This is a genomic window from Stagnihabitans sp., from assembly GCF_964946895.1.
Window position 1 is genome coordinate 1 of record NZ_CBBQHX010000034.1, and the last position, 49,087, is coordinate 49,087.

Here is a 49,087-nt window from a genome sequence, read left to right on the forward strand (position 1 = left end):
CAGTCTACCGTCTAGACCTTTCTTTGTTTCATCGCGTAGGTTTCGAATATAGTCGGCGGCGATCACGGCTTGGATGTCAGCAGTCAGACGCCCTCCTCGTGAACGGAAGTCCAGGCTCTCAGTGGCGAAGTAGACGCCAATACCCTTATCAGATAGTTCACTGATCACTGCCCAGTCTTTGAGATTGCGTGCTGATCGGTCTATTTTGTGGATTATCAGGCCAGACGCTTTCCCTTTTTCCAAGAGCTTCAACATGCGAGTAAAAATAGGGCGGCCGGATTTTGCGGCTGTTTCTTTTTCTTCGAACCATTCAACCACGTGCAGATCGCTGCGACTCGCAAAGGCCATGATTGCATCTTTTTGAGCTTCGAGAGAAACGCCTTCCCCTTGTTTCTGTGTCGAAACCCGGATGTAGCCAAAGCAGGACTTCATGGTTCTTGTGGGTTAGGATCGGATTCTATCAGGTCTTTCGGTTCTGTCGAATCGCGCCAAGGCCAAGAGCCGTCTGCAAGCATCCTCAAGTAGATGCGCTTGCAGAGTTCAAGGTGTCTTCGTAGGTGTTCTTCGCGTTCCATGATCCCATTCTATTGATTGCTGGCACGGCAAAAAGTCCCCGGAAAGTTGGGGAACTTCAGGTCTCATGGCCGTGTCGTCATGGAGAAGGGCTTGGACTTTTCACCGGCGATCATGATCTGCGCGAAGGCGCGATAGTTTGGTTGATTGATCAGGTCGGTAGCTTGAACTCCCTGCATCTGTTGTGAGACGGTTGGGGCATCAAGGGCACCAACACGAAAAGCCAACATGCTGCCCACGTTGCCCATGATGGATTCAAAGACCGTTCGGTCTGCCTGGACGATGTGCTGGTGTGCCAGTGTGACGCCCACCCCGTACTTGCGCACCTCAGACAACATGCCCGCGAAGGCCGTGGTGGTGAACGAGTGAAATTCATCGACGTACAGCATGAAGGGGCGGCGGTCGCCTTGCGGTGTTGCTTGCCGACTGAAGGCTGCATTCATGATCGAAGAAACGATGAGGCCACCTAGAACATTCGAGATGTCACCGCCCATCGCACCCTTCGCCAAGTTCACAATGAGTATGCCGCCTTCGTCCATCAGTCGGCGAAACCGGATTGGTTCTTCTGGTTCGCACATCGCCTTTCGAACCAAGGGGTGCGCTAAGAAGGCCCCAAGCTTGTTGGCGATTGGCGCGACGCCATCGACCGCGTTCTTGTAGTTCATCGATGGATATTCGACTTCCCAGAAATAGCGTACCTGCGGATCGGTCACGCGATGCAACGCCAGTTTTTGAAAGTCCTTTTCCATGAGAAGCCGAACAACGTCGCGAATATCCGCGCGCGGTTGCTCAAGCAGGGCCAGGATGGAGTAGCGAAGAAGGTGCTCCATGCGTGCACCCCAGGCGTCCTCCCACTGCCGCCTGAGGGCCTCGATCAATCCGGAGCAAACTAGCGGGCGCAAAGTAGCGGCGACGGGGGCGATGGGGTTGTAGCCCAGAGCACACGCCGGGTCCGCAATATTCCAGTAGAGGTGCGGTCTGCTTATTGCGCCAGAGAGTGAAGCAGCCAGATCTCCGTGTGGATCGATCAGACACACGCCCCGCGAATTCTGAGCATCCTGCAAGGCAAGGTTCTTGATCAGCGTCGACTTGCCGGTGCCAGTCTGTCCAATGATGTACAGGTGAAAGAGGCGGTCGGGCAGGGCGATACCAAATGGTCGGTCGCCCTGGCGATAGTGAGCTGATCCTAAGATGGACGAAATAGGCTGAAGCATCGTGCGATCAGTTTCGCAGGAATCGGCGTGCCGCCCTAGACTATGTAAACATCTGAGCTCGAAGCATTTTCATTTTGGTTTCCGCACTGCACGCGTCTCGAAACCTCGTTTTTCGAAACTTTCACCGCCTATGGTGTCCCTCCCAGTTTTGCAAGAATTACGAAGGATCGTTCTTCCCTCCCACACATCGCCTTTCGCCCGGTGCGCCTGAAATCGTTTCGGGCGGCCACCCATGCGGAAGGAGATAACGATGGGAGTTGTACAAGAAGAGGTGCTGGCCGATATCGGCTCGGTCCCGACCTGCAAGGCGTGTGGTTCTGAACGCGTTGCCCGCGATGCGTGGGCTTGCTGGAACCCTCAGACGGGCCTTTGGGAGATCGAAACTGTCTTCGATCAGGAGTACTGCCATACGTGCGAGGGCGAGACGCATTTCGTCTGGAAGCGCGCCGAAGCCGTCCCAAGCCAGAAGACCCGCGAACTGAATGACCGTTTCAGAATGCAGGGTCAGGGCAAGGGATCAATCCTTCTGACGGTTGGAGTGCAGGCAGAAGGCAAAGATTTTATCAAGGCAGCCTACCTTGCCATCCGGAACTTTGCGGCCTTCTCAAAGGACAACGATCCATGGGGTGAACACGACTACGGTCGGGTCGAAGTGAACGGCAAGGCCGTTCACTGGAAGATCGACTACTACAACCCTACCCTGACCGCAGGCTCGGAAAACCCGGCCAACGAGGGCGAAACTCACCGCGTTCTGACCATCATGTTGCCCGAAGAATACTGACCAAACCGCCTCCGCTAAGGGGGCGGTTCTTTCGGAAACAAGGGCGGCATTGCGTCAAGAGAAAATGCTGAAAGAACGGCAGGAGGATTCCGTCATATTGTATAGACCGTGGCGAGCACTTAGCCGGTTCTTGTCGCTGTCTAGCAGAACGAGCAGGAATTACGATATCCTGATCCTCGGAACGATAGAGGTAGACTCGAGCAATAGGACTTGCTCGGCATGGCCGTTAGCCGGAAGGGTTTCACCCTTCCGGGTCCAACCTGACTCCATACCGATTAAGAAAGGACATATTGAGCTCAAGGCTGCTAAACACTCAGAATCGGCATATTGCGCCTACTAGGTGCGCGGGAAATATCGCCATACACTGCCTGTATTATCAGCAGTAAGTCACAAAAATATATGTCCACTGAGTTCGCCCTGGACTTGCGCTTGGCGCGCAGAAAAGCAGGGTTCACACAGCGCGATTGCGCGCATTTATTAGCGATACCAACGGCGATCTTGGCTCAACTGGAAAGCGGCAAAAGGCTGCCCAGTTTGGTCCAGATTTGCACGTTGTCTGTAATATACGGACGAAGTTTTGAAAGTCTGTTTGGTGCCATTCTGAACGAAGCGCGAGCGGCGCTGCGCAGCAGAATTCTCAACATGCCGGATCAGGTTCGAGCCTTTGCGGGCACACGGAACCGTGACCACAGCATTGAGAGGTTGGCCCAACGATTAGCAGAAGAACAGGAAGACAATGGCGGCGCTTAGAATCCTTTCCATTGCAGCCGCCACCGGACGTATCGCCTACGTCTACTTGATCGGTGACCGCCTGATGGACTGGCGGATTTCAGACAAGGCCAGCACGTCAACAGAAGAAGCCAGAGCTGCCGTGCTGAAGTGGATCGAAACCTTGCAGCCTGAAGTAGTGATCACAGAACAGCCGGGCGGAGGAACGCGAAAAGGCGACAATACGCGGCATCTGATCGATGCGATGGCCGACGTGGCAGAGGCGGCGAAGGTGCTCGACGTACGTGTCGAGAGAGAACAGATTCACGACAACAAGTATGCCGAGGCTGCGGCCCTCGCGGTGCACTATCCAGAGCTCTTGCCCTGGGTGCCACGCAAGCGCCGCTTCTTCGACAACGAACATCGCAACACAGTTCTGTTTGAAGCATTGGCATTGGCCCAAGTCATCTTGCGTAACCCAGCGATGACACTCGGCGCGGCGATGGGTTAGAAAATTTCATTGAACAATTGACAAGCTGCAACGTCTAGTTGCAGCTTTTCTTTTACGCAATGAGGGAGGTATCCATGCGTTCATACGAAGCCGCGCGCGGCTTATTCTCGTTTATGTCATTCGCCGGGTGGGTCATCATCGTGGGCGGTGTGATCGCCGCAATAGTTGGCCTTTCAATCGGAAGTCAGATGGGCCGTTATGGCTATGGTCGCGGGCCAGGACCTGAGGTTCTTCTGCTCATGTTGCCCGGAATTGGAATCGCGATGGTCGGGGTTATCACCTTGGCACTTGCTCAGATTGGACGAGCAGGCGTGGATACCGCCGAATACTCCCAACAGATGTTGCAACTATCCCGCGATAGCCTTGAGGTTTCCCGGCAGTCGCTCCGTCAAAACGAGCAGATGCGAACCAGTTTCGAAGCTTTGAAGTTTGCTGCGCCAAAAGAGCCGCTGGCGTCGTACGCAGATCGACGGGTCGAAGCGCCTGAACAGAAATCCAGTGATCAGGCTGCCTCGACACCAAGTGTCGGCTATGGAAACCGGCCAGCGGAACCGGCCATTTCGGCGTCGGCCAACGCACCTGGTCTGCACGCGCCGACCCCGGATTTTGGTTCGGCGTCACTGAACGGCTCGACGGAAACAACGAAGTCCACCTAACTTTTGACCCCCATACAGTACCCCCTTCCTCTATGGGGATGCCGTATGGGGAGCCATCCTGAAACATAGCTGAACCAGCATGAACCAAACGCCAAATTCTTTTGCCCCGACATCTACCCCCTTTGCAGGGGATGAGATTGGCTGCATCCTTCGCCAATCCCATCCCCTGCTTTGAGGACAAGCCGTGCGCGTTACCATCACTCACCATGATGTCCAACGAGGTTGGTTGTTCAAGAAAACCTTTCACGAAGTACACCTGACGGTCGCGTTCAGCCACGAAGAAAAGCAGATCATCCGGCAGCGGAGACTCGGCGAAACCACGCTCCTGAATCGGCGACCGGCCACAGCGAAGGTCGATGACCGTGACGAGAAGTTTGTTCTGAAACTCGGCGATCTTCTTGATGGCCGAACGGACGCTTTCCTGTGCGCCACGCCGTCTGCATCCAAGATTTATGAGGAGTCGATTCTTCACATGATGGCGCAGGTAAAACTTTGGATCACAGACAATGCCGAAACTGGCGGTCGGACCGTGGCTGAATTCTGATGGCGAGGTCTCCTGTCGAAGAGATATTCCAATCCAGCTTCGGGCTCTTCATCGTCATTCTGTTGCTCATTCTGGCGATGGTCGTGACGCCGTTCTTCTTGGTCGGCGCGGCGGCATATATCGGAATCCGGTTGTATCTCGAAAGTCCGCAACGGTTGGAACGGCTCGCTCGCGATGAAACGATGCTGATGTACAACCATGCCGTGTCTGGTTCTGTTCGTCTGACAAGCGATGAAGTCGATGCTGCTTTGTCTCGCCTCTGGCCGGTTGATATGCCAGATCCCCTACGCATTCAGTTGCTAGAGGTTGGTCGGGCGTTGTTTGCGGATGAAGGCTTGAGCCCGCAAGTTCCGCCGCCGCCCGCGCTCTGCAACACTGTAGAAGGGGCGCGCTATCGGGACGCACTTGCTCGCATGGGGCAGGCTAGGACGGACCGCGTCATGGTCGATGCCGCTCTGGCGCAGATCGGCTCAAGTCTCTCCGTGATCGCCTGTGCTGCACCACCCATCGACGGCGATGTGCTCGTGGGCATCACCCAGTTCCTGCATCCGCTGGGGCAGGCAGTCGAAGACGTGATTGCCCCGTTTTTCGCAGACGGCGACTATCACCACTTCAAGAACTTGAAGGATCGGCTGAACGGTAACCTTGAGCGCACCCACAAGACCAACCCGATCTTCCCTCGTGACTACAAGGGCGATGATGTGGTCGATGCTTATCTTGTCGGAACGCGACTGAAATCACTGTTCGCACTGAAGACGCCGTTTCGGATTCCTGATGAAGCCAGATTTGAACACCTACACATGGTGGCAGGCAGTGGGCACGGCAAAACGCAGACCATCCAATATCTGATTAGCCGCGATTTGCCCGCCATCGCGCGCGGTGATAAATCGGTTGTTGTAATCGACAGCCAGGGCGATCTGATCCGGACCATCCTTTCGGCACGGCTTTTGGCGCCAGAAAAGATCGTGTTGATCGACCCTGAAGACATTGCCTTTCCAGTATCACTCAACCTGTTTTCGGTTGGGCAAGAACGGTTGGACAAATACAACGCGCTGGACCGCGAACGTCTGACCAATTCCATCATCGAGCTTTATGACTTCGTTCTTGGTTCCCTGCTGGCGGCGGGGATGACGTCGAAACAGAACGTCGTGTTTCGCTATGTCACCCGCCTGATGTTTTATATTCCCAATGCCACCATTCACACCTTGCGCGAACTGATGGAGCAGGGCGGCTCGGCCAAATACAAGGATCAAATTGCCACCCTTGAGCCAACGGCCCGCCGCTTCTTCGAAACCGAATTCGACAGCAAAGAATTCACTGCGACCAAAGCCCAGGTCCTGCGCCGTCTTTATGGCGTACTTGAAAATCAGACCTTCGAACGGATGTTTTCACACCCGCAATCCAAGTTCGACATGTTCACCGAAATGAACGCTGGCAAGCTCATTCTGATCAACACGGCGAAATCGCTTTTGAAAGAGCAAGGGACTGAAGTGTTCGGGCGTTTCTTCATCGCACTGATCGCCCAGGCCGCCCAGGAGCGCGCTACCTTGCCCGACTACGACCGTCTCGCCTGCATGGTTTATGTGGACGAGGCCCAGGACTATTTTGACGAGAACATTGGCATCATTCTCAGCCAGGCGCGCAAGTATCGCGTAGGCATGATGCTTGCGCACCAATACCTCGGCCAGCTCACCTCGGGCCTTCAGGAAGCCTTTGAGGCCAACACCTCGATCAAGCTGGCTGGTGGCGTCTCGGCGCGTGACGCACGGGCGCTCGCGGGCCAAATGGGCGCGGATGCGGACATGATCGCCCGCCAACCAAAGGGCACCTTCGCCACCTTCATTCGTGGTCTGACCGACCGCGCCGTGCCGATGTCTTTTCCCTTCTTCGCCCTGGAGAAGCTGCCGCGCACATCACAGATCGAACGTGACGCGATCCGCGACTATAGCCGCCATGCCTATGCCGAACCGTTATACACCCCTCCAAAGCCTGAAGAGGCCACAGCATCGGAACCTGTAATGCCCGCCGTCGTGCCGCCGAAAAAGGAGGCCGATCCATTAAAGCCTTCCACTGAGCTCTGATTTTGCTATGTTTTTCGTATGGAAAAGCTGGATGCTCTCGGTCGTGCAACATTCCATCACATAGCTTCACATGAAGCTGTGCGACCGACGAATCGCGAGTTGCGCTGGCTTGCACATATTGAGCGGCATGGCCCACAATCCTCCGTTGCCCTGCTTGATCTGACCTCGGACACCCACCGCTGCCGGGATACTGGCTTGCGTTCCCTTCAGCGCCTGCGGGCCGGGGGCTTCCTCGCATTGCCACCGCAACAGCGCGCCATCGAACGCGCCGAATTCCATCCCTACGTTTATGACGTTACCCCGAAAGCGAAGACCTGGATGGCGGACAAAGGATGCTTTGAAGACGCTGTACGACCGACCGGGCATTGGTGGCATGCTTACACCGTTTCGACCATCACCGCTGCTATCGACCGCGCTGCCACAGCCAGATCGATAGGATACATCCCGGCTCGGAAGATCCTGAGCATCCGCCAAGCTCCGCTCGGCATTCCCTATGCGGGCGGCACCATCATTCCTGACCAGATTTTTGCCCTTAACTACGGGGGCAGTTTCAGAGCATTTATGGTGGAGGTAGATCGGGGCACTGAGCCAATATCTTCCAAGTCGGCACGGGAAAGCCTTGTCCGAAAGATCACCGGCTACGGACAGATCGTTACACGTGACCTCCATCGCCAACACTACGGCCTGAAGTCGCCACTGGCTGTCCTGTTCACGTTCGTGTCCCAGGCTCGGGCTCGCCGCTTCATAGAACTGATCGCGGTAGATCACCCCGGCCTTGCCGCCGCAACGCTCGTCCAAGTTCTCGCGCCGGATGATCCCATGATCCTGCGCGCAACGGAAACCGTGACCGCGCCATGGTCGCGCGTTTCCGGTGACACTATGGATATACTGAAAGCCTGACACGAGCCGCGCTGCCTATGGCCGTGAAAAGTTCGATTTCGAAAACTCCCCTGTTCTAAGCGGGCGTCATTCTCGGGTGTACCCTGACACAGGACGTTCTTTTGCACATCAGGCTCGCGGCATTTCGCCAGCGCCACGTCGCGTCCGTTTCACCCAAGGAGAACCAAATGACACTCATGCTGCACACGGGCGGCAGGGCCATCGCCTATGGCGATCTCTGCGACCTGCCCACCCCGGAACCAACCGAAAGCCACGTGCCCATTCCCCATCACTCCGTGGTGGACATGGTGCGCTATGCGCTTGGCTTCTTTCGTCACGAACTGCTCGAAGAACATCATGCCATCACGCCCGATGGGATGAACTACTTCGGGGTACTGTCCCTGCGCTCACCCTATGGCGACTATACGGACATGGTCGGCTTGCGGAACAGCCACAAGAAGCAATTCCCCATCGGCATTGCTATCGGCTCCCGCGTCTTCGTTTGCGACAACCTTGCGTTCAATGCGGATCACCTGATCCGCCGCAAGCACACTGCGAACGCCAAACGCGATCTTCCTGGCCTCGTGGCCGAGGTAATCGAGCCGCTTGGCGAGGCGCGTCGGCTGCAAGCTGAAACGCTGGCCAGGTACAAGGTGCACGAGTTGCCGGACACGGTGGCGGATCAGGCGATCATGTCCCTATACCGCCAAGGCGTGATCAATGTGACGCGGATTGCCGACGTGCTGCAAGCCTATGAAGAACCGCCACATGACTGGGGCGACAAGACCCCGTGGCGGCTGTTCAATGCCACAACCTTTGCCCTGGCTGGCCGAGTGGCAGAAAATCCGACCGCCACGCGACGGCTACATGAAGTGATCGATGGTGTTTGCACACGCCTCGAATGACGAAAGGGGAAGCCACAATGGCTTCCCCTTTTCTTTCTTTCACTAGTCAACACCGTCAACAAACGTTTCGACGAATTCTCTAATCCTAGCAATGATCCTTTGAGATATGCCTCCTCGTTCACGTAGTGATGGGCGCACTTCCATAATGCCAATGATTTCATCCCTCATCGGCACCTTCTCCGTAAAGAGATAATTGCCAATCACCTGCTCCAGGCCGTCCTTTCTCAGCCCCTCCTCACGACTAAGAGACTCTATAGCTTGAAGCTTCTGTTCGGTCCAAAATACCTCGAACTCCTCCCCAACATCCGTCTTGGATGTAATATGTGGGACTTGCTCGGAAATAAAACGCTCGATAAGATCCTTTTTGCTCCGGAGTTGAGCTTCGCCCTCGAGCAAATCCATTATGTTCTTTCGAATCTTAGCCTGTTCGTCTGGTTGCTTTTCACTTAGGCCGCGAAGCAGAGTTATGATATAGCTAACATTGATCTTATCTCGACTTATCAACTCAATTTCAAAATCGAGATCGTTGAGTATCGAGACTTTCTCCTTCTCTCTCTCCATGCGCACTTTATCGTAGAGATCAAGGTATTTGCTTCGGAAATCTGCAAATAATTGCTCATCCATTGGCAAGCCGCCAAAGTTGAACTGAGAAAAACAATCAAGAACATTCTTGACACGGATCAGTTCTCGAAAAGCTTGAACAAATAACGCTTCCTCTGCTTCACTCGTAAGGCCATCCACACTTGCAACAGTCGGAGTAATCGCAAAAAGGTTGACCATCGCATCTTCGAAACGCTTCAGGTAGTCCTCATACGGTGCGAGGACGATTTCCTCCTTGGCGTCCTTATTGGCGAACAGTTCGATGGCCTCATCCGTGGATGGCTTCAGATTGCGGAAACATACGACATTACCTTGAGACTTCTTTGCTCCCATTATTCGATTTGTACGCGAGTAGGCTTGTAGAAGTCCGTGGTATTTCAAATTCTTGTCAACATAGATTGTGTTGAGTGGCTTGCTATCAAATCCGGTCAAAAACATATTGACTACTAACAGGATATCCACCTCACGAGCTCTCACTCGCTTGCCTATATCTTTGTAGTAGCCATAGAAGAGATTACTGTCCTTTGTGGAGTAATTTGTGCCAAACATGGCGTTATAATCGCCAATGAAGTCGTCAAGCCGCTCGCGACTATGCTTATTGATTGGTCTGCTGTCGTCGGGTAGGTCGTCCACGTCTCCCATGCCATCAGCATCAGCATCCTCTTCATTGGCCTGATACGAGAAAATCGTTGCAACTTTAAGATTATGCTCGCCGCTCTCTTTTTTGCGCTTGAATAAATCGTAGTACGAAACAAGACTCTTCACGTTAGAAACGGCCATGATTGCCGTGAATTCTCGACTATGTGTCTTTCTATCGTGGTTTGCCAGAATATAGTCGACAATTTTTTCAAGGCGCTCTGGTGACTCCATCACTTCGGCTCTATCGATTGACTCGACCTCGATGTCTTCTATTTGATCACGTCTTTTAACAGTGCGGATGTATTCAACGGAGAACTTAAGGACGTTCTCGTCGCGAATTGCATCAGTGATAACGTAGCGATGAAGACATTCGCTGAAGAGATCCTTTGTCGTCCTCTTTCCGAGCGCGTTCTTGGCAGCGTTTGCGGCGAAGATTGGTGTCCCGGTAAACCCGAACATCTGAACATTGTCGAAATACTGGGTGATACGTTGGTGAGTGTCGCCAAATTGGCTGCGATGACATTCGTCAAAGATGAAAACCATCCGCTTATCTTTCAACTTCGACATTACACTCAAATGTCGTTCCCGACTGATCGCTGTATTGAGTTTCTGTAGAGTGGTAACAATAAGTGGCGTGTCATCAGAAAACTGCTTTACAAGAGTCGCAGTATTTGAGGTTGCATCAACGCTACCCTCTTGGAAAGAATTGAATTCTTTGATCGTCTGAAAATCCAGATCCTTTCGGTCAACCACGAAAACCACTTTATGAATGTTGGGATTTTGAGTTAGAACCTGCGCAGTTTTAAACGACGTCAGTGTTTTGCCAGACCCAGTCGTATGCCAAATGTAGCCGTGCTTTGTTGTGTTTTGAACGCGACTTAAGATTGCTTCGACAGCATAGAACTGATACGGGCGCATCACCATAAGAAGTTGGTCACTCTCATGCAGCACGATGTATCTGGTAATCAATTTGGACAGTTGGCACTTCTCAAGAAAGCTTGAAGCGAACTCGCTCAACTGCGATATCTTGTGATTCTCCGCATCGGTCCAGAAGAAAGTCTGTTTGAAATCCCGCCGGTTTACAGGATTGTTTGCGTAGTACTTTGTGTTTACTCCGTTCGAGATTACAAACAGTTGTATGTAGTTGAACAGTCCGAGTCCGGCGGCAAAGCTATGCCGATGGTAGCGATTTGTCTGATTGAAAGCCTCCTTCATCTCAAGACCTCGGCGCTTCAACTCGATCTGGACTAGGGGCAGTCCGTTGACAAGCAGGGTCACGTCATAACGGTTCGTGTAAGTGCCAGTCATGGTAACTTGACGGGTCACCTGGTACTCATTCTTGCACCACTGTGTTTGGTTAATAAGTTCAAGATATCCGGTGGTTCCGTCATCCTTTGCAAAATCCACCCTATCCCGGAGTATTTTGGCCTTTTCAAAAATATTGCCACGTGTCAGCTTACTCAGAACTTGCTTGAACTCGCGATCTGACAATTTGGTTTTATTATGTGTTTCAAGTTGTATCTTGAGGTTAGCAACTAGCTTAGCCTCGCTATCGATGGGCACGAAAGCCCACCCCAAACTTTCAAGCTGGGCAACAAGGGAATCTTCGAGTTGTTCTTCGGTTTGCGTGGTCATTATATATCACCGATTAGGGACGGGCTGCCCAGCACCAATTGGACCTTTCGATCAAGGAGGTTAAGGAATTTCGAGATCTCAGCTCTCTCCTCATCTCTAGGATATGGAATGATCATGTCGAATAAATCATCAAGAGCTATGGACATACGATCATGACGGGCTCCGAAGTTGGCTATCTTGTACATATAACGATGCCATTCGCTCGATGCGAAGTAATGCCTAAAGTAATCAGTATCACTCTGGTTGAACCTGAAGACAGTGTACAGTGGTGACATGATGCCGATCGCGAGGTCATTACGATTTATTGGCCCCACGGGCGCGCTTCCGGAAATTCGCGGATTGTAGACGAAATCGCCCCTTTCCACGATATAGTACCCGTCAAGGTTATCAACATTGGCGATGTCCTTATCAAAGTAATCGCCTTGATCTATTATGCCCTTCACGGCGGAGTTTGTAAGTACCCTAGTTAGCGTGTTCGCTGTGTTCTTTTCGGTACGTCGCTGTGTGAGCGATGCGAGCGAAACGTTGTCCCACTCTTCTTGGAACACTTTTCTATCTCGATCAAACAAACGAATGGATTTTTGAAAGAGTAGCCTTGCGCACGTTTTCTTATAATTTAGCAAATGCTCGGCGTTCTCACCATCCGGGAACGGGATACTCAGTTTATCAGTATAGTCCCGAATCTGATCGTCGACTATACGCAAGTTCTCTTTGTTGGCATTGAGTAAATCAGAGACTTGGGCGAGATTCATTTCTGACTTCGGCTTGTATTTGTCAATATAGCGGTTCACACTCAAATTACACTTGTTTTCGATCACCTCAGTGATGGGAACGACTCGAGAAAATTTTCCGTCATTCGCACGTGTACGGTAGGCAGCCACTATTCGTTCGATCTGGTCGGTTGAAAGTGCGTTCTTAGTTCCAAGCTGAATGAAATCCTCGCTTGCGTCCACGAAAAGGATGTTGTCATCATTGGTTCGACACTTCTTCAAGACCAAGATGTAAGGGGGAATTTCGGTGCCATAGAACAAATTAAGTGGGAGGCCGATGACAGTATCAATATAATTTAGATTTTCTACTAGATGCTTGCGAATTCCACGCTCGGCACTTCCCCGAAACATTGCACCTGACGGAAGTACCACCGCAATTGTTCCGTTCTCAGCAAGATGATAAACCATATGCTGCACGAATGCCCAATCGGCATAGGACTTTGATGCCAGATTGCCATATTGTGAAAAGCGATCATCAGTTTCGAAAAGTACATTATCCTTACCCCTCCACTTTGCTGAGAAGGGAGGGTTCGCCACAATTGCCTCGAATTCGAGGCCAAGATGTTGCGGTTCTTCGAGAGTATCTTCTTGCCGAATATCGAATCGACTGAAGTGAACGTCATGCAGAATCATATTCATTCTGGCAAGGTTGTATGTCGTTCTATTCATTTCTTGACCGGCGAATGATCCGACTTCTGCCTCTTTTGCAATGCGCAAAAGAAGCGACCCTGAGCCGCATGTAGGATCATAAGCGTTTTTGATTTTTTGTTTACCAGAAGTAACGATCTTCGCAAGAATTTTGGAGACCTGTTGCGGGGTGTAGAACTCTCCCGCCTTCTTTCCCGCGCCGGAGGCGAACTGCCCAATGAGATATTCATATGCGTCTCCAAGGACGTCTGAATCTACTTGACCTAGCTGAAAGTCGATACCTTCTAGATGCGCTAAGATTTTGGCGATCAATTTGTTACGCGCTGCGGGTGTGCGCCCCAGTTTAGTGCTCGCGAGATTTATATCCTCGAAGAGCTTGTTGAAGTCTTCCTCGCTATCTGTACCCATCGTGCTCTGCTCGATGGCGTTCAGAATAGCGCCCAGATCTTCAAGAATGAAGTTGCCGGATGCTTCGTCCGACTCGTCTTCAACTTCATCGATCTTGATATTGCCCTTCCTTGTTATCGCACTGAAAAGTTCCTCTGGCCGCAGGAAATAGCCAAGTTTTTCGAGTGACTCTTCTCTTATTGCGGCGAGGTCTTCAGTTGCTAAGATGAGAGCATAGTCTTTTACAGCCTCTGTTTCGAGTAGCTTATTGGCGAACAGATGCTGCTTTTCTGACAGGTATTTGTAGAAGATGAATCCCAGAATGTAATCCCGGAATTCGTCAGCGTCCATTTTGCCACGAAGTTCGTTCGCAATCTTCCAGAGTTGGGATTCTAGCTTCTGCTTCTGGGCATCAGTCATGTCGTTATCTTACCTCGGAATGGGATCTTGAACAAAGTGTCTGGGTTGGTAAGTGTTTGCAAGGGCTAAATAAATTGGGTGACCGGATTGTGCACACCCGGCCACCCTGCTCCTTTTCAGGAGTGTCGGTTAGGTCTCGCGGCGTGTAATGCGCTCCTGGAGCCAGTCCAGCACTTCCCGCTCGATCCAGCCGACCCGGTTGGGGCCGAGGGTTACCCGCTTGGGGAATGCCCCGGCTTTCTCCAGTCGCGCAACGTGTTGCGGCGAGTACAGAACCAACTCCTTGAGCTGGCGCTTTGAAAGTATCCTCATCTCGATGTCTCCATGACTGAAGAGCATCGCGATGCCCAGGTTACGACAGTTCCTAGGTTCGGGTAGATTAGTTGAAGCGGATTTGCCTGGCTATCCCCTTCCGGACGGGGCTTCGTTGATCAGGCTTAGATGATTGGGTACTGCAAACAGACAGGTTGATTGCGATTCTCGTCCGACCTACACATTCACATCGCAATATGGAGCAACCGATGATCAATCTGGACTTGAATTCCCTGACGCTGGCCGATCTGAAGCAACTGCAAAAAGACGTCACCAAGGCCATCGCAGGTTTCGAAGATCGCAAGAAGTCTGAAGCGCGGACGGCCTTGGAGGCTCAAGCGAAGGAACTGGGTTATACCCTCGCGGAGCTCGTGGGGCAGCCTGTGGTGCGTGTACGGGCAGCGGCAGCGCCGAAGTACCAGCACCCTGAAAATGCTGCTGTGACTTGGTCTGGGCGTGGGCGGAAGCCACACTGGTTTATCGACGCGCTGGCGGCTGGGAAGACTGAAGAATCTTTGGCCGTCTGATCGGCGGCTCAAAGCAAGTCATGGACAGCACGGGCACCCTAGCAGTGTGCGGGTGCTGTCTGTGAACCGCCCAAACCGCAGAGCTTATCACCGAGGTAGGCCATAGGGTGGACTAGAAAAATCGGTCTCAGTATTTTGCTACGATTTCAATGTGTTATGCGTGGAAGTGGTGCCCAGAGCCGGAATCGAACCAGCGACACGCGGATTTTCAATCCGCTGCTCTACCGACTGAGCTATCTGGGCCCGTTACCAAGGGGCCGGTTGGCTTCCCTGCGGGTGGGCGTCTGATACGTCAGGCTTTCGGGGCTGTCCAGAGGGGCCGGGAAGAAAAATCGCTGCGGCGTATCAATTGTGGTCGCGGGTCAGGGGGCGGTCGGTGCGCGCGGCGTCAGAGCCTTCGGACATATCGTCCTCCACCTCGGGGCCGGGGATCACATAGCTTCCGGTCAGCCAGCGGCCCAGGTCCACATCCGAACACCGGCGCGAGCAGAACGGGCGATAGCGCGCGGCGGCCTCTTTGCCGCAGATCGGGCAGGGCATCGTCACGCTCCGGAGGGCAGCAGGCTCGCCAGCGGTTGGCGGTCGCGCTTGCGGGTCATCTCGTACAGGCCAAGCGTGGTCCAGCCGGCCAGGTTGGTTTCGCCCCCCTCGGCCCGGAAGGCGGCCTTGATCACCTGATCCAGGATGCTGCGGTCCTTCTTGGCCATCGGCGCGAAATCCACCACCACTTGCCCGCCAAGGCCGCGCAGCCGCAACTGGCGGGGCAGGTCACGGGCGGCGGCGATATTGACCTTCAGGGACGCGGCAGGCGAGGTATCGGCCCCGGTGTTGACATCCACGGCCACCAGCGCGCGCGTCGTCTCCACCATCATGTGGCCCGCCCCCAGCTCGACCCGTGGGCCACGCAGCGCGTCGATCATCTCCAGCACGCCAAGGTTGGCAAAGCCACCCTCGACCACGTCGTCGGGCGCAGGATCGCTCCAGTCGCGCCAGGCGGTGTCCTGCGCGCTGGCGCCCTCCAGCAGCAGTTCGGGCCCGCCCTCAAGGTCGGCCATCATGGCGGCACAGACCTCGCGCAGTTCACCGATTTCCTCGGCCAACTCTTCAGGCTCGGCCGCTTCCGCCGCCGACCGCACGATCAGCCCCAGTTGCGCATCCGCCCCGGCCATTGCGGCATCTGCTATCGCCTGCAGATCATCGCGCACCGCCTCGTCCTTGATCCGACGCGAGACGTTGATGCCCGGCGCCCCCGGCGTGACAATTGCCAGCTTGCCCTTGAACAGCAGGCGAGAGGTCACCGGCAAAGCCTTGCCCGGCTCCGCAGGCCCGGTCACTTGCACCAGCAGCCTCTGCCCCGGGGCCAAACCATCGGTCTGCCGCAGAAAGCCCGACTCGCCCCCCGGCAGTTTGACGAACATGCCGCCCATGCCCTTCATGGGACGATCCGCCACGGCCCGATAGATCGCCCCGGTCAGCGGGGTGTCGTCCACCGGGTCGACCAGCAATTCGCTCAGCACCCCATCCACCACCAAGGCGGCGGCCTTGCGCCCCTCGATCTCGTCCAGAACGATCACACGGCCAATCATGCTTGTCTCCACACCGGATAGCCTGCCGCCTGCAACAGGCTGGCCGTCTCCGCCAAGGGCAGCCCGACAATGCCGGTGAAACTGCCTGAAATCCACGGGATGAAGGCGCCCGCCGCGCCCTGGATGGCATAGGCACCCGCCTTGCCCTGCCACTCGCCACTGGCGAGATAGGTGTTCAGCTCGTCATCCGACAGCCGCTTCATCTTCACGGCACTGACGGAATCGCGGCTCCAGACCCGGTCGCCCAACCGCACCGCGACCGAGGTGATCACCTGATGCCGCCGCCCGCCCAAGGCCGTCAGGAATTCCGCCGCCTCGCCCGCGTCGGCAGGCTTGCCCAGAATGCGGCGGCCCAAAGCCACCGTGGTATCGGCACACAGCACGATATCGCCCGCCTCGGCCGGAACCGCCAACGCCTTTTCCCGCGCCAGCCTTGCGCAATAGGGCAAAGGCAGTTCGCGGGGCAGGGGGTCTTCGTTGATGTCAGGGGGGATCACCGCATCGGGTATGATGCCCAATTGCGCCAGAAGGTCCTTCCGGCGCGGGCTTGCGGATCCTAGGATAAGTCTCACGTTGGTGTTCCGTCCGTCCGGGTTCCGAAACCGGTTCCCGATTTCGGAAACAGCCTCACTTGAACCGGTAGTTGATACGGCCTTTCGACAGGTCGTAGGGGGTCATTTCGACCTGCACCTTGTCGCCTGCCAGAACACGGATGCGGTTCTTGCGCATCTTGCCTGCCATCACCGCAATCAATTCATGGCCATTGTCGAGTTCAACCTTGAATGTCGCGTTCGGCAGGAGTTCTTTCACGACACCGGGGAATTCGAGAAGTTCTTCCTTGGCCATGGTCTCTCCAAATAGGGTAAGGCCCGCGTCCATGGGGGATGCAGGCGTGGCGGTGCTATGCGCCTGTTTCTGACCCGTTTCAAGGGAAAAATGGCCTCTGCGAACCAAGCAAAGGCCGCTTGGTGCGGCGCGGGCCCCGCCAAAAAGCTTGAACCCGAAGGACTGCTTTGCTAGTGCAGCGTTCTTTGCGCCCCCGCCACCCAAGCCGATACAGGAGCCGACCATGACCAAAGTCGTCAAACTCGGGATCGGCAGCATCCTTCTGGGGCTGGTGGTTCTGGGCCTGAAACTGGTGGCCTGGCAGATGACCGGGTCGGTGGCCCTGCTCTCGGACGCGCTGGAAAGCACCGTCAACGTGGTCACCGCCATCGCGGCCCTGCTGGCCATCCGCGTCGCGGCGCTGCCCGCCGATGCCAACCACCCCTACGGCCACCACAAGGCGGAACTCTTCTCGGCGATCCTCGAAGGCGTCATGATCATCGTCGCCTCGCTGGTGATCCTCAAACAGGCGTGGGAGGGGATCCAGGCCCCCCACATGCTGGACGCCCCGCTGCGCGGCTTGCTGGTCAATGGCGCGGCTTCGGTGCTGAACGCCGTCTGGGCCTGGGTGCTGATCCACCACGGCCGCCGCGCCCGCTCGCCCGCACTGGTGGCCGATGGCAAGCACCTGTTCCTCGATGTCGTCTCCTCCGTCGTCGTAACCCTCGGCGTGCTTCTGGCCATTGAAACCGGCTGGGCTTGGCTTGATCCGGCCCTCGCCGGGCTTGTGGCGCTCAACATCCTCTATTCCGGCTGGCGCGTGATGCAGGAAAGCCTCTCCGGCCTCCTGGACGAATCCCTCTCCGACGAGGTCCTGACCGAGGTCCGCCGCGTCATCGCCACCGAAGCCGTCGGCGCGGTCGAGGCGCATGACCTGCGCACCCGCGCCGCCGGCGCCGCCACCTTCATCGAGTTTCACCTCGTCGTCCCCGGCGCCATCAGCGTCTCCGCCGCCCATGACATGTGCGACCGCGTTGAAGCCGGCCTGAAGGCGCTGGTCGAAGGCTGCATCGTGACGATCCATGTCGAGCCTGAATTCAAAGCCAAACACAGCGGCATCGTCGTCCTCTGACGCGCGCCCGCCCCCCCCCGGCCCCCCTATTTCATCTGTTCCTAAATATCCCACGGGGGTGCGGGGGTGTGAAACCCCCGCTCTGGCGGTTCAACCGCGCTGTCGCCTCAAATCCGGAACAACGGCTGCAACAAGCGTGGCACCAGCGCGTTGAACCGCAGCGGCGCATCCGTCGCGGCCAGGCAAATGCAATCCTCACCCGCCTCCGCCACCGGCGTATGCTCCAGATCCTCGTCGGCAATCTCCAGATCGCCCGGCCCGAAACGGTCGGTCGCATCGCGGAAGGCCCCGCGCAGCACCAGCGTCAGCTCAGTGCCCCTATGGCCATGATCGGGCACCGCTTGCCCCGCCGGGATATACAGCAACCGCGCCGTCGCCGATTTTGAGGTCGGCAGGATCGCCTGCCGCACACCGGCGCCCAGCGACTTCCACTTCACCCGGTCCAGATCGCCGCCGACATAGGCCGCCACCGGCCCGGGCAGCACCGGCGCCTTGCGCCGTCCCAGCGGGCTGGCCACCGGCGCCACCACCACCGGCACATCCAGCCGGGCCATCACCCGCGCCAAAGCCTCGTCGCTCAGGCTCTCGCCCGCGTCAGCCTCGATCACGGCACCCCCCAGCGCCTCGAAGCTTTCCAGCCTTGCGCGGCAGTCGTCGCACAGGCTGACATGGGTGGCGACCACCAGCCCGAAGGCTTCCGGCAGATTGCCCGCCGCATAGGTCATCAGAAGTTGGTCGTTCAGGTGGTGCCTGATTTGCATCGTCATCAGCTTTCACTCATGCGGGCGCGCAGGCGGTCCAACGCCAGGCGTATCCGCGACTTGATGGTTCCCAAGGGCAATCCGGTCTCCGCCGCAATCTCGGAATGCGACAGGTCGCCGTAAAACGCCCGCTGGATCAATTTGCGCTGCTTTTCCGGCAGCTCCTGCAAGGCCGCCGTCAGGCTGCGGCTTTCCTCGGCCGCGGCGTAAACCTCGGCCTGATCCGGCTCTTCCTCACGATCCCACGGCGCCGCTTCCGGCTCGGGCCGGCGATCGCGCCGGATCATGTCGATCATCCGGTTCCGCGCAATCGTGAAGATCCATGTCGAAACCGAGGCGCGTTCGGCGTCAAACATCTGCGCCTTCTGCCACAGCGTCGTCATCACATCCTGCGCGCATTCTTCCGCCTGCGCGGCACTGGCGCCCGATTTCATCAGGTAAGACTTCACCCGCGGCGCGTAATGCCGGAACAGTTGCGCAAAAGCCGCCCGGTCCCCGGCATCGCGCACCGCGATCATCAGTGCCGACCAGTCGGTCTCGCCGTCCTTCACGCCCGCAATCCCCCGCACATACCCGTTCGCCTGCGCAACATAGGCTGGCGCAGGCTGCCGTCCATCGGCAAATGCAAAGGTGTGTGGGTTCAGCAACATATCCCTTTTACGCGCCCCGCACCCAACTGGATCACTCGCCCTGATAGCTCTTTTCAATGATCCAATCGTCGTCGCCCCGCGTAAACCTTTCAAAGCCGCTTTCAGGAGCCGACATGCCGTTCGAGACCTTTTCCGCCCCCTCCCGCCGCATCGCCGTCATCGGAGGCGGCATCTCCGGCATGGCGGCGGCCCATCTTCTGGCCGCCGACAACGCGGTGGTCCTGTTCGAGGCGGGAAAGAAGCTCGGCGGTCACGCCCACACCGTGATGGCCGGCAAACGCGGCGATCAGCCGGTCGACATGGGCTTCATCGTCTTCAACCGCGTGAACTATCCCCTGCTGACCGCGCTGTTTGACAAACTCGATGTGCCGGTGGCCGAAAGTGACATGAGCTTTGGCTGCTCCATCCAGGGCGGCAAGCTGGAATACGGCCTGCGCAACCTGTCCTCGCTGTTCGCGCAGCGCAAGAACGCTTTCAGCCCCACCTATCTGCGCATGCTCTCCGACATCCTGCGCTTCCACAAGAACGCCGACCGGGTCCTGCAACCGGGCATGTCGCTGGGTGATCTTCTGTCCACCATGGGCATGTCAGCCGCCTTCCGCGACCACTACATCACCCCCTTCACCGGGGCGATCTGGTCGACGCCCTCCGCGGGCATCCTGAACTTCCCGGCCCAGGCCCTGATCACCTTCTTCAAGAACCACGGGCTGATGGGCGTCTTCAAGCATCACCAGTGGTATACCGTCAAAGGCGGCTCCATCGAATATGTCCGCCGGCTGGAGGCTGACCTGATCCGCCACGCCGTCGACATCCGCACCGCAACGCCCATCGCAGGCGTGCAGCGCGTGCCGCAAGGCGCCATGGTCCGCGCCGTGGGCGGCGAATGGGAGCTGTTTGACGACATCATCTTCGCCACCCATTCCGACGACACCCTGCGCCTGCTGTCCGACGCCACCGCGTCCGAACGTTCGGCCCTGTCCGCCATCCGCTACCAACCGAACGAGGCGATCCTGCACGCCGATCCCACCCAGATGCCGCGCTCCCGCCGGGCCTGGGCCTCGTGGAACTATGCCGAACCCGCCGGCCCGCGCCCGGACCGCATCGACCTGACCTACTGGATGAACTCCCTGCAGCCGATCCCGCAGGAGGATCCGCTGTTCGTCACCCTCAACCCCAACCGACCGATCCGGCAGGACCTGATCCACAGCACCGAAACCTTCCGCCACCCGGTCTTCGACCATGCCGCGCTGCAGGCCCAGACCAAACTCGCCGCCATGAACGGCCGCTCCTCCACCTGGTTCTGCGGTGCGTGGATGCTGAATGGCTTCCACGAAGACGGCTTCGCCTCCGCCGCCCATGTCGCCGCCTCCCTGCGCGCCCGCCAACTGATCCGCGAGGCCGCCTGATGCCGCCCCGCCCCCCGTTTCAGCGGTTCACAGCCAGCCGCCCCCAAAACACCCACCCCCAAAACACCCTCGGGCGCGGCTGGAACGGCACCTCGCCCGCCCGTCCCCCGCGCCGCACCCAAGGGCCAGCCCGATGAACGCCCTGCACCTTGCCGGTCAAACCTTCCACGGCCGCAAAGGCAGCTTGTCCAATGCCTTCCGCTACGGCGTGGACTTCGTGCTGCTGGATGCCGAACATGACAGCGGTCCCAGCCTTTTTTCGCGCAACCACGCCAACCTTGCCGCGATCCATGACACCGACCATGGCGGCGCACCCCGGCAGGGCAGGGGCCCCACCTGGCTGCGCGAGGTGCTGACCCACCACGCCCTGCCACAGCCCAGCCGCATCCGCCTCCTCGCCCAGCCCCGGCTTCTTGGCCATGTCTTCAACCCGGTCGCCTTCTGGCTGTGCGAGAACGCCTCCGGCCTGTACGCCTTCGTGGCCGAGGTGACCAACACCTACGGCGACCGCCACTCCTACCTCTGCCACCGGGAAGACCTCGCCCCCATCACCGCGCAAGACCACCTGACCGCGCAAAAGATCTTCCACGTCTCGCCGTTCCAGACCATCTCCGGCGGCTATACCTTCCGCATCGACCTGCGCCCGGACCGCATTCACATCGTCATCGACTTCACCACTGGGGCCGAGGGGCTGATTGCCACCCTCACCGGCCCCCTGAAACCCCTGACCAATACCGGCCTGCTCAAGGCCCTGATCCGCCGCCCCTTCGGCTCGCGCCGGGTTCTGGCGCTGATCTACTGGCAGGCGCTGAAACTGAAGCTCAAGGGCGCGGCCTTCCGTCCCCGCCCGCAACCCCCAACCTCCGAGGTGTCCTGATGCTTTTCCCCCTTGCGACAGCTCTCCTCGCCCTGATCGCCGCCGCCCTGATCCTGCCGCGCCTGATCGGCTTTCGCACCCAGCGTCTGGCGGATTTCAGCGGCAAAGGCCCGCAGTTCGACCCCCGCACCCACCTGAACGGCCCGATCCTGTGCGAGGGTGTTCTCTACGGCCCGCTTGGCCGCGTCTCCTCGCGCTTCGTGGCCCGCATGCATGGCACCTGGGACGGCAACCGCGCCACCCTGACCGAGGCTTTCACCTACGATTCCGGCAAGACCCAGGATCGCGAATGGCGTCTGGCCCTCTCCAACGACGGCACCCTGCGCGCCGAGGCGGATGACCTCGACGGTCCCGGCCATGGCCGAACCGAGGGGCCGGCCTGCGAAATGCACTACCGCATCCGCCTGCCCGCCGAGGATGGCGGCCATGTCCTCGACGTCACCGACTGGATGTACCTGATGCCCAACGGCACCATCCTGAACCGCAGCCAGTTCCGCAAATGGGGCTTCAAGGTCGCCGAATTGATCGCCACCATGCGCCCGATGCCCGAAGCCGTGCCCGCATGACCCTTACCGGCAAACGCTACTGGCTGGTCGGCGCGTCCGAGGGTCTTGGCCTTGCCTTGGCCCGCCAGATGCACGCCCAAGGCGCGCTCTTGATCCTTTCGGCCCGCAACGCCGCCAAACTGGCCGAGGTCTGCGCCACCCTCCCCGGCAGCCGCGCCGCCCCCCTCGACGTGTCAGACAGCGCCGCCGTCACCCAAACCGTTGCCGAGATCGGCGAGATCGACGGCATGATCTGGCTCGCCGGCGTCTACTGGCCGATGCCCGCGCAAGCCCTGAACGCCGACCAGTTCGTGCAAATGTGTGATGTCAACTTCACCGGCTGCGCCCGCATCCTCGGCGCGATCCTGCCCGCCATGGTCGCCCGTGGCACCGGCCACATCGTCCTGACAGGCTCTCTCTCAGGCTTCCGCGGCCTGCCCGGCGCCATCGGCTACTCCGCCTCCAAGGCTGGCGTGATGGCGCTGGCCGAATCCCTCTACGCCGACCTGCGCGGCACCGGCATCAAGGTGCAACTCGCCAACCCCGGCTTCATCAAAACCCGCCTCACCGCGCTCAACACCTTCAAGATGCCCTTCCTGATGGAGCCCGAGGCCGCCGCCGCCGAAATGATGACCCTGATGGCCACCCCCCATTTCAAGCGCAGCTTCCCCATGGTCTTCTCATGGGTCTTCCGCCTGTCGCAATTCCTGCCCGACTGGGCCTACTATCGCCTGTTCGCCCCGAAGTAGTCAGCCCGGAACCTGCAGACAGGCCATATAGAACCCGTCCATCCCGCCCCGTTCCGCCCAATAATCCGGCCGCAGCCGCAACCCCCGCTCGCCCATCCAAGCCGGCTCAATCCCGGCAATCTCGGGCCGCAGCATCACCAAACCCTCATGCCGCGCCAAGGCCTGCGCCACCTGCGCCTCCCCCTCATCCTGCAACAAACTGCATGTGCAATAGACCAACCGCCCGCCCGGCTTCAAAAACCCCAAAGCCCGGTCCAGCAACTGCGCCTGCAATGCCACCAACCCCGGAATATCACTGGCCTGCCGCAGAAACGGCAAATCGGGATGCCGCCGGATGGTCCCGGTGGCCGAACACGGCGCATCCAGCAACACCGCATCAAACTTCGCCTCAGGCTCCCACTGCAAGGCATCCGCCGTCACAACCTTGGCCTTCAGCCCGGTCCGCGCCAAATTCTCCCGCAACCGCCCCAGCCGCGGCCCCGAGATATCAACCGCCGTCACCTCCGCCCCGCCATCCGCCAGCTGCAGCGTCTTGCCCCCCGGCGCCGCGCACAAATCCAGCACCGAAAGCCCGCGCACATCCCCCAGCATCCGCACGGCCAAAGCCGCCGCCGCATCCTGCACCCAGAACGCCCCCTCCACAAACCCCGGCAAAGCCGAAACCTGCCCGCCACTGGCCAGCCGCAGGCTGCCAGTAGGCAAAACCTCCGCCCCCGGAATCGTCTCGGCCAAAACCCCGGCTTTCAACGTCAGGTCTACCGGAGGCGTGCCCGCCTGCACCTCCTCCATCCGCCCCACAGCCACCTTGCCAAACCGCGCCACCACGGCACTGCGCAACCACCCCGGCATCCGCTGCACCGGCCCCGCAATCACCACCGGCGGCACGAACTTGCGCAACACCGCATTGATCATCCCCGCCAGCCCGTTGGTTTCCCGATCCCGCCGCGCCAGTTCAACGGCCGAGTTCACCACGCCATGCGCAGCCCCGCCCTCCGCCAATTCCGTCACCGCCAACCGCAGGATGTTCAGCGCCGCCAACGGCGGTTCCTTGTGCAGATGCGCGCCCAGCATCCGGTCAATCGGCTCCGCCTGCCGCAGCACCGCGCTTGCCAACCTTTGCGCCCGCGCCTTGTCCCCCGGCGACAGCCCGGCCAGCGGAGCATCCCCCTGCTCGGCCAGCGACAGCCCCTTTTCCAGCACCCCGTTCAGCAAAGCCAAAACCGCCCGCCGCGCCGTCAAACCTTCAGCCATCGCTTGCCCTTGTCCTGAGTTCCCTGCGCCTTATACAATAGCCCATGCATTGCCAAGGAGCGGCCCCATGTCTGAAGATACCTCCGACACCCCCAAAGCCCTCCCCCCCGCAGCCCAACGCGCCCTGGCCGAGGCCGAAGCCCGCCGCGCCGCCGCCGATAAAACCCCGCTCCCCCCCGAACTCGGCGGCCCCAAAGGCCTCGAGCCCGTCCGCTACGGCGACTGGGAACGCAAAGGCCTCGCCGTCGACTTCTGACGCCAGCCCCCCGCACCCCCCATTCATTTGTTCATAAATATCCCACGGGGGTGCAGGGGGTGTGAAACCCCCTGCTTGCGCCCTCTCAATCCCAAACCACCGGTTGGGTCTCATAAGCAATATACAGCGGATGCTTCGGCAAGCCGCCCTTGCTCAGCCCCAGATGATACAACTCCACCCCCGCCCCACGCAGCAAGGCCTCCACCGCCGCGCCGCGCCCCAGATGCAGCCCATGCGTCCCCCAGGCGCAGATCACCCGGTCCGCCTCCGCCGCCATCTCCACAATCGCCGTATCATTGCCCGGCCCCACCGGGTCCACTGCCCGGCGCATCACCTTCGGATCGGTCGCCCGGTACGCAAAGATATTCCCCACCGCAAAGCTGCCAAACCCCAGCGCCCTTGCCCGACGCTCACAGCGCTCCACCGTCGGATCGTTCTGCGTCTCGGTCGCCGTCGAGGGGTTCAGCATCACGAACAACGCCCGCGGCCCCGGCTCCCACACCCGCACCAGCCGGTAACGAAAGGCCTCGTCATCGGAATACTCCGCCCAACTCGCCGCGTCGCCCTTCTGATGACTGCGCCGGATCATTCCTGCACGAACACCCGGCTTGGATGGAACATCCCGAACTTCACCTCGCCCAACCCCAGGGCAACCCCCTGATGCGAGGCCCAGCATTCCCCCTCGACACTCTCAAACACCGCGCCCGGATTGCCCACGGCAATCTTGCGCGCGCCATCCGCCGTCACCTCAACCCGCTCCATATCCGCCAAAGCCGCCTCAATGGGCAACAGCCGGTCCTCCAGCGTCCCCTCTTCCCCCAGCCGCAGCACCTCGTCCCAGGTCAGCCCGTCCGCCGCATCAAACGGCCCCGACCAGGTCCGCCGCAGCCAGGACACATGCGCCGCAGTCCCCAAAGCCCGCCCCAGATCCCGCGCAATCGACCGCACATACCCGCCTTTGCCGCAGACCATCTCCAGCACGACATGATCCGCATCCACCCGCTCGATCAGCTCCAGGCTCTCCACCCACAACGCCCGCGCCGCAAGCTCGAACGCCTCCCCCTCGCGCGCCAGCGCATAGGCCCGCTCGCCCTCCACCTTCACGGCTGACACCCGCGGCGGCACCTGCATGATCTCGCCGCGAAACGCCCCCAACGCGTCAGAAATAGCCTCCGTCGAGGGCCGCACCTCCGAAGACGCCACAACCGCCCCCTCTGCATCGTCGGTCGAGGTTTCAGCCCCGAGCCGCACCTCGAACCGATAGCACTTCAACGCATCGGTCAGCACGGCCACCGTCTTGGTCGCCTCGCCGAAGGCCACGGCCAGAACCCCGGTCGCCGCCGGGTCCAAGGTCCCCGCATGCCCGGCCTTCTGCGCCTTCAACAGCCACTTCACCTTGTTGACCACGTCGGTTGACCCCAAGCCCGCCGGCTTGTCCACGATCAACCACCCCGACAGCTTGCGCCCCTTCTTCGACCGTCCCATTCAGTTCCCCACCACAAGACCCACAATCGGCCCCACCGGGAACCCCGCGCCACTCTCGCCGACCTCCGGCGCGTACAGCCGAGAGATCGAGCCATCCAGATACAGCGCGTCCTTGGCCCCCAGCACATCGCGGAAGAACCGCGCAAACCGGTCAAAGGTCAGCGGCGCATCCGACATCGCAAACCACGCCATCTTGCCATCCGCGCTGACCCCCACCCCGTTCCGGATGTGGAACGAGGACGAATCGGCCTGAAACGCCGGATGCAACGCGCCATCAATCACCAGCATTGGCCCCGATTGCGTCGCATAGCGGCAGGCCGGCGGCGTCCTCGCAAAGGCCCGGCTCTCCACCACCGAAAATCCGGCCCCGATGCAGAACACCCCATTCGGCAGCAGCCCGAAATTGCCCGGACCGGCGCGCGTCACGATGCCATGCGCCTGCACGCCATCCTCGACATACAATCCCACCGGCGATTGATCCGGCTGGAACATCCCGGCGTTCATCGCAAAGGCCAGATGCTGGCCCTTTTCCGCCAGCGCCGCATCCACCGCCGAAAAGTCGCCATAGACCAGCCCATCCCGGTCTTTCAGGAACAGCCGGACATCATCGCCCGCCTTGGCCGCGCAATAGGTGATCGGCGTGCCTTCGAACGTGGTCGCAATGCAGGCCGCCCCCGCAGGGCTTGCCATCAGGGTCAGGGCAATCAACAGGTTCCGCATCGCTCAGTCTTCGGTTGTGTCGGCAGGGCCCGCGTCATCTTCGGGCCGATCGGGTGCCGCAATGTCGCGCATCACGCCGGGATCCGAGAACATCCGCCGCGTCTCGTCCAGCCGGTCAAAGGTCTCGTCCCGCCGAAAGCGCAGATCGGGGGCATGGCGCAGAATGACCTCTTCGGACACCTTCTTGCGCAGGATGCCGCGATGCCGTGACAACGCTTCAATCGCCGCATCGACATTGCCGCTGCCCAACAGCGGCATGACATAGACCGTCGCGATCTTGAGGTCGCTGGACACGCTCACCTCGCCGATCGTGATCGACATGGCGTCGAAGGCCGGATCATGGATCTCGCCCCGTGACAGCAATTCCGACAGACGCCGCCGGATCATTTCGCCCACGCGCAGCTGACGCTGGCCGGGCCCTTTGGATGTTTGTTTGGCCATGCCGCCCCTTTAGGCCGAAATGCGCCGCTCCGCAACGGCATGGCGGCACGCCGGGCGGAACTCTGTCCCGATTCGCGCAAAGTTGGTAAACTCCGCGCGCGCTGCCGCCTGTAGCTACGCAGAAATGACGCAAAAACCACGAAGTCCCGCCAGGGAAACCAGACCAAAACACCCCGCCGCCCCCAGATTAATCCACCGTTCCCAACCGCTTGGCCGCATCTGGCCCGAAACCCTTGCACCAGCCCCCCGCCGCAGCATAAACCCACCCAAACCGAGGGAGGCACCCATGAACGACAAGCCCGGTATCGTGGTCACCGGCGCATCCGGACGGATGGGCCAGACCCTGATCAAACTCATCCTCGCTTCCGACCGCTGGCACCTTGCCGGCTGCATCGAACGCCCCGGCAACGCCTGGCTTGGCCGCGACGTGGGCGAGGCGATGGGCCTTGGCACCCTCGGCGTCACCGTCTCGGATGACCCGTTGCCCGCCTTCGCCCGCGCCCGCGCCCTGGTCGACTTCACCGCCCCTTCGGCCACGGTCGAGTTTGCAGCCCTTGCCGCGCAGGCCCGCCTTGTCCATGTCGTCGGCACCACCGGGCTTGAATCCGAACACCACCGCAAACTCGATCTCGCCGCCCCGCACGCCGTCATCATTCAGGCCGGCAACATGAGCCTTGGCGTCAACCTCTTGACCAAGCTGACCCAGAAAGTCGCCCAAGCCCTTGATATGGATTGGGATATCGAAATCGTCGAGGCGCATCACCGCATGAAGGTCGACGCCCCCTCCGGCACCGCCCTGATGCTCGGCCAAGCCGCAGCCACCGGCCGTGGCACCTCGCTGGAGGCCGCTAGAACCCCCGCCCGCGACGGCATCACCGGCGCGCGCACCCGCGGCTCCATCGGGTTTTCCGCCATCCGGGGGGGCGACATCGTCGGCGAACATGACGTGATCTTCGCCGCCGATGGGGAGCGTATCATCCTGCGCCACATCGCCACCGACCGTGGCATCTTCGCCCGCGGCGCCCTGAAGGCCGCGCATTGGGGGCTGGACCAGAAGCCCGGCCGCTATGACATGATGGACGTGCTGGGCCTGTGAATTCCCAAGCGCCCGCAAGCGCTTAGCGTTTGCGGGCGGCCAGCGACAGGCCAAGTGCCGCCCCGGTCATGGCAATGCCGAACACCGCATAGGTGGCAAACCCCGCCTTGATCCCCCAGCCCTGCGCCAGCGCCGACATCGCAAAGGGAAACACAAAGGCCCCCACCCCACCGCCGGTAGCCGCAAAGCCAATCGCCTGACTTTGCGCCAGCGGAAAGCAGTTGCCCAACAGGGTGATGACCGCCGGATAATAGACCGAACACCCCAAGCCCGCCAGAAACACCAGCGTCAAGCCCGCGCCATGCGTCAACGCGCCGATCGGGGCAAATCCCAGCAGGCTCAACCCGCCAATCGCCAGCGTCGCAAGGGTCGAGAATCCCAGCAAAATCCGGTCCTGCCGCCGGCCGTGGTACAACAGCGGCACCCCAAACCGCCCTGCCAGCAAACCCGCCCAGAACAAGGACACCAGCAAGGCGCTTTCTGCCGCAGGGGTGTCGAACACCTTGACGAAATACTCCGCCACCCAGTTCGACACGCCCAGTTCGACGCCCACATAAAAGAACAGCGCCAGAAACGACAGCCAATAGGCCGGATGCGCCGACAGCCGCTGCGGGTTGGCCTCCACATCATCCTGCGCGGTCAAATCCATCCGAATCAATGCAATAGCCAACGCCAGCGCCGCGAAGATCCCCGTCATCGCGTGGTACACGCTGATCCAGTCGAACCCGGCTCTGACCAGCACCCCCAAGGCCAGCGGCCCCAGGATCGCCCCCACCGCAAAGGCGCCGTGCATCAGGTTCATCGGCCGCCCGGTCTTGGCCGTGTCAAGCCGCAAGGTCGACCAGTTGACGGTGATCTCGACAAAGCCCTGCCCGACGCCGATCAGCGCGCTCAACAGAACATTGGTCAAAGCGTCCGGTGTCGCGCCGAAAAACAACAGCCCGGTGGCCGAGGTGCCCAACCCCAGCACCATGGTCCGCTTCGGCCCCAGCCGCTTGATGGCAAAGCCACCCACGAAGGTGAAACAGAAATAGGCCACCGCATTGGCGCCCAGAACCGATCCCGCCACCAGATAGCTCCACCCGAAACTGGCCAGGATCTTCGGCAAAGCCGCCCCGATGATCGTCATCGAGGTGCCAAACACCGTGAACACGCCAAACAGCGCAAGAAACAGCAGGCGGTGACGGGGTTCGATCAGGGGCATGGCGCGGCCTTTTGCACAGGGTCCGGCCTGTTTACGGTTCCAACCCGCCGAAAGCCAGCCCTCAGGCCAGATCCGCCAAAGTCGCGTCAATCGCCCGCAAGATCTCGGCCGCGTCGCCCTCGGTCATCGGCGTCGACAGCGCGAAAAGCCCGTAGCCCGAGGACAGAACCCCCCGGTTGAGCAGCCCCTTGAAGAACCGGTCCAGCCGGTCCTTCTCAGCCGCCGAGGGGTAGACCGACCGGTAATCCACAATCGGCTGCCCGGTGAAATGCACCTTGAACAAGGACCCCATCCCCACGCATTGCCCTGTAATCCCATGCTTTTTCAACGCGGCATTGGTGCCGTCCCGCAGGAAGCGTCCCAAGCGGTCCAGATGCGCAAACACCTCGGGCGTCAGGGCCTGCATGGCCGCAAGACCGGCCCGCATCGTCACCGGGTTGGCGGTGAAGGTGCCGCCATGGGGCAGGGCGGGCTTGCCCCGGGTTGGATCAAACACCGCCATCACCTCGGCCCGCCCCGCCACGGCCCCCACCGGAAACCCGCCGCCGATAATCTTGCCCAAGGCCGTCAGGTCGGGGGCTATCCCCCAAAGCCCCTGCGCGCCGCCATAGCCCAGCCGGAAGGTGATCACCTCGTCAAAGATCACCAGCGCCCCGCTGGCATGGGCAATCTCGACCAAAGCCGCCAGATACTCGGTCCGCACCGGGATCAGCCCCGCGCGGTTGGGCATCGGGTCGATCAACACCGCCGCAATCTCGGCCCCCTGCACGGCAAACACCGCCCGCAGCGCCTCCACGTCATGGAACGGCACCGCCACCACATCGGCCAAGACCCCCGCCGGCGTCCCCTTGGCATAGGCGGTCGAGACCGGCATATCCCCCCAATTGGCCGGAGAGCTGTCCAGACTGACCTCGGCAAAGTCATAGGACCCGTGATAGGCCCCCTCGATTTTCACGATCTTCGCACGGCCGGTAAAGGCCCGCGCCGCCTTGATCGCCATCATCACGCCCTCGGTGCCCGAGTTGGCAAACCGGATCTGATCCGCCGCAGGCAGCCGCCCCACCAGCAGTTCGGCCAGCTCCACCTCCGCCAGCGTCGGCGCGCCGAACGCCGTCCCCAAGGCCATCTGATCCACCACCGCCGCCGTCACGCCTGGCCACCCATAGCCATGGATCATCGCGGTAAAATTGTTGATGCAGTCGTAATAGACATGCCCATCCACATCCCAGACTCGGCACCCCTCACCCTTGGCCGCATAGATCGGAAACGGATCGATAAACACCGTCGTCCGGGTATTGCCCCCCGGCATCACCCGGCGCGCCCGGTCAAACAGCGCCGCCGAGGCGGGGGAACTCTCTGGATACTTCAACATCATGGCACCTTGGGCGGGGGAACGCCCGCATCCCAGGCCCAAAGGCTTGCCCCGTCAATCCCCCTCTTGCCCCGCCGACCGGCCTGCCGCACTCTGCCGCAAACCAAAGGGGCCACCATGCGCAATATCATCAACCTCGGCACCTTGCCCGCCACCACGACCCAAGGCACCGAAACCTTCGGCACCGCGCTGAAATCGCTGCCCTTTGGCACGGACGAAGGCCTCCGCTTCGGCCACCTCACCGCGCAGGGCCTCGGCTCCCTCGCGGTGGAGGCGACGATCACCGTGATCCTGCGCCAAGGCACCCTGACGCTGGAAGGCGCCGCCTCCGACATCACCCTGCACGAGGGTGAGGCCGCCCTGATCGGCAAAGGCACCGCACTGGCGTGGAAGGCGCAGAACGCCGACCTCATCCTGATCGCCGATTTCGCCGCCGAACCCCGCAATCTGGTCGCCAAGCACGACCTCGCGCAGCCCCTGGGCCAAGGCACCAACCCCAACGTGGCGCTCCTCCGCTCGCCGATGCCCACCATCGGTCACCACGGCTTCATCGCCGAGGCGCAACTTTCCTCCGGCCTCTGGTCCGCCACGCCCTATGACCGCGCCCCGATCGACTATGCCTTCACCGAGTTCATGTACCTGCTCGACGGCACCGTCACCCCCTACGATGACGCCGGCCAGACCGAGCGCTTCACCAAGGGCGATGTCTTCATCATCCTCAGCGGCGCGCAGGCCGGCTGGCACAACCCCGAGACTGTCCGCAAACTCTACGTCATCCGCCAGCACGCCACCTAAACCGCCACCCCCGCCTTCAGCCCATCAAACACTGCCTCCTCGGCGGTGCGCGGCGCCAGACAATCCCCCGCCATGATCACCCGCACCCCCAAAGCCTCCAGCGCCTCCGACAGGTCATCCACCGGAGAATGCCCCAAAGCCAAGACCACCGTATCAATCCCCTCCACCTCCACCGCATCCCCGTTGGAGGTGTGCTGCAGATAAACCGTATCCCCCGCCGTCCCATACAGCCGCGCGTAAGGCCGCACCTCCACCCCCAGCCGATGCAGTTCTGACGCCAGATTATCCCGCACATACAAGGGCAAAGCCTCGCCCAGATGCGTGCCGTTCAGCGCCAGCGTCACGCGGCACCCTTCCCGAGCCAGCATCTCCGCCACCCCCGGCCCGATCCAGTCACAGCGCCAATCCGCCACCAGAACCCTGGCCCCCGGGCGAACCTTTCGCTCCAGCACATCCCAAGCCGTGACGATTTGCACCTGCCCATCGGTGGGCAATTCCGGCACGAACGGCACCGCCCCCGTGGCGATGATCACCACATCCGGCGCCTCCGCCTGCACCATCTCCACCGTCACCCGCACCCCGCGCCGGACCTGAACCTGCGCCAGCTCCATCTCCCGCGCGAGGTTCGTGACAATCCCGCCAAACTCCGCCCGCCGTGGCAGCAACTGCGCCTTCAGCGCCTGCCCCCCCAACTGCGGGGCCGCCTCATACAGCGTCACCAGATGCCCGCGCTGGGCCGCCGTCACCGCCGCCTTCATCCCCGCAGGCCCGCCACCGACAACCATCACCCGCTTGGGCGCATCTGCCACCGCCACCGCACCATAAACCAGCTCCCGCCCGGTCTCGGGATGCTGAATGCAACTCACCGGCAGCCCGCGATGGAAATGCCCGATACACGCCTGATTGCACCCAATACACGCCCGAATGTCATCCGTAGCCCCGCGCAGCGCCTTCGCGGGCATCTCAGGATCGGCAATCAACGCCCGCGTCATGCCGCACATATCCGCCTGACCCGCAGCCAGAATCCCCTCCGCGATCTGCGGCTGATTGATCCGCCCCACCACGAACACCGGCACCTGCAACGCCTTGCGAAACGCCGCTGCATCCACCGCCACATAACCGGGCGCAAACGCCATCGGCGGCGCAATATGCACCGCCCCCCCGACCGAGGCAGAGGTCCCCGTCGTCACATTCACATAATCCAACCCCGGCTCAACGGCGACACAGGCAGCCAGTGCCTCCGCCAAAGTCAGCCCCTCGTCATCCCGCTCGCCGCCGCTGATCCGCAGCCCCACGACAAACCGCTCATCCGTCGCCGCCCGAATAGCCGCCAGCACCTCCCGCAAGAACCGCTGCCGCCCCGCATCATCCCCGCCATAGCCATCGACCCGTCGATTGACGCGAGGGTTCAAAAACTGCGCCGGCAAGTACCCATGCGAGGCCACCACCTCCACCCCATCCAACCCCGCAACCCACATCCTGCGGGCGGCCGACGCATACCCCGCCACGATCTCCTCAATCATCCTGACCGGCAACGCCCGCGGCATCACATGGAACCGCTCGTTCGGAGACACAGACGGAGCATAGGCCACCGCCAGCAAGCCATCCGCGCTTTCCATGATCTCGCGCCCGGGATGGAACAACTGGCTGACAATCGCCGCCCCCTCCGCATGCACCGCCTCGGCCAAAGTCCGATAGCCCGGAATGCAATCATCCGACGTCGCCATCAGCAGATGCGAGGTATACCGCGCCGTCTCATGCACCCCCGCAACCTGCGTGACGATCAACCCAACCCCGCCCTTGGCCCGCGCCCGGTGGTACGCCACCAAGGCCGCATTCACCGTGCCATCCGTGGGCAGCGTGGTGTCATGCCCGGTCGACAGGATCCGGTTGCGGATCGTGACGCCGCGTATGGTCAAAGGAGCGAAAAGGTGGGGAAAACGCATGGTCTGGCCTCTCAAGCGGATGCGCGAGTGCTAGGGCAGGGCGGCCCCCCTCTTCAAGCGGTTTATCCCGGCATCATGCCGCAGGTGCGGCCAAAGCCGTCACCTCCACCTTCATCCCCGGCACCGCCAGCTCCTTGACCCCCACCGCGCAGCGCACCGGATAGGGTTTGGCGAAATACCGCAGATAGACGGCATTGAACGCCGCCCGGTCCGCCATGTCGGTCAGGTAGATCGTCAGATGCAGCACCCGGTCCATGCCGCTTCCCGCCGCCTCCAGTGCCGCCTTCAAGGCCCGCAAGGTCTCCTCGCTTTGCGCCGCAATATCCCCCAACTCGATCGACCCATCGACCCGCGTCGGAATCTGCGTCGTCACCAGCACATCGCCAAACCGCGCCACATCGGACGAGATAGACTCCGGATCAGCATCCGGCGTGAACGTAAGGTCGGTCACGGCCACATCCTCCACAATTTCCCCCACCTGACCCCAACTCCCCCATCCATATCAAGCCCCCCCCCTTCAGGGACATTTCCCCGGCGCCGATTTATCGGCGCCACCCCCCGGTCAGGGCCGTTGGCGCCCTGCGCCAGCTGCCCTGACCGGGCAATCCCCTGCAGCAGGATCGTCGCCAACCCCAGTGCCGCCCCCGCCGAATCTTCTTGCTTCCCGGCCCGCGCCCTCTAATTTGATCATAAGCCCGCGCCAAGCGGCACCGCGCCACGTGCGCCAATCCGGGAGTGTAAAATGCAAACCTTCAAGCTGATGGGCACCGGCCTTCTGGCCTTTGCCCTTGCCACCACGCCACTGCTGGCCCAGGTCACCGCCATCGGCGCCGGCGAGGGGGAAGTCGATATCGTCGCCTGGCCCGGCTATATGGAGCGCGGCGAAAGCGACAAGACCTTCGACTGGATCACCAAGTTCGAAACCGAGTCGGGCTGCAAGGTCAACGTCAAGACCGCCGGCACCTCGGATGAGATGGTCACCCTGATGAACCAGGGCGGCTTTGACCTTGTGACGGCCTCGGGCGACGCCTCGCTGCGCCTGATCGCCGGCAAGAAGGTGCAGGAAATCAACACGGCGCTGATCCCGTCGTGGTCCAAGCTGGATGACCGCCTGAAGGACGGCGCCTGGTTCACCGTCGATGGCAAGCACTACGGCGTGCCCTATCAATGGGGCCCCAACGTGCTGATGTACAACACCGACGTCTTCAAGACCGCCCCCACCTCGTGGTCGGTGGTGTTCGAGGAAGGCAATCTTCCCGATGGCAAGACCAATGCCGGCCGCGTGCAGGCCTATGCCGGCCCGATCTACGTGGCCGACGCGGCGCTGTACCTGATGGCCCACAAGCCCGACCTCGGCATCACCAACCCCTACGAACTGACCCCGCCGCAATACGCCGCAGCTCTTGACCTGTTGCGCGCCCAACGCAAACTGGTCTCGCGCTACTGGAGCGATGCGGCCACCCAGACCGATGACTTCAAGAACGAAGGCATCGTCGCCTCCACCTCCTGGCCCTATCAGGTCAACCTACTGCAGGGCGAGAAGTTCCCGGTCGCCTCCACCGTCCCGTCCGAGGGCGCCACCGGCTGGTCTGACACCTCGATGCTGGCCACCGACGCGCCGCACCCGAACTGCGCCTACAAATGGCTGGAACACACGCTGAACTCCAACCTGCAATCCGACCTCTCGGTCTGGTTCGGCTCGGTCCCCGTCGTGCCCGCCGCCTGCAGCGACAAATCCGGCCAGCAAACCCCGGAAGGCTGCAAGGCCAACGGGTCCGAGACTTTCGACAAGATCCATTTCTGGACCACCCCAATCGCCGATTGCAAAGCCGGGGCCGGCGCCTGCGTGCCCTATGCCCAATGGGTGACCGACTACATGGCCGTCACCGGCGGCAACTGATGCCAACAGGGGCTGACAGCCCCTGCGACCCAAGGCCGGGCAAAGGCACCTTTGCCCGGCATTCCTTTTGAACCGTGATTCCCATGCCCCCCGCCGCCGCCTCCTCCGCCGCCTCCTCCGCCGCCGCCTCTGCGCCCGCCGTTGAATTCCGCGCCGTCACCCGCCACTTCGGCCCGATCAAAGCCGTCGACTCCGTCGACCTGACCATCGCCGAGGGCGCCTTCTTCGCCATGCTCGGCCCGTCCGGCTCCGGCAAGACCACCTGCCTGCGCCTGATCTCCGGCTTCGAGCAGCCCTCCTCCGGCACGATCCGCATCTTCGGCGAAAACGTCTCCGCCACGCCGCCCCACCTGCGCAACGTCAACACGGTCTTTCAGGACTACGCCCTGTTCCCGCACCTCACCGTCCGCGACAACGTCGCCTACGGCCTGATGGTCAAAGGCATGCCCCGCGCCCAACGCTACGCCAAGGCCGAGGAAATGCTGGCCCTCGTCAAGCTCGACAGCTACGGCGCCCGCAAACCCGCCCAACTGTCCGGCGGCCAACGCCAACGCGTCGCCCTCGCCCGCGCCCTCGTCAACGAACCACGCGTCCTCCTCCTCGACGAACCCTTGGGCGCCCTCGACCTCAAACTGCGCGAGGCGATGCAGGACGAACTCAAAGCCCTGCAGAAACGTCTCGGCATCACCTTCATCTTCGTCACCCACGACCAGGGCGAGGCGCTCTCGATGGCCGACAGCCTCGCCGTCTTCCACAACGGCAAGATCGCGCAAATCGGCACCCCCGCCCAAATCTACACCCAACCCGCCACCCGCTTCGTGGCCGATTTCGTAGGCTCCTCCAACGTCCTGCCCCCCGCGCTGACCCAGGCGCTCGGCGGTCCCGCCAAATGGTCGTCGCTGCGCCCCGAATCCCTGCGCCTCGCCGAAACCGGCCCTCTCACCGGCACCGTGCAATCCCACCGCTACCTCGGCACCGGCACCCGCATCACCCTCACAGCCCAAGGCACCGAGATCGCAGCCTTCCTCCCCGCAGGCACCGAACTCCCGCCCGAGGGCGCCCAAATCTCCCTGACCTTCGTCCCCACCGCCCTGCACCTCATGGACGAGATGCCATGACCCCCCGATTTGCTCCTTGCCAAATACTCCCGCCGGAGGCCCTTGATTTTTCGCAGAAAAATCGTAGCCCCAACATGACCGCAGAATTTTCGCATAAAATTCATCCCCTGATCCCCCCAGAATTTTCGCAGAAAATTCGTTTCCCGGCTCCAGCAGAATTTTCGCAGAAAATTCGCCCCCCGGCTCCCGCAGAATTTTCGCAGAAAATTCGTGCCCAGACTCCCGCAGAATTTTCGCAGAAAATTCGTGCCCCGGCTCCTGCAGCGTTTTCGCAGAAAATGCCTCCCTTGGCCCCGCAATGACCCGCGCCATCTTCCCCGCCCGCAGCCTCGCGGATCGCCTCACCACGCTCTTCTGGCGCCATCCCAGGGTGCTGCTCGCCCTCCTGCTCGCCCCGCCGCTTCTCTGGCTGGGCCTCGTCTATCTCGGCTCGCTCGCGGCGCTCCTCCTGCAAAGCTTCTACTCGCTCGACAGCTTCTCCGGCCTCGTGATCCCCGAATTCACCCTCACGACCTACGCCCAGCTCTTCACGCCGTCCAATCTCTCCATCATCCTGCGCACGCTTCTGATGGCCGCCGCCGTCACGCTGGCGTCCGCTCTCATGGCCTTCCCCATCGCCTACTATGCCGCCCGCTACGCCCGGGGCCGCTGGAAAGCCGCCTTCTACCTCGGCGTCATGCTCCCCTTGTGGAGTTCGTATCTCGTCAAGGTCTACGCCTTCAAACTGATCCTCGCCAAAGAGGGCATCCTGACCTGGATCGCCACCTCCACCCACACCGATTGGCTGCTGACCGCAGCCCTGTCGCTGCCCTATGTCGGCGGCAATTCGCTGGCCACCTCCTACCTCGGCACCTTCACGGTCTTCTGCTACGTCTGGCTGCCCTACATGATCCTGCCGATGCAGGCGGCGCTGGAACGCGTCCCCGCCTCGATGCTGGAAGCCGCGGCCGACCTCGGCGCCACCGCCCGGCAAACCTTCTGGACGGTGGCCCTGCCACTGGCCCTGCCGGGCATCATCGCAGGCTCGATCTTCACCTTCTCGCTGACCTTGGGCGACTACATCATCCCGCAGATCATCGGCAACTCGGCCAGCTACATCGGCATGGCGGTCTACCAACTCCAAGGCACCGCCGGCAATGTCCCCCTCGCCGCCGCCTTCGCCGTGGTCCCCATCCTGATCATGCTGGTCTACCTCACCCTCGCCCGCAAAGCCGGAGCCTTCGATGCGCTCTAAACCCTCCCTCACCCTCCGGCTTACCGCCGCCGCGGGCCTGCTTTTCCTGCACCTGCCCATCCTCCTGATCTTCCTCTACGCCTTCACGACCGAGGAGCGGTCCTTCGTCTTCCCGCCGCCCGGCCTCACCACCCAATGGTTCGCCGTCGCCTGGAACCGCGCCGACATCTGGCCGCCGCTTTTGCTGTCGCTCAAGGTGGCGCTCTTCTCCACCACGCTGGCCCTGATCCTCGGCACCCTGATCTCTGCCGCCATGTCGGGCGCCAAATTCTGGGGCCGCGACCAGCTTTCCCTCCTCGTCGTCCTGCCGATTGCCCTTCCCGGCGTCATCACCGGCATCGCACTCCGCGCCGCCATCCCCATGCTGCATATCGAGTTTTCCTGGGTCACCATCGTCCTCGGCCACGCCACCTTCTGCATCGTCATCGTCTACAACAACGCCGTCGCCCGCTTCCGCCGCCTGTCCGGGGCCATCCTTGAAGCCTCCGCTGACCTTGGCGCCAACGCCTTCCAGACCTTCCGCCACATCCTCCTCCCCAACCTCGGCACCGCCCTGTTGGCCGGGGGAATGCTCGCCTTCGCCCTGTCCTTTGACGAGGTGATCGTCACCACCTTCACCGCCGGCGTCGGCGCCGCCTCCAAGACCCTGCCGATCTGGATGCTCGACGAACTGATCCGCCCGCGCCAACGCCCGGTCACCAACGTGGTCGCCATGGTGGTCTTCGCCACCACCTTCCTGCCGATCCTCGGGGCCTACGCCCTGACCCGCGACGGGGCTGACACGGCCGGCGGCGGCAAGTAACCCGCCCGCCGCCAAAGTCCGCACCAAAGAGCGCAAGTCCGCGCCTTCGATCGCACCTCTGTTCTCTTTGGTATCCCATCCGGATTGATGGGTGATTTGCCCGCGCAATTCCCCTAGCACCGATCTGACGCGGGATAACCGCGGGCGTCCAACCTATCGGAGACCACTCATGTGCGCAGATTGTGAAACACCGGTGCCGGGCACCGCGTTCGGCCGCCGCCAGTTCTTTGGCCTCGCCGCTGCGGCTGCCGCCTTGGCCACCGGCATGGCCCATGCCGATGAATGCGCTCCCTTCACGGCAGACATGCAAACCGCCGCCACACCTGATCAGGCCATCCAGGCGCTGATCGACGGCAACGCCCGCTTTGCCGCCGGCAAGTCGCTGCACTGCGACCTTCTCGCCCAGGCCGAAGCGACCGCCGCCAAGCAAACCCCCTTCGGCTGCGTTCTGGCCTGCATCGATTCCCGCGAAGCGCCGGAACTGGTGCTCGACCAGCAGGTCGGTGACATTTTCGTGGCCCGGGTGGCCGGCAATGTCGCCACCACCGAAGTCATCGGCAGCTTCGAATATGCCACCAAGGTGGCCGGGGCCAAGGCGATCCTCGTTCTGGGTCACAACCACTGCGGCGCTGTCAAAGGCGCTGTCGACAAGGCGGATGTCGGCGCCAACCTGACCGCCCTCTTGAACGAGATCGAGCCTGCCGTCGCCGCCACCAAACTGACGGGCGAGCGGTCCTCCAAGAACGGTCCCTTCGTGCAGGCCGTTGCCGAAACCAACGTCCGCATGGCCGTGAAAGACCTGACCGAGAAAAGCCCGGTGCTGAAGGCTCTGGTTGATGCGGGACAGCTCAAGATCGTCGGCGGCGTTTACGATCTGGAAACCCATCTCGTGACGATTCTCGCCTGAACGGCGTGAAAAAGGGCCGGGGTCACAGGTAAACAGCCTCTGACCCCGGCGTGCTGCCTGTAGCTACGCAAAAACGACGGGAACCCGACGCAAAACCTACGGCGTGCAGACGCCCTAAATCCGCGCCGCCGCCCGTCCCGCCCATCGCCCGGTCGCCAGACATGCCGTCAGCAAATAGCCCCCGGTCGGCGCCTCCCAGTCCAGCATCTCACCGCAGACAAAGGTCCGGGGCAGGGCGCACAGTTCCAAGTCCTTGGTAACGCTGGAAAATGTAACCCCACCGGCGACCGAGATCGCCTCGTCGACCGGGCGTGGCGCGCCCAGCCGCACTGGCAGCGCCTTGATCGCCGGCACTGGCGCCATCCCGCGGCCAAACTCCATCACCAAAGCCACGGCAGGCGCTGATAAACCCAGCTTTCTCAATCGGTTAGCCAAGGTTTCGCTGGCCTTCATCGCCCCCAGCCGCCCCGCCAGAACCGCCTCTGACAGATCCGGCATCAGGTCCAGATGCAGCAAGGCCCCTTCGCGCAAAGCGCGGGACACCGCATAGAGGCCGCCCCCCTCCAACCCCTTGGAAGATATGACAAATTCGCCCCGCTCGCGCTGGCTCCCGACGCAGAGCGCAACACCTTTCACCGCGGCCCCGAAGAACTTCGCCATATGCGGCGACCAGTCCACGAAAAATCCCATATTCGCAGGCCTAAATCCCTGAATCTCAACGCCTTTCTTTGTCAGCCAGGGCACCCATGCCGCATCCGACCCCAACCGGGCCCAACTCGCGCCCCCCAGCGCCAGAACGGTCACTTCCGGGTGCAAAACATGAACGGAATCAACGGCTTGGAACGCGAACCCCTCATCAAACCCCAGCCAGCGCCAGCGGCTGCGCAGCTCGACCCCCAGCCCCTCCAGCCGCGCCAGCCAGGCCCGCAGCAAGGGCGAGGCCTTCATCGCCACCGGAAACACCCGCCCCGAAGACCCGGTGAACACCTCCACCCCCAACCCCCGGCACCAGTCCATCACCGCCCCCGGCCCGAATTCCGCCAGCATCGGCGCCAGCTCTGGGCACTGATAAGCCCTTAGAAACGCAGGATAATCCTGATCCTTGCTGATGTTGAGCCCGCTCTTGCCTGCCATCAGAAACTTGCGTCCGGGCGAGGATTTGCCCTCGCAGACCACCACCTTGCGCCCCGCCTTGGCCAGTTCTTCCGCGGCCATCAGCCCCGCGGGCCCGGCTCCGATCACCAAGGCGTCAAGCACGCAATCCCCCCTTGATCTCGATCACCCGCTGCGGATAGGGCATCTCTATCCCATTGTTCTTGCATGCATTCCAGATCGCAAACAGCACCGGCGACATGTATTTGTTGGCCCCGCCATCCACCCCTTTCACCCAGAACTCCACGCCGAAATTCACCGCCGACTCGCCAAAGCTTTTCAGATCGCAAGCCGGCCCCTCAGGTGTCGTCAGCACAAAGGGCAAAGCCGCCACCGCCGCCTCGATGATCGTCGGCACGCGGTTCATGTCGGTGTCGTAACTCACGGAAAACAAAGCCTCATATCGGTTGGGCGACGCCTCGCTGGAATAATTCTTCACGCGCGAGGTGATGAAATGGTCGTTCGGTACCACGATCCAGCGGCCGTCAAAGGTCTCCAGCACACAGGCCCGTGCGGTCATCTTGATGATGGTCCCCGCCTCGCCGCCGTCCAGTTCGACATAGTCGCCAATCGTCGTCTGTCCTTCAAGAAGCAGGATCAGGCCCGAGACGAAATTCGCCGCGATCTGCTGCAGACCCAGACCAACGCCGACACCCAAGGCGCCGCCCAGAACGGCAACGGCGGTCAGATCTATCCCCATGATTTGCATCAACAAAAGGAACGCTGCGCCGAAGATCGCGACCTCAACGGCCTTCACCGCCAACTCCCGCGTGGCGGGGCGCAGTTCGCCCTGCTGCTTGATGTAATCGGCGCTGCGCCGGTTAGACCAATTGCCGAACCAGAACAGAAGCGCGCCCGCAATCCCGCCGCGCAGCAATGACAGGACCGAGAAGTTGATGTTGCCCAGGGACACTTGCGTCTGATCCAGCCAAGCCAAGGCCGGTTCCAGTACGCCAAGCGCATAAAGTGCCGCGAAAGGGATCAGGATGTAGCGCCCCAGAAGCCGCAAAAACCCGTCGGTCAGCACCTGCCGCGCCAGCGCCCGCGCGGCGAGGAACAGGAACACCCGCTTGCCAAAGGCAATCACCGCCCCCGATCCGAACATCGATCGCGTCACCCCCTCGCCCGCGGCCGTCAGGGCGTAGGCCGCCAATGGCAGCATAAGTGGAAGAAATCGCAGGGAAAACCTGCGCCCCTTGGCGATCAGGCCGCGGTCTTGCGTCCAAAGCAGGCGTTGTACGGCAGGGGTGGCCCGGACTGCGGCCAGGCGGGCCAATCCATAGGCGAGGATCAGAAGCGCGAATTGTGACCATGCGCCGGGGGACAACAGCCATCCCAGTGCCACGTCTTCAGCCTGCTGGACCCAGACAGTGGCTGTTGTTGCAAAATCGGTCATCGCGAACACTCCCCAATCCGGGGGTCATGCCACTGCCGGCGGGGGTCTGGCAAGCCCGCCCTCAGGCGCGCCCGGCGGTGGGTGACAACGAGACCGGGTCGATCCCCATCTCTTGCAGCGCCTTGGCCCATTTGCGCGGGTCTTCGCGCCCGAAGATCAACCCCTCCGAGGCCTCGCCGGTCAGCCAGTCATTGCGGGCGATCTCGGATTCCAGCTGGCCGGGGCCCCAGCCGGAATATCCAAGCGCCAGAATGGCTTGCGTTGGCCCGTTGCCCTTGGCTAAAGCCTCCAGCACGTCCAGCGTCGCGGTCATGCCATAGGTCCCCGCCACCACGGTGGTGGCCTGTCCGCCATCATAGTCGGTGGAGTGCAGGACAAATCCGCGGCCGCGTTCCACCGGTCCGCCAAACAGCACCCGGATGTCGCGACCGGGACCGGCGCGCGGGATCTTCAACTGGGTCAACAGGTCAGAGAAACTGAGGTCCGGCAGCGGTTTGTTCAGGATCAGACCCATCGCCCCGTCCGGGGAATGGGCGCAGACCAAGATCACAGCCCGTTCGAAACGTGGATCCCCCATGGCGGGCATGGCGACGATCAATTTGCCGGTCAGGTCCATCTTGTCCTCCTGGCTCCAACATGGTCCGATCCGGGCCATGTCTCAACCCCCGAGATGCCTTTCACGCCGGCTTCGCTGCAAAGTGATCAGCCCGGGCTTTCGCAACGGCGGGGCTTTGCCTATGGTCTTGCAATGATCAGATATGCCCTTCTTGCCTTGATGCTGGCTGGACCCGCTTGCGCGCAAAGCCAGAACGATGTCCTGCAGGCCAGCTTTCTGCCCGGTTGGCGGCAGGCCGATGGGCACTACATGGCGGCTCTTGACCTGCATCTGGCCCCGCAGTGGAAGACCTACTGGCGTGCGCCGGGTGAGGCGGGGATCCCGCCGGTCTTCGACTGGGCCGGATCAAAGAACCTGAAAAGCGTGGAGTTCCATTGGCCTAGCCCTCAGGTCATCACGTTGAACGGGATGATGAGCATCGGCTATCTGGACGAATTGGTCCTGCCGGTCGAGGTGGTGCCGCAGGACCCCGCCCAGCCGGTGACCGTGGCGCTGAAGATGGACCTTGGCGTCTGCCATGACATCTGCATGCCTGCCCATCTGACGTTTTCCAGCGACTTGAACGGGGCCGGAAAGGCCGATGCCAAGATCACCGGCGCGCTGAATGCCGGGCCGCGCATGGCAAAGGCCGCGAATTGCACGGTGGAACCCATTCAGGATGGCCTGCGCGTGACCGCCCGCATCGCCTTGCCCGTGCAAGGCTCTGACGAGACGGTCGTTTTCGAAACCCCCGATCCCAAGGTCTGGGTGGCCGAGGCGCAGACCAGCCGACAGGGCGCCGTTCTGGTGTCGCAGACCGATCTGGTGCCGCCCGATGGGGCGCCTTTTGCGCTGGATCGTTCGGGTGTGACGGTCACCGTACTGGCGCCGGATCATTCGGTGGAAATCCGGGGCTGCCCGGCGCCGTGAACGGCGCGCCCTAACGTTCACGCCGGGTGATGCGGATCAGGGTGCGCTCCATCACGGCCATCGCCGGGGCCCGAGAGGTTGACCGCAGCGTCATGTCGGTTTCAACCAGCAAGGACAGTGCCTTTTCAATCTGCCGCACCGTCCAGTTTTGGGCCTGCTTCATCATCCGCTCACGGCGTTTGAAAAACCCTCGCGCCTTGGCGAAACCAGAGGCAGGGCCCTCGGGGTCGGTGTTCATCAGGTGCAGCGTGGTGAAGTGGCGCAGGGCGCCGATGCACAGCGTCACCGGCAGCACGCCTTGGCCCTCAAGCCGCCGCAAGACCGGGCCAATTTCTCCCATCCGCAACTCGGCCACCGCGTCCAGCAGAACCTCTGCTTCGGTTTCAATTGTCGCCGGGGCAAGGGCAGCAATCTCGACAGGGGTTAATGGTGCTGTGTCGCGAAACTTGTAAAGCGATATTTTTTCAAGGGTTTGTCGGAAGTCACCCGGGTCGAGGCTGCGCGACAGAGTCAAGAGTTCCGTCATCGCATCATTGGGAACGGCGACAAGTCCGGCCCGCTTCAGCTCGGCCTCGATCTCTTCGCGGGTGGGGGGATCGTCGTAAAGGCCGATGCAGATCACGGCGAAATGCTTCTCGGCCAAGGTCTTGAGGGTGGATTTGCCCGTCAGGTTGCCCGCTGTCACCACTATGCTGGCGTCGCCCGGGCGCCAGGCGTCAAAGGCTGCCTGCAGGGTGCCCGACAGGCCGTCGGTGGCATCCTCGACCACCACAACGCGGGGGCCGGGGAAGAAACCGCGCGCTTTCACGGCATCAAGCAGGGCCGCGGCATCCTTGCGCAGCTCGGCGGCGGGAATGCGGGTCAGGCGCATCTCCTCGTCTGCGCCCGGACCGGCAAGCGCCACCACGGCCTCGGCCCGCTTCATGGCGACGCGCATGGCGTCCTCGCCAAAGATCACCAGCGCGGCCTTGCCGGGATCGGGCTTGGCCAGATAGCGTTTGGCCTCTGCCCCCTGCAGCTTCATGTCGGGAAGGTGGGCGAGGCGGCCATCAGCCGCAGCACCACATCATCTGCCAAAAGCCGCATCAGCCGCAGGCTGGCGTCGGTTTCAGCGGTCAAGCCCGCCACGGTCGAGCCGGTGGCGGAATAGGAGGTGAAGCTGTCGATATGGCCGCCCGTGATGCGCAACTTGTCAGCGCGGCGCGTCAAGGTCCAGTCCAGCCCGCCGGTCAGGTTGTAGCGCGTGATGGCCCCATCCGGCGTGATGCCGACGCCGACCGGCGTGGTGGTGATCACATAGGTCAGGTCATACAAGGGGTTGGTCGGGCGACCCAGCCGTTCCTCCATCCGTTGCACGAAGTCGAAGCTGTTCTTGTCGGTCGGGTCCGCCGTGCGCACGGTGCCCAAAAGCCCCTCGGCGGGGCCTTTGGTGCCGAAGGCGGGGGTGAAGCCGCAGGCGGCGAGCGCCAGCGGCATCAGCAGAATGCTACGTCTAGACCACGACATTGATGATGCGCCCCGGAACCACGATCAGCTTCTTGACCGGTTGCCCGGCAAGGAAGCGAACCACATCCTCGTTCGCAAGTGCAATCTTTTCGACGTCCGCCGCCGACATATCCTTCGGCACGCTGATTTCCGCCCGCCGCTTGCCGTTGATCTGGATCGGCAGGGTCACGGTGTCATCGACCAGCAGCGCCGGATCGGCCTTGGGCCAAGGCGCTTGCGCGCAAAGACCCGCGCCACCCTGATAGGTCCAGATCGATTCGGCGATGTGCGGGGTCATCGGCGACATCAACTTGGCCAAAGTGCGGATCGCTTCCTTCAGAACGGAGGTCGAGGCTGACGACCGCGCAATCGCGTTGGTGAATTCGTACAGTTTGGCGATGGCCTTGTTGAAGGCAAAGCCCTCGATCCCCGCCGTCACTTCCGCAATCGCCTTGTGGGTGGCGCGCAGCAGGTCCTGATCGCCCTCGCCCTTGTGATCCTCCGGCATCTCGCCGATGCGGGAGCACAGGGCCCAGACGCGGGACAGATGCTTGAAGGTCGCTTCCGCGCCCGAGGCGGTCCATTCCACATCCCGTTCGGGCGGCGAGTCGGACATGACAAACCAGCGCGCTGTATCTGCGCCGAAAGCCGCGATGATGTTCATCGGGTCAACGACATTCTTCTTGGATTTCGACATCTTGGCCGAGGGGATCACCTCAACCGTCGTGCCGTCGGCCAGCGTGGCCCCGGCGTCCGTGCGGATGACATCCTCGGGCAAATGATACACAGGCCGCCCGTTGGCGTCAGTGGTCTTGTAGATCTCGTGCGTCACCATGCCTTGCGTAAACAGCGCGTTGAACGGCTCGATCGCCTTCGCAGGCAAGTGGCCGGTCTTGTGCATCGCGCGGGCGAAGAAGCGCGAGTACAGCAGGTGGAGGATCGCATGCTCGATCCCGCCGATATACTGGTCGACGTTCATCCAGTAGTCGGCATCTTCGGCCACCGTCGGGGTGGTGGCATGCGGCGCGGTGAAGCGGGCGTAGTACCACGACGAATCGACGAAGGTGTCCATCGTGTCCGTCTCGCGCCGCGCCGGGGCGTTGCACTTGGGGCAGGTGCAGTTGCGCCAGGTCGGGTGACGATCCAAGGGGTTTCCAGGAATGTCGAAGGTCACGTCATAGGGCAGTTCGACCGGCAGGTTTTCCTTCTTCTCGGCCACAACGCCGCAGGTGGCGCAATGGATCACCGGGATCGGGCAGCCCCAATAGCGTTGGCGGCTGATGCCCCAGTCGCGCAGGCGGTAGTTGGTGACGCCCTTGCCATAGCCATTGGCCTCGGCATGGGCGATGGCGGCGGCGATGGCGGCCTCGCCGGTCTGCACCTCGGCCCCGGCAAAACCGCGGACATAGTGGACGGGTTCGGATTTCATCGGCACGAAGGGCTCTGTCAGGGGCGCGTCTTCGCTGCCTTGCGCCACGAAGACGGACTGGATCGCCAGACCGTATTTGATCGCAAATTCGAAGTCGCGGGCGTCATGCGCAGGGCAGCCGAAGATGGCCCCGGTGCCATAGTCCATCAAGATGAAGTTGGCGATCCAGACCGGCAGTTCCCACGCCGGGTTCAGCGGGTGCCTGACGCGGATGCCTGTGTCCAGGCCAACTTTCTCTGCCGTCTCCAGCGCTTCTGCGGTGGTGCCGCCGATCCGGCATTTGGCGAGGAACGCTGCCACCTCCGGGTCGGATTCCAGCGCCTTGGCCAGCGGGTGATCCGGAGAGATCGCGGCGAAAGAGGCGCCCATCAACGTGTCGGGGCGGGTCGTGTAGACCTCCAGCTTGTCAAAGCCTCCCGGAGCGCCGACCGTATCAAACGTAAACTGCAAGCCTTGCGACTTGCCGATCCAGTTGGCCTGCATCAGGCGGACCTTTTCGGGCCAATCCTTCAGCGTGTCCAAGGCCTCCAGCAGTTCACCCGAATAGTCGGAAATCTTGAAAAACCATTGCGTCAGTTCACGCCGCTCGACCAAGGCGTTCGACCGCCAGCCGCGGCCGTCGATCACCTGTTCATTGGCCAGCACGGTCATGTCGACCGGGTCCCAGTTCACCACGGCGGCTTTGCGGTAGACCAGACCCTGTTCCATCATGTCGATGAACATCGCCTGCTGCTGACCGTAATACTCCGGCCGGCAGGTGGCGATTTCGCGGGTCCAGTCGATGCTCAGCCCCAAAGGCTTCATCTGCGCCTTCATTTCCGAGATGTTGCCCTCGGTCCAGTCGCGCGGGTGGCCGCCGCGTTCCATCGCGGCATTCTCGGCGGGCATGCCGAAGGCGTCCCAGCCCATCGGGTGCAGCACCGAATAGCCCTGCGCCGCCTTCGTGCGCGCCACCACGTCGCCCATGGTATAGTTGCGCACATGCCCCATGTGGATGCGCCCCGAGGGGTAGGGGAACATCTCAAGCACGTAGTACTTCGGCTTCAACGGGTCGCGCTTGGCCTCAAAGACCTGGGCATCGTCCCAAGCCTGCTGCCATTTCGGTTCGATCACGGAAGGTTCGTAGCGCGACATCTCTGGCCCCTTATGCAACGGGGCAGGAATTACACCGGCAAAGCGCCAAAGGTCCAGCCGCAGGGCACTGCCGCTGGTGAAATAATCCAGAAATCACAGGCCTGCGTCGGCAATCCGCAACTGACGTGCCCGGTTCAGGATCGCATCCTCCACCGCGCTGATCGTCTCGGGCGCCACGGCGCCACCACCGGCCCCCTGCAACGACAGCTTCAGGCTGCGCGCGTCCAGCGCCGGATCCTGCACATAGATCGTCGCCCGATAGCTGCGCCCGCCGCCCGGAGGCGTGCCGTAGCCCGTCACGATCACCCCGGTGAAGGGGTCGATCGACTGCACCGGCAGGAAGTTCAGCACGTCCAAGGCGGCATTCCAAATGTACTTGTTGACCTTCACCGTCACGTTCGGATCGGTCTTGTTGTTGAACAGGTCCCAGATCTTTTCCTTGGGCTTGTCCTGCCCCATCGCGTGGGCGATGGCTGCGGTCTCTGCGACGTTGGCGTTGTTGGTGGCATCGGGGGCGACGGCTGCGGGATTGTGGTGAAACAACCCGCCGCCACCGCAGGCCGAAAGCACGGCAACCAGGGCCAAGGCCGAAACGACAGCAATATGGCGGTGACGCAGCATCCGATCCCCCGGTTTCATGACCCGTGTCTAGCCTAGGCAGGCTGGGCTGCCAAGGCTTTTCCCCCGGTCCTTGCGCCAAGCCGATCTGCCTTGGCGTCGCACCGGTTTACGAATCGCAACCTGGCGCATCCCCCGCGCAGCACGGCGCGGGGCTTGGGAAATTTCCACGGAATCATCGGGCTTCACGCCGCCGGCAGGGCGGTCAGCCCCCGCCAGCCCATACGAATCCCCATTCCGCGCGCGAGCGAGGTCGGACCATGGCGCAACTGTGGCAAAGCTGCACCAATGACCCCGCCTTTGCCGGACGGCCCCGCGCTTCGCGTTGCAATCAACGCTGTGAAGGGCGAAAGAGAGGCATACCCAAAACGGACTTGTCTGAGTTGGGCCACCCCTGAAGAGACAACGAGGGAAACTATGAAAAAGATTCTTCTTGCGACCACCATGCTGGCTGCTACCGCTGGCTTCGCTGCTGCTGACGTGGCTGTTTCCGGTTCGGC

General features: G+C 61.4%; 51 protein-coding genes, 1 tRNA gene and 1 pseudogene. 25 read left to right on the forward strand and 28 right to left on the reverse strand.

The features are described 5' to 3' along the window. Both AC1Y2B_RS18040 and AC1Y2B_RS18045 read right to left on the reverse strand, forming a co-directional pair. A partial coding sequence (locus AC1Y2B_RS18040) for a recombinase family protein (protein ID WP_482254509.1) occupies nucleotides 1–432 on the reverse strand: 432 nt, incomplete at its 3' end. A gap of 206 nt (nucleotides 433–638) precedes the next feature. Beyond that, a complete protein-coding gene (locus AC1Y2B_RS18045; protein ID WP_482254510.1) occupies nucleotides 639–1,787 on the reverse strand; it encodes a type IV secretory system conjugative DNA transfer family protein in 1,149 nt (382 codons plus the stop codon). Nucleotides 1,788–2,037: 250 nt separating this feature from the next. On the opposite strand from AC1Y2B_RS18045, the gene AC1Y2B_RS18050 reads away from it, so the two are divergent. From AC1Y2B_RS18050 to AC1Y2B_RS18085, 8 genes are all read left to right on the forward strand, one after another. Then, nucleotides 2,038–2,568, forward strand: coding sequence for a DUF3768 domain-containing protein (locus AC1Y2B_RS18050; RefSeq protein ID WP_482254511.1), 531 nt, complete (start codon nucleotides 2,038–2,040; stop codon nucleotides 2,566–2,568). Nucleotides 2,569–2,967: 399 nt separating this feature from the next. Then, nucleotides 2,968–3,318, forward strand: a complete 351-nt coding sequence (locus AC1Y2B_RS18055; RefSeq protein WP_482254512.1) for a helix-turn-helix transcriptional regulator — start codon at nucleotides 2,968–2,970, stop codon at nucleotides 3,316–3,318. After that, nucleotides 3,305–3,787 carry a hypothetical protein gene (locus AC1Y2B_RS18060; RefSeq protein WP_482254513.1) on the forward strand — a complete coding sequence of 161 codons (483 nt, stop codon included), beginning with the start codon at nucleotides 3,305–3,307 and terminating at the stop codon, nucleotides 3,785–3,787. The genes AC1Y2B_RS18055 and AC1Y2B_RS18060 overlap by 14 nt, the downstream gene beginning before the upstream one ends. A 74-nt stretch (nucleotides 3,788–3,861) precedes the next feature. Further along, nucleotides 3,862–4,443, forward strand: coding sequence for a hypothetical protein (locus AC1Y2B_RS18065; RefSeq protein ID WP_482254514.1), 582 nt, complete (start codon nucleotides 3,862–3,864; stop codon nucleotides 4,441–4,443). A gap of 184 nt (nucleotides 4,444–4,627) precedes the next feature. Next, nucleotides 4,628–4,987: a hypothetical protein gene (locus AC1Y2B_RS18070; RefSeq protein ID WP_482254515.1), complete on the forward strand. Its 360-nt coding sequence runs from the start codon at nucleotides 4,628–4,630 to the stop codon at nucleotides 4,985–4,987. Further along, nucleotides 4,987–7,068, forward strand: a complete 2,082-nt coding sequence (locus tag AC1Y2B_RS18075) for a type IV secretory system conjugative DNA transfer family protein (RefSeq protein ID WP_482254516.1) — start codon at nucleotides 4,987–4,989, stop codon at nucleotides 7,066–7,068. Before AC1Y2B_RS18070 ends, AC1Y2B_RS18075 begins: the two co-directional genes overlap by 1 nt. A gap of 18 nt (nucleotides 7,069–7,086) precedes the next feature. Further along, the gene (locus AC1Y2B_RS18080; protein WP_482254517.1) at nucleotides 7,087–7,968 is read left to right on the forward strand and encodes a replication-relaxation family protein; all 882 of its coding nucleotides are present in this window, start codon (nucleotides 7,087–7,089) and stop codon (nucleotides 7,966–7,968) included. A 167-nt stretch (nucleotides 7,969–8,135) separates the two neighbouring features. Continuing rightward, nucleotides 8,136–8,852: a DUF932 domain-containing protein gene (locus AC1Y2B_RS18085; RefSeq protein ID WP_482254518.1), complete on the forward strand. Its 717-nt coding sequence runs from the start codon at nucleotides 8,136–8,138 to the stop codon at nucleotides 8,850–8,852. 42 nt (nucleotides 8,853–8,894) lie between these two features. Here the strand turns inward: AC1Y2B_RS18085 and AC1Y2B_RS18090 are convergent, their stop codons facing one another. The 3 genes from AC1Y2B_RS18090 to AC1Y2B_RS18100 all read right to left on the reverse strand — a co-directional run bounded on the left by AC1Y2B_RS18090 (nucleotide 8,895) and on the right by AC1Y2B_RS18100 (nucleotide 14,263). Then, nucleotides 8,895–11,726 (reverse strand): type I restriction endonuclease subunit R, encoded by a 2,832-nt coding sequence (locus tag AC1Y2B_RS18090; protein WP_482254519.1) that lies wholly within the window; start codon nucleotides 11,724–11,726, stop codon nucleotides 8,895–8,897. After that, a complete protein-coding gene (locus AC1Y2B_RS18095; protein WP_482254520.1) occupies nucleotides 11,726–13,951 on the reverse strand; it encodes a type I restriction-modification system subunit M in 2,226 nt (741 codons plus the stop codon). The genes AC1Y2B_RS18090 and AC1Y2B_RS18095 overlap by 1 nt, the downstream gene beginning before the upstream one ends. Nucleotides 13,952–14,080: 129 nt before the next feature. Then, nucleotides 14,081–14,263, reverse strand: a complete 183-nt coding sequence (locus tag AC1Y2B_RS18100; protein WP_482254521.1) for a helix-turn-helix transcriptional regulator — start codon at nucleotides 14,261–14,263, stop codon at nucleotides 14,081–14,083. A gap of 209 nt (nucleotides 14,264–14,472) precedes the next feature. On the opposite strand from AC1Y2B_RS18100, the gene AC1Y2B_RS18105 reads away from it, so the two are divergent. Next, complete coding sequence (locus AC1Y2B_RS18105) at nucleotides 14,473–14,790, forward strand: H-NS histone family protein (protein ID WP_482254522.1); 318 nt, start codon at nucleotides 14,473–14,475, stop codon at nucleotides 14,788–14,790. 167 nt (nucleotides 14,791–14,957) lie between these two features. On the opposite strand, the gene AC1Y2B_RS18110 is transcribed toward AC1Y2B_RS18105, so the two are convergent. From AC1Y2B_RS18110 to infA, 5 genes are all read right to left on the reverse strand, one after another. Beyond that, nucleotides 14,958–15,033 (reverse strand) — tRNA-Phe (locus tag AC1Y2B_RS18110). Between the two features lie 102 nt (nucleotides 15,034–15,135). Further along, nucleotides 15,136–15,330, reverse strand: a complete 195-nt coding sequence (locus tag AC1Y2B_RS18115; protein WP_482254523.1) for a DNA gyrase inhibitor YacG — start codon at nucleotides 15,328–15,330, stop codon at nucleotides 15,136–15,138. Nucleotides 15,331–15,332: 2 nt separating this feature from the next. Next, nucleotides 15,333–16,376, reverse strand: coding sequence for a ribonuclease E/G (locus AC1Y2B_RS18120; protein WP_482254524.1), 1,044 nt, complete (start codon nucleotides 16,374–16,376; stop codon nucleotides 15,333–15,335). After that, nucleotides 16,373–16,948 (reverse strand): Maf family protein, encoded by a 576-nt coding sequence (locus tag AC1Y2B_RS18125; RefSeq protein WP_482254525.1) that lies wholly within the window; start codon nucleotides 16,946–16,948, stop codon nucleotides 16,373–16,375. The genes AC1Y2B_RS18120 and AC1Y2B_RS18125 overlap by 4 nt, the downstream gene beginning before the upstream one ends. 55 nt (nucleotides 16,949–17,003) lie before the next feature. After that, on the reverse strand, nucleotides 17,004–17,222 hold the full coding sequence (gene infA, locus AC1Y2B_RS18130) for a translation initiation factor IF-1 (RefSeq protein WP_008028414.1): 219 nt from the start codon (nucleotides 17,220–17,222) through the stop codon (nucleotides 17,004–17,006). Between the two features lie 223 nt (nucleotides 17,223–17,445). On the opposite strand from infA, the gene AC1Y2B_RS18135 reads away from it, so the two are divergent. Beyond that, a complete protein-coding gene (locus tag AC1Y2B_RS18135) occupies nucleotides 17,446–18,333 on the forward strand; it encodes a cation diffusion facilitator family transporter (RefSeq protein WP_482254526.1) in 888 nt (295 codons plus the stop codon). A 107-nt stretch (nucleotides 18,334–18,440) separates the two neighbouring features. Here the strand turns inward: AC1Y2B_RS18135 and AC1Y2B_RS18140 are convergent, their stop codons facing one another. Then, nucleotides 18,441–19,094 carry a ChrR family anti-sigma-E factor gene (locus AC1Y2B_RS18140; RefSeq protein WP_482254557.1) on the reverse strand — a complete coding sequence of 218 codons (654 nt, stop codon included), beginning with the start codon at nucleotides 19,092–19,094 and terminating at the stop codon, nucleotides 18,441–18,443. A 5-nt stretch (nucleotides 19,095–19,099) separates the two neighbouring features. Beyond that, complete coding sequence (locus AC1Y2B_RS18145) at nucleotides 19,100–19,612, reverse strand: sigma-70 family RNA polymerase sigma factor (protein ID WP_482254558.1); 513 nt, start codon at nucleotides 19,610–19,612, stop codon at nucleotides 19,100–19,102. A 245-nt stretch (nucleotides 19,613–19,857) separates the two neighbouring features. On the opposite strand from AC1Y2B_RS18145, the gene AC1Y2B_RS18150 reads away from it, so the two are divergent. From AC1Y2B_RS18150 to AC1Y2B_RS18165, 4 genes are all read left to right on the forward strand, one after another. After that, nucleotides 19,858–21,150, forward strand: a complete 1,293-nt coding sequence (locus AC1Y2B_RS18150) for an NAD(P)/FAD-dependent oxidoreductase (protein ID WP_482254527.1) — start codon at nucleotides 19,858–19,860, stop codon at nucleotides 21,148–21,150. 133 nt (nucleotides 21,151–21,283) lie between these two features. Then, complete coding sequence (locus AC1Y2B_RS18155; RefSeq protein ID WP_482254528.1) at nucleotides 21,284–22,027, forward strand: DUF1365 domain-containing protein; 744 nt, start codon at nucleotides 21,284–21,286, stop codon at nucleotides 22,025–22,027. Beyond that, nucleotides 22,027–22,593, forward strand: a complete 567-nt coding sequence (locus AC1Y2B_RS18160) for a DUF3833 domain-containing protein (RefSeq protein WP_482254529.1) — start codon at nucleotides 22,027–22,029, stop codon at nucleotides 22,591–22,593. Before AC1Y2B_RS18155 ends, AC1Y2B_RS18160 begins: the two co-directional genes overlap by 1 nt. Next, a complete protein-coding gene (locus tag AC1Y2B_RS18165) occupies nucleotides 22,590–23,321 on the forward strand; it encodes an SDR family NAD(P)-dependent oxidoreductase (RefSeq protein ID WP_482254530.1) in 732 nt (243 codons plus the stop codon). Before AC1Y2B_RS18160 ends, AC1Y2B_RS18165 begins: the two co-directional genes overlap by 4 nt. Here the strand turns inward: AC1Y2B_RS18165 and AC1Y2B_RS18170 are convergent, their stop codons facing one another. Further along, a complete protein-coding gene (locus AC1Y2B_RS18170) occupies nucleotides 23,322–24,572 on the reverse strand; it encodes an RsmB/NOP family class I SAM-dependent RNA methyltransferase (RefSeq protein WP_482254531.1) in 1,251 nt (416 codons plus the stop codon). Nucleotides 24,573–24,639: 67 nt separating this feature from the next. Here AC1Y2B_RS18170 and AC1Y2B_RS18175 point away from each other — a divergent pair, with 67 nt between their 5' ends. After that, nucleotides 24,640–24,828 carry a DUF1674 domain-containing protein gene (locus AC1Y2B_RS18175; RefSeq protein WP_482254532.1) on the forward strand — a complete coding sequence of 63 codons (189 nt, stop codon included), beginning with the start codon at nucleotides 24,640–24,642 and terminating at the stop codon, nucleotides 24,826–24,828. A gap of 85 nt (nucleotides 24,829–24,913) precedes the next feature. Here AC1Y2B_RS18175 and AC1Y2B_RS18180 read toward each other — a convergent pair whose 3' ends face one another. The 4 genes from AC1Y2B_RS18180 to rbfA are packed head-to-tail and all read right to left on the reverse strand — an operon-like array spanning nucleotide 24,914 to nucleotide 27,474. Continuing rightward, nucleotides 24,914–25,417 carry a DUF1643 domain-containing protein gene (locus AC1Y2B_RS18180; protein ID WP_482254533.1) on the reverse strand — a complete coding sequence of 168 codons (504 nt, stop codon included), beginning with the start codon at nucleotides 25,415–25,417 and terminating at the stop codon, nucleotides 24,914–24,916. After that, entirely contained in the window at nucleotides 25,414–26,313 is a 900-nt protein-coding gene (truB, locus tag AC1Y2B_RS18185; RefSeq protein WP_482254534.1) for a tRNA pseudouridine(55) synthase TruB, read from the reverse strand. Before truB ends, AC1Y2B_RS18180 begins: the two co-directional genes overlap by 4 nt. Then, a complete protein-coding gene (locus AC1Y2B_RS18190) occupies nucleotides 26,314–27,033 on the reverse strand; it encodes a phosphodiester glycosidase family protein (RefSeq protein ID WP_482254535.1) in 720 nt (239 codons plus the stop codon). A gap of 3 nt (nucleotides 27,034–27,036) precedes the next feature. After that, nucleotides 27,037–27,474 (reverse strand): 30S ribosome-binding factor RbfA, encoded by a 438-nt coding sequence (gene rbfA / locus AC1Y2B_RS18195; protein WP_482254536.1) that lies wholly within the window; start codon nucleotides 27,472–27,474, stop codon nucleotides 27,037–27,039. Nucleotides 27,475–27,760: 286 nt separating this feature from the next. Between rbfA and dapB the strand changes: the two genes are divergently transcribed. Next, nucleotides 27,761–28,570 carry a 4-hydroxy-tetrahydrodipicolinate reductase gene (gene dapB, locus AC1Y2B_RS18200; RefSeq protein ID WP_482254537.1) on the forward strand — a complete coding sequence of 270 codons (810 nt, stop codon included), beginning with the start codon at nucleotides 27,761–27,763 and terminating at the stop codon, nucleotides 28,568–28,570. Between the two features lie 22 nt (nucleotides 28,571–28,592). On the opposite strand, the gene AC1Y2B_RS18205 is transcribed toward dapB, so the two are convergent. Together AC1Y2B_RS18205 and AC1Y2B_RS18210 are read right to left on the reverse strand one after the other, a co-directional pair. Next, on the reverse strand, nucleotides 28,593–29,774 hold the full coding sequence (locus AC1Y2B_RS18205) for an MFS transporter (protein ID WP_482254538.1): 1,182 nt from the start codon (nucleotides 29,772–29,774) through the stop codon (nucleotides 28,593–28,595). A gap of 61 nt (nucleotides 29,775–29,835) precedes the next feature. Continuing rightward, nucleotides 29,836–31,146 (reverse strand): aspartate aminotransferase family protein, encoded by a 1,311-nt coding sequence (locus tag AC1Y2B_RS18210; RefSeq protein ID WP_482254539.1) that lies wholly within the window; start codon nucleotides 31,144–31,146, stop codon nucleotides 29,836–29,838. 117 nt (nucleotides 31,147–31,263) lie between these two features. Here AC1Y2B_RS18210 and AC1Y2B_RS18215 point away from each other — a divergent pair, with 117 nt between their 5' ends. Then, nucleotides 31,264–31,941: a cupin domain-containing protein gene (locus tag AC1Y2B_RS18215; RefSeq protein WP_482254540.1), complete on the forward strand. Its 678-nt coding sequence runs from the start codon at nucleotides 31,264–31,266 to the stop codon at nucleotides 31,939–31,941. Here AC1Y2B_RS18215 and AC1Y2B_RS18220 read toward each other — a convergent pair. Together AC1Y2B_RS18220 and AC1Y2B_RS18225 are read right to left on the reverse strand one after the other, a co-directional pair. Next, a complete protein-coding gene (locus AC1Y2B_RS18220; protein WP_482254541.1) occupies nucleotides 31,938–33,887 on the reverse strand; it encodes an oxidoreductase in 1,950 nt (649 codons plus the stop codon). The genes AC1Y2B_RS18215 and AC1Y2B_RS18220 overlap by 4 nt on opposite strands. A 73-nt stretch (nucleotides 33,888–33,960) precedes the next feature. Continuing rightward, complete coding sequence (locus AC1Y2B_RS18225; RefSeq protein ID WP_482254542.1) at nucleotides 33,961–34,338, reverse strand: RidA family protein; 378 nt, start codon at nucleotides 34,336–34,338, stop codon at nucleotides 33,961–33,963. 291 nt (nucleotides 34,339–34,629) lie between these two features. Here AC1Y2B_RS18225 and AC1Y2B_RS18230 point away from each other — a divergent pair, with 291 nt between their 5' ends. The 6 genes from AC1Y2B_RS18230 (at nucleotide 34,630) to AC1Y2B_RS18255 (ending at nucleotide 39,848) form a co-directional block, all read left to right on the forward strand. Next, the gene (locus tag AC1Y2B_RS18230; RefSeq protein WP_482254543.1) at nucleotides 34,630–35,787 is read left to right on the forward strand and encodes an ABC transporter substrate-binding protein; all 1,158 of its coding nucleotides are present in this window, start codon (nucleotides 34,630–34,632) and stop codon (nucleotides 35,785–35,787) included. Nucleotides 35,788–35,870: 83 nt separating this feature from the next. Next, nucleotides 35,871–36,905, forward strand: coding sequence for an ABC transporter ATP-binding protein (locus tag AC1Y2B_RS18235; protein WP_482254544.1), 1,035 nt, complete (start codon nucleotides 35,871–35,873; stop codon nucleotides 36,903–36,905). Continuing rightward, a complete protein-coding gene (locus tag AC1Y2B_RS18240) occupies nucleotides 36,902–37,207 on the forward strand; it encodes a hypothetical protein (RefSeq protein WP_482254545.1) in 306 nt (101 codons plus the stop codon). The genes AC1Y2B_RS18235 and AC1Y2B_RS18240 overlap by 4 nt, the downstream gene beginning before the upstream one ends. Next, entirely contained in the window at nucleotides 37,204–38,139 is a 936-nt protein-coding gene (locus tag AC1Y2B_RS18245; protein WP_482254546.1) for an ABC transporter permease, read from the forward strand. Before AC1Y2B_RS18240 ends, AC1Y2B_RS18245 begins: the two co-directional genes overlap by 4 nt. After that, complete coding sequence (locus AC1Y2B_RS18250) at nucleotides 38,129–38,941, forward strand: ABC transporter permease (RefSeq protein ID WP_482254547.1); 813 nt, start codon at nucleotides 38,129–38,131, stop codon at nucleotides 38,939–38,941. The genes AC1Y2B_RS18245 and AC1Y2B_RS18250 overlap by 11 nt, the downstream gene beginning before the upstream one ends. 169 nt (nucleotides 38,942–39,110) lie before the next feature. Continuing rightward, nucleotides 39,111–39,848 carry a carbonic anhydrase family protein gene (locus AC1Y2B_RS18255; protein ID WP_482254548.1) on the forward strand — a complete coding sequence of 246 codons (738 nt, stop codon included), beginning with the start codon at nucleotides 39,111–39,113 and terminating at the stop codon, nucleotides 39,846–39,848. Between the two features lie 114 nt (nucleotides 39,849–39,962). Here AC1Y2B_RS18255 and AC1Y2B_RS18260 read toward each other — a convergent pair whose 3' ends face one another. From AC1Y2B_RS18260 to AC1Y2B_RS18270, 3 genes are all read right to left on the reverse strand, one after another. Beyond that, nucleotides 39,963–41,105: a TIGR03862 family flavoprotein gene (locus tag AC1Y2B_RS18260; protein ID WP_482254549.1), complete on the reverse strand. Its 1,143-nt coding sequence runs from the start codon at nucleotides 41,103–41,105 to the stop codon at nucleotides 39,963–39,965. Then, complete coding sequence (locus AC1Y2B_RS18265; protein ID WP_482254550.1) at nucleotides 41,098–42,396, reverse strand: mechanosensitive ion channel family protein; 1,299 nt, start codon at nucleotides 42,394–42,396, stop codon at nucleotides 41,098–41,100. Before AC1Y2B_RS18265 ends, AC1Y2B_RS18260 begins: the two co-directional genes overlap by 8 nt. A gap of 61 nt (nucleotides 42,397–42,457) precedes the next feature. Continuing rightward, nucleotides 42,458–43,012: a YqgE/AlgH family protein gene (locus AC1Y2B_RS18270; protein ID WP_482254551.1), complete on the reverse strand. Its 555-nt coding sequence runs from the start codon at nucleotides 43,010–43,012 to the stop codon at nucleotides 42,458–42,460. Nucleotides 43,013–43,144: 132 nt separating this feature from the next. Here AC1Y2B_RS18270 and AC1Y2B_RS18275 point away from each other — a divergent pair, with 132 nt between their 5' ends. Continuing rightward, the gene (locus AC1Y2B_RS18275) at nucleotides 43,145–43,921 is read left to right on the forward strand and encodes a protein-disulfide reductase DsbD domain-containing protein (protein WP_482254552.1); all 777 of its coding nucleotides are present in this window, start codon (nucleotides 43,145–43,147) and stop codon (nucleotides 43,919–43,921) included. 10 nt (nucleotides 43,922–43,931) lie between these two features. Here the strand turns inward: AC1Y2B_RS18275 and holA are convergent, their stop codons facing one another. The 4 genes from holA to AC1Y2B_RS18295 all read right to left on the reverse strand — a co-directional run bounded on the left by holA (nucleotide 43,932) and on the right by AC1Y2B_RS18295 (nucleotide 48,590). After that, a complete protein-coding gene (holA, locus tag AC1Y2B_RS18280) occupies nucleotides 43,932–44,945 on the reverse strand; it encodes a DNA polymerase III subunit delta (RefSeq protein WP_482254553.1) in 1,014 nt (337 codons plus the stop codon). Continuing rightward, nucleotides 44,942–45,397 carry an LPS assembly lipoprotein LptE gene (gene lptE, locus AC1Y2B_RS18285; RefSeq protein WP_482254554.1) on the reverse strand — a complete coding sequence of 152 codons (456 nt, stop codon included), beginning with the start codon at nucleotides 45,395–45,397 and terminating at the stop codon, nucleotides 44,942–44,944. Before lptE ends, holA begins: the two co-directional genes overlap by 4 nt. Before the next feature lie 16 nt (nucleotides 45,398–45,413). After that, entirely contained in the window at nucleotides 45,414–47,969 is a 2,556-nt protein-coding gene (leuS, locus tag AC1Y2B_RS18290) for a leucine--tRNA ligase (protein ID WP_482254555.1), read from the reverse strand. Nucleotides 47,970–48,062: 93 nt separating this feature from the next. Then, nucleotides 48,063–48,590 (reverse strand): DUF3576 domain-containing protein, encoded by a 528-nt coding sequence (locus tag AC1Y2B_RS18295; protein WP_482254556.1) that lies wholly within the window; start codon nucleotides 48,588–48,590, stop codon nucleotides 48,063–48,065. Between the two features lie 285 nt (nucleotides 48,591–48,875). Between AC1Y2B_RS18295 and AC1Y2B_RS18300 the strand changes: the two are divergent. Further along, nucleotides 48,876–49,087: pseudogene (locus tag AC1Y2B_RS18300) on the forward strand (hypothetical protein); the annotation flags it as partial.

Bases quoted from the DNA above. Each gene is read 5' to 3' on its own strand.
- AC1Y2B_RS18045 (WP_482254510.1), bottom strand. From the start codon at position 1,787: ATGCTTCAGCCTATTTCGTCCATCTTAGGATCAGCTCACTATCGCCAG.
- AC1Y2B_RS18050 (WP_482254511.1), top strand. From the start codon at position 2,038: ATGGGAGTTGTACAAGAAGAGGTGCTGGCCGATATCGGCTCGGTCCCG.
- AC1Y2B_RS18055 (WP_482254512.1), top strand. From the start codon at position 2,968: ATGTCCACTGAGTTCGCCCTGGACTTGCGCTTGGCGCGCAGAAAAGCA.
- AC1Y2B_RS18060 (WP_482254513.1), top strand. From the start codon at position 3,305: ATGGCGGCGCTTAGAATCCTTTCCATTGCAGCCGCCACCGGACGTATC.
- AC1Y2B_RS18065 (WP_482254514.1), top strand. From the start codon at position 3,862: ATGCGTTCATACGAAGCCGCGCGCGGCTTATTCTCGTTTATGTCATTC.
- AC1Y2B_RS18075 (WP_482254516.1), top strand. From the start codon at position 4,987: ATGGCGAGGTCTCCTGTCGAAGAGATATTCCAATCCAGCTTCGGGCTC.
- AC1Y2B_RS18080 (WP_482254517.1), top strand. From the start codon at position 7,087: ATGGAAAAGCTGGATGCTCTCGGTCGTGCAACATTCCATCACATAGCT.
- AC1Y2B_RS18085 (WP_482254518.1), top strand. From the start codon at position 8,136: ATGACACTCATGCTGCACACGGGCGGCAGGGCCATCGCCTATGGCGAT.
- AC1Y2B_RS18090 (WP_482254519.1), bottom strand. From the start codon at position 11,726: ATGACCACGCAAACCGAAGAACAACTCGAAGATTCCCTTGTTGCCCAG.
- AC1Y2B_RS18095 (WP_482254520.1), bottom strand. From the start codon at position 13,951: ATGACTGATGCCCAGAAGCAGAAGCTAGAATCCCAACTCTGGAAGATT.
- AC1Y2B_RS18100 (WP_482254521.1), bottom strand. From the start codon at position 14,263: ATGAGGATACTTTCAAAGCGCCAGCTCAAGGAGTTGGTTCTGTACTCG.
- AC1Y2B_RS18105 (WP_482254522.1), top strand. From the start codon at position 14,473: ATGATCAATCTGGACTTGAATTCCCTGACGCTGGCCGATCTGAAGCAA.
- AC1Y2B_RS18115 (WP_482254523.1), bottom strand. From the start codon at position 15,330: ATGCCCTGCCCGATCTGCGGCAAAGAGGCCGCCGCGCGCTATCGCCCG.
- AC1Y2B_RS18120 (WP_482254524.1), bottom strand. From the start codon at position 16,376: ATGATTGGCCGTGTGATCGTTCTGGACGAGATCGAGGGGCGCAAGGCC.
- infA (WP_008028414.1), bottom strand. From the start codon at position 17,222: ATGGCCAAGGAAGAACTTCTCGAATTCCCCGGTGTCGTGAAAGAACTC.
- AC1Y2B_RS18135 (WP_482254526.1), top strand. From the start codon at position 17,446: ATGACCAAAGTCGTCAAACTCGGGATCGGCAGCATCCTTCTGGGGCTG.
- AC1Y2B_RS18140 (WP_482254557.1), bottom strand. From the start codon at position 19,094: ATGCAAATCAGGCACCACCTGAACGACCAACTTCTGATGACCTATGCG.
- AC1Y2B_RS18145 (WP_482254558.1), bottom strand. From the start codon at position 19,612: ATGATCGCGGTGCGCGATGCCGGGGACCGGGCGGCTTTTGCGCAACTG.
- AC1Y2B_RS18150 (WP_482254527.1), top strand. From the start codon at position 19,858: ATGCCGTTCGAGACCTTTTCCGCCCCCTCCCGCCGCATCGCCGTCATC.
- AC1Y2B_RS18155 (WP_482254528.1), top strand. From the start codon at position 21,284: ATGAACGCCCTGCACCTTGCCGGTCAAACCTTCCACGGCCGCAAAGGC.
- AC1Y2B_RS18160 (WP_482254529.1), top strand. From the start codon at position 22,027: ATGCTTTTCCCCCTTGCGACAGCTCTCCTCGCCCTGATCGCCGCCGCC.
- AC1Y2B_RS18165 (WP_482254530.1), top strand. From the start codon at position 22,590: ATGACCCTTACCGGCAAACGCTACTGGCTGGTCGGCGCGTCCGAGGGT.
- AC1Y2B_RS18170 (WP_482254531.1), bottom strand. From the start codon at position 24,572: ATGGCTGAAGGTTTGACGGCGCGGCGGGCGGTTTTGGCTTTGCTGAAC.
- AC1Y2B_RS18175 (WP_482254532.1), top strand. From the start codon at position 24,640: ATGTCTGAAGATACCTCCGACACCCCCAAAGCCCTCCCCCCCGCAGCC.
- AC1Y2B_RS18180 (WP_482254533.1), bottom strand. From the start codon at position 25,417: ATGATCCGGCGCAGTCATCAGAAGGGCGACGCGGCGAGTTGGGCGGAG.
- truB (WP_482254534.1), bottom strand. From the start codon at position 26,313: ATGGGACGGTCGAAGAAGGGGCGCAAGCTGTCGGGGTGGTTGATCGTG.
- AC1Y2B_RS18190 (WP_482254535.1), bottom strand. From the start codon at position 27,033: ATGCGGAACCTGTTGATTGCCCTGACCCTGATGGCAAGCCCTGCGGGG.
- rbfA (WP_482254536.1), bottom strand. From the start codon at position 27,474: ATGGCCAAACAAACATCCAAAGGGCCCGGCCAGCGTCAGCTGCGCGTG.
- dapB (WP_482254537.1), top strand. From the start codon at position 27,761: ATGAACGACAAGCCCGGTATCGTGGTCACCGGCGCATCCGGACGGATG.
- AC1Y2B_RS18205 (WP_482254538.1), bottom strand. From the start codon at position 29,774: ATGCCCCTGATCGAACCCCGTCACCGCCTGCTGTTTCTTGCGCTGTTT.
- AC1Y2B_RS18210 (WP_482254539.1), bottom strand. From the start codon at position 31,146: ATGTTGAAGTATCCAGAGAGTTCCCCCGCCTCGGCGGCGCTGTTTGAC.
- AC1Y2B_RS18215 (WP_482254540.1), top strand. From the start codon at position 31,264: ATGCGCAATATCATCAACCTCGGCACCTTGCCCGCCACCACGACCCAA.
- AC1Y2B_RS18220 (WP_482254541.1), bottom strand. From the start codon at position 33,887: ATGCGTTTTCCCCACCTTTTCGCTCCTTTGACCATACGCGGCGTCACG.
- AC1Y2B_RS18230 (WP_482254543.1), top strand. From the start codon at position 34,630: ATGCAAACCTTCAAGCTGATGGGCACCGGCCTTCTGGCCTTTGCCCTT.
- AC1Y2B_RS18235 (WP_482254544.1), top strand. From the start codon at position 35,871: ATGCCCCCCGCCGCCGCCTCCTCCGCCGCCTCCTCCGCCGCCGCCTCT.
- AC1Y2B_RS18240 (WP_482254545.1), top strand. From the start codon at position 36,902: ATGACCCCCCGATTTGCTCCTTGCCAAATACTCCCGCCGGAGGCCCTT.
- AC1Y2B_RS18245 (WP_482254546.1), top strand. From the start codon at position 37,204: ATGACCCGCGCCATCTTCCCCGCCCGCAGCCTCGCGGATCGCCTCACC.
- AC1Y2B_RS18250 (WP_482254547.1), top strand. From the start codon at position 38,129: ATGCGCTCTAAACCCTCCCTCACCCTCCGGCTTACCGCCGCCGCGGGC.
- AC1Y2B_RS18255 (WP_482254548.1), top strand. From the start codon at position 39,111: ATGTGCGCAGATTGTGAAACACCGGTGCCGGGCACCGCGTTCGGCCGC.
- AC1Y2B_RS18265 (WP_482254550.1), bottom strand. From the start codon at position 42,396: ATGACCGATTTTGCAACAACAGCCACTGTCTGGGTCCAGCAGGCTGAA.
- AC1Y2B_RS18270 (WP_482254551.1), bottom strand. From the start codon at position 43,012: ATGGACCTGACCGGCAAATTGATCGTCGCCATGCCCGCCATGGGGGAT.
- AC1Y2B_RS18275 (WP_482254552.1), top strand. From the start codon at position 43,145: ATGATCAGATATGCCCTTCTTGCCTTGATGCTGGCTGGACCCGCTTGC.
- holA (WP_482254553.1), bottom strand. From the start codon at position 44,945: ATGAAGCTGCAGGGGGCAGAGGCCAAACGCTATCTGGCCAAGCCCGAT.
- lptE (WP_482254554.1), bottom strand. From the start codon at position 45,397: ATGCCGCTGGCGCTCGCCGCCTGCGGCTTCACCCCCGCCTTCGGCACC.
- leuS (WP_482254555.1), bottom strand. From the start codon at position 47,969: ATGTCGCGCTACGAACCTTCCGTGATCGAACCGAAATGGCAGCAGGCT.
- AC1Y2B_RS18295 (WP_482254556.1), bottom strand. From the start codon at position 48,590: ATGCTGCGTCACCGCCATATTGCTGTCGTTTCGGCCTTGGCCCTGGTT.